This is a genomic window from Rubritalea profundi, from assembly GCF_002954445.1.
Taxonomy (GTDB): Bacteria; Verrucomicrobiota; Verrucomicrobiia; order Verrucomicrobiales; family Akkermansiaceae; genus Rubritalea; species Rubritalea profundi.
The window spans coordinates 710,819-755,463 of sequence record NZ_MQWA01000001.1 but is presented as its reverse complement, the minus strand read 5'-3'; the positions used below and the strand labels follow the sequence as shown (position 1 = coordinate 755,463).

At 50.3% G+C, this 44,645-nt stretch carries 44 protein-coding genes and 4 pseudogenes (1 of these 48 cut by a window edge); 31 read left to right on the top strand and 17 right to left on the bottom strand.

What is annotated here, in order from left to right; translation table 11 throughout:
• Nucleotides 1-187, top strand: a pseudogene (locus BSZ32_RS19100) (IS4 family transposase); the annotation flags it as partial.
• A 78-nt stretch (nt 188-265) separates the two neighbouring features.
• On the opposite strand, the gene BSZ32_RS03320 reads toward BSZ32_RS19100, so the two are convergent.
• Nucleotides 266-529: a hypothetical protein gene (locus tag BSZ32_RS03320; RefSeq protein ID WP_105042108.1), complete on the bottom strand. Its 264-nt coding sequence runs from the start codon at nt 527-529 to the stop codon at nt 266-268.
• Between the two features lie 230 nt (nt 530-759).
• Nucleotides 760-1,197 carry an EF-hand domain-containing protein gene (locus tag BSZ32_RS03315; RefSeq protein ID WP_165788609.1) on the bottom strand — a complete coding sequence of 146 codons (438 nt, stop codon included), beginning with the start codon at nt 1,195-1,197 and terminating at the stop codon, nt 760-762.
• 143 nt (nt 1,198-1,340) lie between these two features.
• On the opposite strand from BSZ32_RS03315, the gene BSZ32_RS03310 reads away from it, so the two are divergent.
• Entirely contained in the window at nt 1,341-3,140 is a 1,800-nt protein-coding gene (locus tag BSZ32_RS03310; protein WP_105042106.1) for an Hsp70 family protein, read from the top strand.
• A 47-nt stretch (nt 3,141-3,187) separates the two neighbouring features.
• Here BSZ32_RS03310 and BSZ32_RS03305 read toward each other — a convergent pair whose 3' ends face one another.
• The 7 genes and pseudogenes from BSZ32_RS03305 to BSZ32_RS20280 all read right to left on the bottom strand — a co-directional run.
• Nucleotides 3,188-4,039 (bottom strand): alpha/beta hydrolase, encoded by an 852-nt coding sequence (locus BSZ32_RS03305; RefSeq protein WP_105042105.1) that lies wholly within the window; start codon nt 4,037-4,039, stop codon nt 3,188-3,190.
• 32 nt (nt 4,040-4,071) lie between these two features.
• Nucleotides 4,072-4,797, bottom strand: a complete 726-nt coding sequence (locus tag BSZ32_RS03300; RefSeq protein WP_165788608.1) for a sialate O-acetylesterase — start codon at nt 4,795-4,797, stop codon at nt 4,072-4,074.
• A complete protein-coding gene (locus BSZ32_RS19990) occupies nt 4,775-4,948 on the bottom strand; it encodes a sialate O-acetylesterase (RefSeq protein WP_129589570.1) in 174 nt (57 codons plus the stop codon). Before BSZ32_RS19990 ends, BSZ32_RS03300 begins: the two co-directional genes overlap by 23 nt.
• A gap of 79 nt (nt 4,949-5,027) precedes the next feature.
• Complete coding sequence (locus BSZ32_RS03295; protein ID WP_105042103.1) at nt 5,028-6,071, bottom strand: DUF6288 domain-containing protein; 1,044 nt, start codon at nt 6,069-6,071, stop codon at nt 5,028-5,030.
• A 14-nt stretch (nt 6,072-6,085) separates the two neighbouring features.
• Complete coding sequence (locus BSZ32_RS19985; protein WP_165788607.1) at nt 6,086-6,748, bottom strand: DUF6288 domain-containing protein; 663 nt, start codon at nt 6,746-6,748, stop codon at nt 6,086-6,088.
• Between the two features lie 637 nt (nt 6,749-7,385).
• Complete coding sequence (gene purU, locus BSZ32_RS03285; RefSeq protein ID WP_105042101.1) at nt 7,386-8,234, bottom strand: formyltetrahydrofolate deformylase; 849 nt, start codon at nt 8,232-8,234, stop codon at nt 7,386-7,388.
• A gap of 311 nt (nt 8,235-8,545) precedes the next feature.
• Nucleotides 8,546-8,738, bottom strand: a pseudogene (locus BSZ32_RS20280) (sodium/glutamate symporter); the annotation flags it as partial.
• A gap of 60 nt (nt 8,739-8,798) precedes the next feature.
• On the opposite strand from BSZ32_RS20280, the gene BSZ32_RS03275 reads away from it, so the two are divergent.
• The gene (locus tag BSZ32_RS03275; RefSeq protein ID WP_105042100.1) at nt 8,799-9,749 is read left to right on the top strand and encodes a bile acid:sodium symporter family protein; all 951 of its coding nucleotides are present in this window, start codon (nt 8,799-8,801) and stop codon (nt 9,747-9,749) included.
• Between the two features lie 77 nt (nt 9,750-9,826).
• Complete coding sequence (locus BSZ32_RS03270; protein WP_105042099.1) at nt 9,827-11,515, top strand: alpha-amylase family glycosyl hydrolase; 1,689 nt, start codon at nt 9,827-9,829, stop codon at nt 11,513-11,515.
• Nucleotides 11,516-11,582: 67 nt separating this feature from the next.
• On the opposite strand, the gene BSZ32_RS03265 is transcribed toward BSZ32_RS03270, so the two are convergent.
• Entirely contained in the window at nt 11,583-12,812 is a 1,230-nt protein-coding gene (locus BSZ32_RS03265) for an LL-diaminopimelate aminotransferase (protein ID WP_105042098.1), read from the bottom strand.
• 91 nt (nt 12,813-12,903) lie between these two features.
• On the opposite strand from BSZ32_RS03265, the gene recO reads away from it, so the two are divergent.
• Both recO and BSZ32_RS03255 read left to right on the top strand, forming a co-directional pair.
• On the top strand, nt 12,904-13,434 hold the full coding sequence (recO, locus tag BSZ32_RS03260) for a DNA repair protein RecO (protein WP_165788606.1): 531 nt from the start codon (nt 12,904-12,906) through the stop codon (nt 13,432-13,434).
• 158 nt (nt 13,435-13,592) lie between these two features.
• Entirely contained in the window at nt 13,593-14,492 is a 900-nt protein-coding gene (locus tag BSZ32_RS03255; protein WP_105042096.1) for a tetratricopeptide repeat protein, read from the top strand.
• Here the strand turns inward: BSZ32_RS03255 and BSZ32_RS03250 are convergent.
• The 7 genes from BSZ32_RS03250 to BSZ32_RS03220 form a co-directional block, all read right to left on the bottom strand.
• The gene (locus BSZ32_RS03250) at nt 14,489-15,283 is read right to left on the bottom strand and encodes a hypothetical protein (protein ID WP_105042095.1); all 795 of its coding nucleotides are present in this window, start codon (nt 15,281-15,283) and stop codon (nt 14,489-14,491) included. The two genes, BSZ32_RS03255 and BSZ32_RS03250, sit on opposite strands and share 4 nt — an antisense overlap.
• A gap of 81 nt (nt 15,284-15,364) precedes the next feature.
• On the bottom strand, nt 15,365-16,744 hold the full coding sequence (locus BSZ32_RS03245; RefSeq protein WP_105042094.1) for an L-serine ammonia-lyase: 1,380 nt from the start codon (nt 16,742-16,744) through the stop codon (nt 15,365-15,367).
• A gap of 32 nt (nt 16,745-16,776) precedes the next feature.
• Nucleotides 16,777-17,157: a VOC family protein gene (locus BSZ32_RS03240; RefSeq protein ID WP_105042093.1), complete on the bottom strand. Its 381-nt coding sequence runs from the start codon at nt 17,155-17,157 to the stop codon at nt 16,777-16,779.
• Nucleotides 17,158-17,167: 10 nt separating this feature from the next.
• Nucleotides 17,168-17,482 carry a hypothetical protein gene (locus BSZ32_RS03235; protein WP_105042092.1) on the bottom strand — a complete coding sequence of 105 codons (315 nt, stop codon included), beginning with the start codon at nt 17,480-17,482 and terminating at the stop codon, nt 17,168-17,170.
• A 124-nt stretch (nt 17,483-17,606) separates the two neighbouring features.
• On the bottom strand, nt 17,607-18,422 hold the full coding sequence (locus BSZ32_RS03230; RefSeq protein ID WP_105042091.1) for a thymidylate synthase: 816 nt from the start codon (nt 18,420-18,422) through the stop codon (nt 17,607-17,609).
• A gap of 53 nt (nt 18,423-18,475) precedes the next feature.
• Nucleotides 18,476-18,811 carry a peptide chain release factor family protein gene (locus tag BSZ32_RS03225; protein ID WP_240610553.1) on the bottom strand — a complete coding sequence of 112 codons (336 nt, stop codon included), beginning with the start codon at nt 18,809-18,811 and terminating at the stop codon, nt 18,476-18,478.
• Between the two features lie 101 nt (nt 18,812-18,912).
• On the bottom strand, nt 18,913-20,061 hold the full coding sequence (locus BSZ32_RS03220) for a TMEM43 family protein (protein ID WP_105042089.1): 1,149 nt from the start codon (nt 20,059-20,061) through the stop codon (nt 18,913-18,915).
• A 184-nt stretch (nt 20,062-20,245) separates the two neighbouring features.
• On the opposite strand from BSZ32_RS03220, the gene dapA reads away from it, so the two are divergent.
• The 25 genes and pseudogenes from dapA to murD form a co-directional block, all read left to right on the top strand.
• Nucleotides 20,246-21,124, top strand: a complete 879-nt coding sequence (gene dapA, locus BSZ32_RS03215) for a 4-hydroxy-tetrahydrodipicolinate synthase (protein WP_105042088.1) — start codon at nt 20,246-20,248, stop codon at nt 21,122-21,124.
• A gap of 26 nt (nt 21,125-21,150) precedes the next feature.
• Entirely contained in the window at nt 21,151-21,888 is a 738-nt protein-coding gene (dapB, locus tag BSZ32_RS03210; protein WP_105042087.1) for a 4-hydroxy-tetrahydrodipicolinate reductase, read from the top strand.
• A 20-nt stretch (nt 21,889-21,908) separates the two neighbouring features.
• Entirely contained in the window at nt 21,909-22,418 is a 510-nt protein-coding gene (gene folK / locus BSZ32_RS03205) for a 2-amino-4-hydroxy-6-hydroxymethyldihydropteridine diphosphokinase (RefSeq protein WP_105042086.1), read from the top strand.
• Nucleotides 22,419-22,439: 21 nt separating this feature from the next.
• Nucleotides 22,440-23,201 (top strand): 3-methyl-2-oxobutanoate hydroxymethyltransferase, encoded by a 762-nt coding sequence (gene panB, locus BSZ32_RS03200; protein ID WP_105042085.1) that lies wholly within the window; start codon nt 22,440-22,442, stop codon nt 23,199-23,201.
• A gap of 153 nt (nt 23,202-23,354) precedes the next feature.
• Nucleotides 23,355-24,314 (top strand): hypothetical protein, encoded by a 960-nt coding sequence (locus tag BSZ32_RS03195; protein WP_129589569.1) that lies wholly within the window; start codon nt 23,355-23,357, stop codon nt 24,312-24,314.
• 126 nt (nt 24,315-24,440) lie between these two features.
• Entirely contained in the window at nt 24,441-25,559 is a 1,119-nt protein-coding gene (locus BSZ32_RS03190; RefSeq protein ID WP_165788605.1) for a choice-of-anchor D domain-containing protein, read from the top strand.
• A 102-nt stretch (nt 25,560-25,661) separates the two neighbouring features.
• A complete protein-coding gene (locus BSZ32_RS03185) occupies nt 25,662-26,966 on the top strand; it encodes a choice-of-anchor D domain-containing protein (protein ID WP_105042082.1) in 1,305 nt (434 codons plus the stop codon).
• Nucleotides 26,967-27,609: 643 nt separating this feature from the next.
• Nucleotides 27,610-27,960, top strand: a complete 351-nt coding sequence (locus BSZ32_RS03180) for a hypothetical protein (RefSeq protein ID WP_105042081.1) — start codon at nt 27,610-27,612, stop codon at nt 27,958-27,960.
• A 65-nt stretch (nt 27,961-28,025) separates the two neighbouring features.
• Nucleotides 28,026-28,259 carry a hypothetical protein gene (locus BSZ32_RS03175; protein WP_105042080.1) on the top strand — a complete coding sequence of 78 codons (234 nt, stop codon included), beginning with the start codon at nt 28,026-28,028 and terminating at the stop codon, nt 28,257-28,259.
• A gap of 274 nt (nt 28,260-28,533) precedes the next feature.
• Complete coding sequence (locus tag BSZ32_RS18635; protein WP_165788604.1) at nt 28,534-28,683, top strand: hypothetical protein; 150 nt, start codon at nt 28,534-28,536, stop codon at nt 28,681-28,683.
• Between the two features lie 15 nt (nt 28,684-28,698).
• Nucleotides 28,699-28,887: pseudogene (locus BSZ32_RS03170) on the top strand (hypothetical protein); the annotation flags it as partial.
• A 1,129-nt stretch (nt 28,888-30,016) separates the two neighbouring features.
• The gene (locus BSZ32_RS03165) at nt 30,017-30,373 is read left to right on the top strand and encodes a hypothetical protein (RefSeq protein WP_105042078.1); all 357 of its coding nucleotides are present in this window, start codon (nt 30,017-30,019) and stop codon (nt 30,371-30,373) included.
• An 87-nt stretch (nt 30,374-30,460) separates the two neighbouring features.
• Nucleotides 30,461-30,721 (top strand): hypothetical protein, encoded by a 261-nt coding sequence (locus BSZ32_RS03160; RefSeq protein WP_105042077.1) that lies wholly within the window; start codon nt 30,461-30,463, stop codon nt 30,719-30,721.
• Nucleotides 30,722-30,745: 24 nt separating this feature from the next.
• Nucleotides 30,746-31,957, top strand: a pseudogene (locus tag BSZ32_RS03155) (Ig-like domain-containing protein); the annotation flags it as partial.
• A gap of 118 nt (nt 31,958-32,075) precedes the next feature.
• Nucleotides 32,076-32,297 carry a hypothetical protein gene (locus tag BSZ32_RS03150; RefSeq protein ID WP_105042075.1) on the top strand — a complete coding sequence of 74 codons (222 nt, stop codon included), beginning with the start codon at nt 32,076-32,078 and terminating at the stop codon, nt 32,295-32,297.
• A gap of 18 nt (nt 32,298-32,315) precedes the next feature.
• The gene (locus BSZ32_RS03145; RefSeq protein WP_129589567.1) at nt 32,316-32,819 is read left to right on the top strand and encodes a hypothetical protein; all 504 of its coding nucleotides are present in this window, start codon (nt 32,316-32,318) and stop codon (nt 32,817-32,819) included.
• A gap of 186 nt (nt 32,820-33,005) precedes the next feature.
• Nucleotides 33,006-34,445, top strand: a complete 1,440-nt coding sequence (locus BSZ32_RS03140; RefSeq protein WP_105042073.1) for an autotransporter-associated beta strand repeat-containing protein — start codon at nt 33,006-33,008, stop codon at nt 34,443-34,445.
• A 1,070-nt stretch (nt 34,446-35,515) separates the two neighbouring features.
• Entirely contained in the window at nt 35,516-35,980 is a 465-nt protein-coding gene (locus BSZ32_RS03135) for a division/cell wall cluster transcriptional repressor MraZ (RefSeq protein ID WP_105042072.1), read from the top strand.
• A gap of 31 nt (nt 35,981-36,011) precedes the next feature.
• Nucleotides 36,012-37,061: a 16S rRNA (cytosine(1402)-N(4))-methyltransferase RsmH gene (gene rsmH, locus BSZ32_RS03130; RefSeq protein WP_240610552.1), complete on the top strand. Its 1,050-nt coding sequence runs from the start codon at nt 36,012-36,014 to the stop codon at nt 37,059-37,061.
• Nucleotides 37,062-37,077: 16 nt separating this feature from the next.
• On the top strand, nt 37,078-37,413 hold the full coding sequence (locus tag BSZ32_RS03125) for a hypothetical protein (RefSeq protein ID WP_105042071.1): 336 nt from the start codon (nt 37,078-37,080) through the stop codon (nt 37,411-37,413).
• 2 nt (nt 37,414-37,415) lie between these two features.
• Entirely contained in the window at nt 37,416-39,311 is a 1,896-nt protein-coding gene (locus BSZ32_RS03120) for a peptidoglycan D,D-transpeptidase FtsI family protein (protein ID WP_105042070.1), read from the top strand.
• Nucleotides 39,308-41,179 carry a UDP-N-acetylmuramoyl-L-alanyl-D-glutamate--2,6-diaminopimelate ligase gene (locus tag BSZ32_RS03115; protein WP_105042069.1) on the top strand — a complete coding sequence of 624 codons (1,872 nt, stop codon included), beginning with the start codon at nt 39,308-39,310 and terminating at the stop codon, nt 41,177-41,179. Before BSZ32_RS03120 ends, BSZ32_RS03115 begins: the two co-directional genes overlap by 4 nt.
• Before the next feature lie 3 nt (nt 41,180-41,182).
• Nucleotides 41,183-42,442, top strand: a complete 1,260-nt coding sequence (locus BSZ32_RS03110) for a UDP-N-acetylmuramoyl-tripeptide--D-alanyl-D-alanine ligase (RefSeq protein WP_105042068.1) — start codon at nt 41,183-41,185, stop codon at nt 42,440-42,442.
• Between the two features lie 118 nt (nt 42,443-42,560).
• Nucleotides 42,561-43,841, top strand: coding sequence for a phospho-N-acetylmuramoyl-pentapeptide-transferase (gene mraY / locus BSZ32_RS03105; protein WP_105042067.1), 1,281 nt, complete (start codon nt 42,561-42,563; stop codon nt 43,839-43,841).
• Nucleotides 43,838-44,645, top strand: the 5' portion of a protein-coding gene (murD, locus tag BSZ32_RS03100; RefSeq protein WP_105042066.1) for a UDP-N-acetylmuramoyl-L-alanine--D-glutamate ligase. It continues 500 nt past the right edge of the window; only the first 808 of its 1,308 coding nucleotides appear in the window; its start codon is at nt 43,838-43,840; its stop codon lies beyond the right edge, outside the window. Before mraY ends, murD begins: the two co-directional genes overlap by 4 nt.

Below are 44,645 nucleotides of genomic sequence, written 5' to 3'. Positions count from 1 at the left end.
TTATAAAAGAGCAGAACTGCCTGAGAAATTACTGTTCCTACTATCCGAAGAGCTTCTCGTCATAAGAAAAGGAAGACACGAACCGCGAGCAAGAAAAAGGAGGCCTAAAAGTTATCAATTACTAACAAAACCGAGACACCAATTTAAAGAAATTCAGCATAGGAGCAAATACAAGAAAACCGCTTAAGTCCGTGCCATTCGGGTCAGGCCTACGGAGGTGCCCGTTGTTATTGGGCTGGGATTGACGGTTGGAAACCGTCGCCACTTAGAGTCTGGAGATGGTTACTGGGCGAGACTCTTGGATGGATAGGTCGGCGGCGATGCTGACTTTGAGGCTTTCGACGGCGTCGTCGAATGTGGAGTGGATTCCGGCGTGTGAGTCACTTTTTAGAGCGGTGAGGAAGGCTCTGTTCTCAGCGAGCAAGGGGTTATCAATGGAGATGAGTTCTTCGGTGTGGGCTGCGCTGTGTTGGATTTTTAGGTCCATGCAGTGGTTGCTGAAGCGGAAGGTCTTTTCGCGGGAGGCCATTTCGAGGTTGATTCCGAGTGCGCCACCGCCGTGTTGTTTGGTGAAACATGAGGTATTATTAGTAATAGTCGGCAGAGCTGAGAAGGGATTTCTTTATTTCAGAGCTTGTTCTAAATCTCACAAATCCAGATGAGCAAAGAAACGATTACGATCTGTGGGACAGCTACCAAAAAAATCCCACAGTTCCGAGGAACCGTGGGATGCTATAGTGACGTGTTTAAAATGTGAGATTACTCAGCGCTGTCGCCACGTGAACCCCCTTTTTCACCACCTTTTTTGTGGCCGTGCTTGTGACCATGGTGACCGGGGAGTCTTACTCCGGCTTCACGGGCAGCTTTACGCTCTTCTTTGCTAAGCTTGCCATCTTTATCGGTGTCGTGCTGAGAGATGATTGCCTCTCTGGCTGCTTTCTTTTCGTCTTTATCGAGCTTGCCGTCATTATTGGTATCGTGTTTTGCGATGAATGCAGCTTTGCGTTCTGCCATAGCTGCCTTAGCCGCTTCGCGTTCTTCTTCAGAGAGTTTGCCGTCACCGTCCGTATCGAATTTTGCGATCATGTGAGCATGCTTTTTGTCACAAACTTTTTTACCATTCTTTCCATCTTCTGCTTGAGCGAGGACTGGAATGGAGAGGGCGATGATTGCGAGGAGTAGTGTTTTTGTTTTCATAATATTCATTTGGTTCACCTACTGAAACCATCCTTCTGCTGAGGAGTTGCAAAAAAGAGGTATTATTTTTAACTAGATAGATGAGGGCTTATTTTTTGAGGAATCTTTTTGCTTAGTCGGAGATGAGACGTTAACTAGTGAGCATGCTTGAGGACATCATTGGTATTGATCTAGGAACGACTAATTCAGCAGTCGGTGTAGTAGAAAGCGGGTTTCCCATTTTACTTGCGAATGCTGATGGTGAAAGGATCACTCCTAGTGCGGTTAGTTATGCTGCTGATGGCAGTGTGGTGGTTGGGAAGTCGGCCTTACGTCGGCGGGGTGCAGGGGTACAGGTGATTACCAGTATTAAGCGTTACATGGGACGCCGCTATGCTGAAGTATCGGAGGATAAGTACTGTGTGCCATTGAGTGGAGGAGCTGACGGAGGAGTGCTCGCTGCTGGAAAAACTCCAATCGAAGTGAGTGCCGAAATTCTAAAAGAGCTCAAAAGTATTGCCGAGACTCAGCTAGAGCGGAATGTCTGTAAGGCGGTGATTACTGTCCCAGCGTATTTCAATGATGCACAACGCAATGCCACGAAACAGGCTGGTGAGCTCGCTGGGCTCGAAGTCGTACGTATTGTCAGTGAACCCACAGCGGCAGCTCTGGCCTATGGCTTAGATAAGTTAGAAGAATACGCTAAGGTGGCTGTCTATGACCTAGGTGGAGGAACTTTTGATATTTCGGTTCTGGAAATGCGAGAAGGGGTATTTCAAGTGCTAGCAACTGATGGTGACACCCAGTTAGGTGGTGATGATATCGATGAGGCTCTAGCGCATTGGGTCTGGGCACAAATTGGTGAGCAATCAACCTTATCGGATGGTGAGCGACAGCGTTTGATTGACGCGGCGCGTGATGTGAAGGAACAACTTTCAAATACAGAATCGACTGCACTGCGTATTCCATTTTTCCGTGAAAATCTCAATTTAGATATCGAGGTCAGCCGCCAACAATTTGAAAAAGTGGTGGCCTCTGTGATTGGTAAAACGGAGAGCCATTGCCGCCGCGTTTTGAATGATGCAGGAATCAAGTCTCCATCTGAGGAACTGGATGCGGTCGTATTGGTTGGTGGTTCAACCCGCATACCCTCTGTTAGGGCGTTGGTTGAAAAGGTCTTCGAAAAGGTGCCAGATGTGAGCCAGCATCCCGACGAGGCTGTTGCTCTAGGTGCTGTGATTCAGGCGGGAGTGCTTTCTGGAGCGCTGCGCGAGATGGTGCTGTTGGATGTGACACCGTTGAGTCTGGGCATTGAGACCTTTGGCGGCTTAATGAATGTCCTCATTCCACGCAATACAACTATTCCATGTAAAGCTGGTGAAATGTTCACAAATGCTGTGGCAAATCAGCAAAGTATGCGCGTGCGTGTACTCCAGGGGGAGCGCGAGATGGCTAGAGATAATTGGGAACTCGGGAAAGTGGATGTCTTGTTCGAGTCCGCACCAAAAGGGCAAGCCCGAGTGGGTATTCAATTTTCAATAGATGAAAATGGAATTTTAGAAGTCCTCACCCGAGATACGGTTACGAATACCGATACCTTGTTAGAAATTGATAGTGCGGCAGTGGATGTCGATGACGAAGCTGTGGAGAAGATGGTCAGCGAGAGCGTGGACTATGCCTTTGATGATATGTCCGAGCGTATTTTCACCGAAGCAAAAATGAAGGCCGAGGAACTACTGCCCGCAGTACAAGCTGGAATGGAGCAAGTGGGTGAGGTGATGGAGCCTACAGACGTGGAGCTGATTCGTACGGCAGAATTAGATGTGCGATCCGCCTTGGAAACCGGCGAAGCGAACATTCTCAAAGCTGCTGTCCAACGGCTAGACAAAGCGACCGAACACATGGCTGCAGTCCTCGTAGAAAAGGCCATGGAGGCGGCCTTGATGAAAAAACTAGGCGAGTAGTACATTTCGCTGAGGTTAACTTTCTCTTGAGGTAATCTCCAACAACGCTAGTTGCCGGGGCTGACCTTGAGAATCTCTTTACTGAGCCATTTTTGGCAGAGCGCTGGCCATGTTTCTGCTGCTGGGTTACCTGAGCGCATGCCGTAGCCGTGGCCACCAGATGGAGTTATATGTAACTCATAGGGCGATTTAGATTTTTGCAAGGCAGAGGCCATGACGAGACTGCTATTGGCGAATGAGTCATCAGTAGCAACAAAGAGAAACATGGGAGGTGTCTGCTGCGTGATTTTCAGCTCGGGCGTTAGCGACTTGTCGTTACCTTGGTCTAGGTAAGCTGGGTAGATCAAGATTGAGAAATCTGGTCTAGCTGAGATTTCGTCGATTTCGTCAGTAGCCGGATAAAGCGTCTCACTATACCTCGTGGCGGCTCTGGCGCTGAGGCTACCGCCGGCGGAGAAGCCCATGATGCCGACCTTGTCTATGTTAAAGCGCTCGCTCATAGATCTGACGGTTCGAAGAGCTCTCTGAGCATCTTGCAATGCCCCAAGTTTATTCTTAGGCACACGATACTGTAGAACAAAGGCGGTGTAACCCAGTTGGCTGAGCCACTCTCCAATCTCGTAGCCTTCCTTATCAACGGCTAGAATGTTGTATCCTCCACCTGGACAAATGATGATGGCCGCGCCATTTTTGACAGCTTCATCAGGCTGATAGATAGTCAATGATGGGTCAGTGACTTTGGACAATCTAGTGACACCTCCCGAATTGTTTTTTGAGACTAGAGCTGGCAACTTTGGTTCTGATTGGCCGGGTGCAGATTCGGGCCATAACTGAATAATGTCTTGTTGAGCAAAGCAGCTAAAACTGGTGAGTAAGAGAGTGAAGAAGATAGATTTCATAGAGGTGTTTTTAGTTTTTAAGCTGAAAAATATTATTTCTCAGTGTTGAGGATGTCTCGCATGGCTACAGCCATTGATTGACCTAACATCCACTGACCTTTTGCGTTGTAGTGGACTTTGTCTTTGAGGAGAGGGAATTTGTCAGTTGAAACCATGGTAGCACGCGTGATGATCTCTGGTTTGCCTGAATGAGAGACGGCAGCAGCCATCTGGGCGCGAATCAATTCAGTGTGGGGATAGCGCTTCAACGCTGGGGTGTGGGGAAGGACTTGCCCAAAGACCATGGGCAGGTCAGGGGTTTTTAAATCCGCTGAAATTCTGTTTCTTAAGAGTTTGAGGCAAGCGGCGTATTCATTTGCTGACTGCTTATTCTGTGCGTCTCGTTCGCCTTGCATCCATAAAAACCGGCGGATCTTAGGTGTGTTGCCGTAAGCCTTCAGGTTGTTGATTCCAGCAGTAAATTTGAGTATCATTGCGCTGTAGAGGATACCTTTTTTTGCATCTTCGTCGTCGATGCCTGGGTAGAAATTTGTACGTCGCTCAGATGATGGAGCATCCCCGATCCATCTGCCACCGCTCCAACCATGGTGTAAAGGCATGCCGCTGGAGAAAAACTTGATGAGATAAATTTCTTTGCCATCTTTCGTCATCTCGTGGCTAAAACCAATTTCTGGACCAAAATCGCCAACACGAGCGGCGGATTTAGTTTTCCCTAGTTCTATAGGAACAAAGCCCTTACCTGTGAAAAAAATGAGCATTAGGAAGCAAGGCGCGCTGTGATGCATCTAGGTTTTTAACCTTACCGACACCCTGCATGTTGGACTGGCCAGCTAGTAGATAGACGTCGACTTCCTTTGCGTAGAGTTGTGCCGAAAATAAGGTGGAAATGAGTAGGCTTAGAAGGCGCATGTTGCAGATACTGCGCTGGGATCCTGATCTTTCAATCTGTATTCTCGTCTAATTCGCACCAAGCAATAACTCGAGCCTGTTATTGGGTATTTTTACCGGTTTCTTTTTGCACGTATTTCTGATCGTCTCCATTCAGTAACGTTAAATTTACAGTGATTACTTTACCATTTTTCCGACGTATGCAGACTACGCCACCTGAGGAATCGGATGAGACCAGCTTGCCTTCGAAAGACTTGCTGCCGTCAGGGTTGTGCCATTTACGCAACTGAGGCAAGTCGGCAGTCTTTGGCTCGCGGCTTCCAGTTTCGTTCAGACCATGAATTTTCAACTTTGAATTTTGCATATTTAAGACAAGAGCCATGGTGCCAGTCAAATGAAGTCGGGAGGATGTATAGTAGCCCTTGTCACCTCTGTCCCGTCCGGGCAAGGCAACAAAGGACCCGTCGTGACAACGCGCCATATTGAACCATGCCTTATTGTAATCCATCATATCGCGGAGGGCTTTCTCATTTCCAGACGCATTCGCACCGAGTAGGCCCCAGCAGACTCCAAGCACGCTATCTGCATGGGCGTCGTTGAGATGTAGCACAGAGTCATTGAGGCCACGAATGACTCTCTTGATGTATCTCTCGTTCTCTTTGGAATATTCTCCAAGCATGTGAGAAATAATGGCAAGTCCTTGGCGGCCCGCAGCCGCGTAGCCGCCTTGTTTCGTATGATAACCGATGTAGCCTCCGTCCGTCGTGCTCTTCCGCAAATAGTCGCGCGCGAGATCAATTTTCTCCTGGGCTACATCAGCTCCGGTGTCTTTTGCGAGTTCGAGAGCAGTGACTGCCAACGCGGTCGTGATGGTCATGGTTCCGTATCCTTCAACAATTGTGATATGACCGAATCCACCAGTACGGAATTTGTTACCGACATTCCCCATTTTGCCGTGCGTGCGCTCACTGTAGTAAGCCATATCCGCAACCTGACCACCTTGCAGGGTGTCGACTATACCTTGAATGGTAGGGAGTACAGATTTGTCTTTGGTCTGAAGATAATACTCAGAAAGGAGAATGCACTGATACGCGGTTGGCCATACCCAAGCACCGGGGCTTGGAATGGTATTCCATGTTCTCACAAGCTTGCGGGCGTCTATTTTTTTCCCGCAGCCAGAAGGGCGAGACCGCTCATGCACTTCGCGTGGCAGGCTTCGTTGTTTAGAAAATCACTATCGGAAATATACTTCACCGCAGCTTTGGCAAGATATTCAGATTTCTCGCAATTGTATGGAAAAGTTTCTGAGAACCGGCCAATGCGTTTAAGCGGGACAACAACCTCTATTTCTTTTTCGGCGCGTTGGACAGTCAGAGTCAGCTGGCCGTCATCACCTTCTGAATCTTCGATGGCATTTCCGAAATCCATCATTGGCCCTTCGTAGCCAATTTTTGGGAATTCGCGCTTTCTTTTCGAGTGATCGCCGAACTGATGCTTCACTTTAAAGGGCTTCCCATTGATGCCTGTAATCACATCATTAAGTTTAAGGTTACCCTTTGCCGGACTTCTCGGGAATATGTATTTTACGGTGAACGACAGGCTTTGAAGAGTCGCCCGAGCTCCTGTGGGACCAAGATTAATCAGATAGCCCGGCACGTCCTTGTCAGGCCCTGTATTAGTGGGAGTCTCCCACCGATCACGATTATTTTTCTCAATAGCCAGAAGGTTAACACTGCCTAGAATAAGAAAAAAGCAGTTAAAAGTCGGAAGACAAAGACAGAATTCATTTATGGATACTAGGTGGTTGATTATTTTGAGCAAGAAAAAATGATTTGTGTAAAATATCTAAGGCTTACGGAACAAATAAAGGTGTCTAAGATGCGTTGGATAATCATTTAGGAGCAAGGCAGATAGTGAGGCGTATAGTCGACTATTCGGTGCACTATCGAACGCAGCTCATGAATGATTAAACAAGCAGATTGGATGCCTTTATTTTTTCCGTGAGCCTAAATCGATCTATGTTTCTGAAGCTCTTGGTTCTGAAAATTTTGAGAAATTCTGCAATTTTGTATATAGACAGGCTGTTGCTAGAAAATCGATTACAAAAAATCATACTGAATTTATTGTCTTGCAGTGTGGCTGACCATAAAACCTAATACCATTTGAATAGTTAGATTGGGGTAATGACGCTGAAGGTTTTCTATTCTAGCAAGGCTCAAGGAAGGAGCATAGCGAGCTATGTGACTGACGCAGAACGCCGCTAGAATGGGAAGAATTCAGCGTTATATTAGAATTCAGCTTGGCTGACAAATCACCAACCTCAAAACCAATCATTACTCCAAGGTAACTGTGAAAATGGTATAACACGTAAAATGTAATGCCATATTGGGCTGAAAGGGATTCTCTTAGTTTTATAGCTCGTTCTCAATTGTTACAAATTTTGATGTGCGTCAGTATATCAGTCCTCAAAGACGATCGCGCGGTTTCCGTCTATGATTGTGCGGTCGTAGGCGTGGTAGCGGATACCTCGGGCGAGGGCGCTGCGTTCGCAGTCGCGGCCTAGACGCATGAGGTCTTGTGGCGAGTGAGAGTGGAGAACACGTTTGACTTCCTGCTCGATGATTGGGCCAGCATCGAGGTCGGCAGTGACGTAGTGGCACGTGGCGCCGATGAGTTTGACGCCGCGGTTGTAGGCCTGTCGGTAAGGATTGGCACCGATGAAGGCGGGTAGGAATGAATGGTGGATGTTGATCAATTTGCCGGAGAATTCGTCGCAGAACCAGTTTGGTAGGATCTGCATGAAACGAGCGAGGATGCCGAGCTGAACTTCTTCATCACGCAGGATTTGTGCAATCTGCTGGAAGCCATCGTTCTTTTGATCACCGTCCATGTCGATGTGGTGGAAGGGGATGCCTTCTTTTTCGGCGATCGCCTGACAGTGGTCACGGTTGCCGATGATGGAGGTGATCTCTAGTGGTAGATCACTTTCGCTGGTGCGCCAGAGAATCTCGTTGAGGCAATGGGTGGTCTTGGTGACAAGAATGACGGTGCGGAGCTTGAACGGTGAGTGGCGGAAGTGCCATTCAGCCTTGAGGGCTTCACCTAATACATTGAATCCAGTAATGAAGGAGTTAATCTCAACATCAATGTCTGCGGTGTCAATTTCTAGGCGGGCAAAAAACTTGCTGTCGAAGGTGTTGGTGAATTGATTGAACTCCAAGAGGTTGCCATTGTGAGAGGCGATATAGTTGGCGATTTTGGCCACGATTCCGTGTTGGTCCGGGCAAGAGAGTTTGAGAATGAGCATGGCTATAGTGAGTTTCGCTGAAAGTGGCTTAGAATGTATCGGACGATTGGAATAGTCGAGAACTACGATATCGTGGATAGTCGTTCTATCGAGGTCGTTTGGGTGAAAATCTCCGAATGTTTGTTTAAACTCGTCAATCTAAATAAAAAGACAGAAATTTGATAAAAACTTTATTCTCCCGCGTATAAAGAATTATGCGAACTACTGGTTGTTAGTTGTTTTCATGTTTTCATTGTGTAGAAAGGTCGTCTTGGGGGAGTACCTCAGGGCGGCCTTTTTTTTACGCCACAATTGATTAATCGAGTTAATGATCAAAGCGAGAGAAAGTAGCGAATGATGAAGGAGTTTGCTAGATCGGCGAAGAATGCGCCGACGAGTGGGAGTGTAATAAAGGCTGAGGGTGCAGGCCCATGAGTTTTGGTGACTGCAGAGATGTTGGCAAATGCTGGCAACTGCCGTGGGTGTTGCGCCGAGAGCGAAGCCGGCAAAACCAGCACTGAGCAGCGAGACTGGCAAGCACCGCTTGACCTGACAGGGAACTTCTAGCATAAGCATTTAGTCTTTATGAAGATTCTAGCAGCATGTACTAATCTATTTTGGCTTTGGACTATACTTGGTGTCGTGTGGGCTTGGTTTCAGCCCGAAGCCTTTACCTGGTTCCTCACTGGAGTAGTGCCAGGGACTTCCATTAAGCTGCTCACTGCTGGACTGGGCGTGATTATGTTAGGGATGGGGATTACTCTGAGCTTAACTGATTTTAAGGCGGTCCTGAAGACCCCCAAACAAGTATTTATCGGGGTGGCAGCTCAATTTTTGATCATGCCATTTATTGGGTGGTCGGTGGCCACGTTATTTGACCTAGCTCCGATGCTAAAACTGGGCGTGATTCTGGTGAGTTGTTGCCCAGGTGGCACTGCGAGCAATGTGATTTGTTATTTGGCACGGGCCAATGTGGCACTGAGTGTTTTAATGACGATGTGCTCCACCTTCTTAGCTGTGGTGCTGACTCCCTATCTCACCAAATTCTATGCCAGTGCCATTTTAGAGGTCGATGCTGCGGCTATGATATGGTCGATGGTGACTATTGTGTTGTTGCCAGTGGTGGGAGGAGTCTTACTAAATCACTTCTTTAAGGGGAAACTTGAGAAAGTGAAGGCCGTGTCACCTGTGATTTCGGTGCTAGTCATCGTGCTCATTGTGGGTGGGGTGATAGGGTTAAAAAAAGATTCGATCATCGAGTATGCTGCCACCTTGCTGCCAGCCGTATTCATCGTGCACATCTTAGGCTTTGCTCTGGGGTATATTGTGGCAAAATTATTGAAGTTAGAAGAACGAAGCTGCCGCACGGTTTGTATCGAAGTCGGAATGCAGAACTCGGGCTTAGGCTCCAAATTAGCTGCAGACCACTTTTCCGCATTGGCGATGACTCCCTGTGCTATCTCAGCCCTCTACCACTGCATGATCGGAAGCCTGCTCGCCGCTTATTGGCGCACACGGCCACCATCTAAGGACTGATGGCACACTTCCGCTTGTTGATCCCTAAAGAAATCAACGGGCTGTTAGGCTATAATTGTTTATCTCTGGCGTAGAAAATGAGAGGTTCAGCGGCAGTGAGAACAACAATCTATCAGCTCTTTGTAAGGCATTTTGGAAATACCTGTTCTGCGCGTGTCATCGATGGGGATATTGAGCAGAACGGCTGTGGCAAATTTGCCGACATCACTGAAGCTTCACTGAGGGCAATCAAGACGATGGGCTTCACTCACATTTGGCTTACTGGAGTGCTTGAGCACGCCAGCTTGACCCGCTATCATGGAATTCCAGCTGACGATTCAGTCTTGATGAAGGGCAAGGCGGGCAGCCCTTATGCTATCCGCGATTACTTTGATGTCTCGGCAGACTACGCAGTCGAGCCTGAGAATCGCTTGGAGGAATTCTCAAGCCTGCTAGATCGTTGCCATGAGCTAGGGCTCAAGACGATCATCGATTTTGTGCCTAACCACGTGGCCCGCAGTTATTGTAGCGACGTCAAACCGGATCTGAATTTTGGTGAAAGTGATGACAGCTCGCGTTTCTTTGCTTGGAACAATAATTTTTATTACCTTGAGGGTGACCTGCCGATGCTCTTGCCAGGTGGCGAGTTCGCTGCGGAAGGCGCTGGACGAGTCACAGGAAATAACGCGGCGACTTGGGAACCTAGTTTGAGTGATTGGTACGAGACCGTGAAACTCAATTACGGGCACGACTTCACCACTGGCCGCAACACCCATGAGCTTCCCTCCAAAGAGGCTCATATCGATGAAGTCCCTGACACTTGGGTGAAGATGGATGCTATTTTAGCCTACTGGCAGGAAATGGGTGTCGATGGATTTCGCTGTGATATGGCGCACATGGTGCCTATGGAGTTTTGGGCGTGGGCGAGCCGCAGGGCGCGCCTGCGATATAGCCAATGTTATTTCATGGCTGAAGCTTATGATGGTGATCCAGCTAAACTGACACATGATAATGTGCTGGAGGCGTTGTTAGCGAATGGTTTTGATACGGTTTATGATGGCGATAGTTACGAGCTGGTAAAGAGCGTGGTGGAGGAGGGGCGCAATACGAACGATCTAGATGCATTGCTTTGGGATGCGACGCGTCTGGAAAAGATGCTGCGCTACAGCGAGAATCACGATGAGGTTCGTCTTTGCTCTAGCCATCATTGGGGTGGACATGGAGCTAAGATGGGAAAAGTAGTGACCGCTTTTCTCTCTGCAGTAGGTTCTGGGCCATTCATGCTCTATAACGGGCAAGAGGTAGGTGAGGTAGGTGATGGCGATGAAGGTTTTGCTAAGGATGATGGACGGAGCAGCATTTTTGATTACGGATCACTTCCCGCACTCTCTCAATGGGTCAATGGAGGAACCTATGATGGTGGTGGACTTACTGAGGAACAGACAGCTCTACGGGACTGGTATGGGGAATGGTTCGTGCTGATGAATGAGCCTGCTTTTGTTCGCGGTGGAGTTTATGGTCTCAATTCAGCAAACTTCAAAAACGCCAGTTTCAAGGCGGGAGATGAAGCGGTGGCACAAAGTATCTATGCCTTCCTGCGGCACGACCGAGAAAGCGATGAAGCTTTCCTTGTTGTCCTTAATTTCAGCCCAATTCATTGCGCCAAGAACCTAGAAGTAGTTATCCCTAAAAGCGCTCAGGAGTGGCTGGATGCAGAGGTGGCGAATAGATTGATCATAGGTGATCTAGACCCCTGTGGTGTGACTGTCATTCAGTTGGCTTTGTGAATGGTCATGAAAAAGGCAGAGCCGAAGCTCTGCCTTTGTTAAAAATTATTAGTATATCCAGTGGAGATTAGAGAAGAGCCTTGAGGCGCTTACAGACTTCCTCAACGTTGGCACGTGAGTTGAATGCGGAGATGCGGAAGTAGCCTTCACCGGCAGCACCAAATCCAGAACCTGGAGTGATCACCACATTGGCCTCTGAGAGCATCTTGTCGAACATGTCCCATGAGCTAAGACCTGCTGGGCAAGCGACCCAAACGTAAGGAGCATTTTCGCCGCCGAATACTTTGAGACCTAGCTCGGTACAGGCTGTGCGGAGGAGAGCGGCATTGCCCATGTAGTGTTCTACGAGAGCAGCAACCTCAGCTTTACCAGCATCGCTGAAGACTGCTTCTGCGCCACGTTGGACTGGGTAGGAAGCTCCGTTGAATTTAGTAGATGTACGACGGCTCCAGAGTTGTTTGATACTGATTTTCTCACCCGTAGCGGTAGAGCCGAATACTGAGTCAGGGATCACGATGTAGCCGCAGCGTACGCCCGTGAACCCACCATTCTTTGAGAATGAGCGGAACTCGAGCGCGCATTCTTTAGCGCCTTCGATTTCGTAGATTGACTTAGGAACGTCTGCATCCTGGATGAATGCTTCGTACGCTGCATCATAAAGGATGATCGCGTCGTTCTTGAGTGCGTAGTCGACCCATGCTTGAAGCTGCTCGCGTGTGGCCGATGCCCCAGTTGGGTTGTTAGGGTAGCAGAGGTAGATGATGTCTACTTTTTCTTTCGGGATAGCAGGAACGAAATCGTTCTCAGCGGTGCAGGCAAGGTAAACAAGACCTTCGTAGCGACCGTTTTCATCGCCTTCACCGGTGTTGCCGATCATGACGTTGGTATCAACGTAAACTGGGTAGACTGGGTCAGTAACTGCGATGGTGTTACCTTTGCCGAAAATGTCGAGGATGTTGCCAGTGTCACACTTGGATCCATCGGAAACGAAGATGTCGTCAGCTGAGATGTCGAGACCCGCGAATGCGTTGTCAGCAATCGCTTCGCGGAGGAAGCCATAGCCTTGCTCAGGACCGTAACCACGGAAGGTGTCGCGACAGCCGAGTTCGTCTACAGCCTTGTGCATTGCTTCCTGCACAGCTTTGGGTAGAGCTTCCGTCACGTCGCCAATACCGCAACGGATGAGTGTAGATGCTTTGTCAGCGTTAGCTTCGGTGTAGGCTGCCACGCGGCGGCCGATTTCTGGGAAAAGATACCCAGCTTTGAGTTTAAGAAAGTTGTCGTTGATGCGAGCCATAATGCGGCGGATGCTGGTAAAGGATGCCGGTATATGCAAGTGCTGAATTTGAGATTTGTGATTTGTGATGAGTTAGTGGAGAATGACCCGGATGCAATCAGGGCGGGGGATCATTCTAAGACTCACAAAGCTAAGCGACACCAGCTTGATTGTGACTTGGTGCGTCGAAGGGGTGGGGCTCATCAAGACCGTTGCAAAGGGAGCCCGCAGGTCTAAGGGGAGTTTCTCGGGCAAGATTGATTTGTTCTACATTGCAGATATAGAGTGGGTGGAGAGTCGGAAATCTGAGCTACATACCCTCCGAGAAGTTTGCCCTATCGAATACCATGAAGGGCTTAGGGGGCAATACCGCGATGTGTTGCTCGCTGGTTACTTCACGGCACTCGCCGAGCATGTGATGGAATTTGGCCAGAGCGATGACGAGGTGTTTGACCTGCTCCGCCGAGCAATCAATTTCCTCAATACCAAAGGGGCAACGCTTAGGGCGTTAGAGCATTTTGAAAATGAACTGGCGAGAATGACCGGAATCTGGGACGGTCGAAGAAGATCAAATCTAGCAATCGAGGATGCTTTTGGCTCACTGCCTCGAAGCCGAATCGAGTGTCTTGAACAGTTGGCGTGAGTTGTCCAAACATCGGGAGTCCAAACAATTCCAGATGAATTAGCGAGAACTTCAATTTTATTAAGCGTAGAACTACTCGATTTTGATTGCCGATGTGAATTCGGCATTCTAATAATAGAAAGTGTTCCCATAATTTTTAATACCCTTATAAACTATCGATGAATGCTGGAACCGCGAATATTTTAGACATGCTCTCTACCAGAGTTGAGAAACTCTGTGAAAAGGGTGAATGGCAAGAGGCCTACCACGCTTCACAGGCAGTGGTCGATAAAGCGCGAGGTGCAGTCGTGCAGAAAGAGGGTGGTGCAGAGTTAGCTCTAGCAGGAAGTATAGAGATTCAAGCTGATTTATTGCGCCAAACTGGGAATTTGGAAGAGGCTCGTCTCGGATATTTGGAATCTCTTGAGATTGCCAATCAGTTTACTGATAATGAAGTGATGCTAGCTCGGATCAGTGCAAGTGTGGCAGTGCTCTACGATAATGTGGAAAATGAGGCTGAAGCGGTTCGTTTTTATGAGCGCGCGATTGAGCTCTATGCACGAGCTGGAATGGGACACTCAGAAGAAGTTGCAGATATTTGTAATAACGTTGGGTTTGTCTATCGCTCAATTGGTAACTTTGATGCAGCTGAGGATCTTTTACTCAAGGGGTTAGAGATTTGTAATCACACCTTGGGGCTGGAGCATGAAAAGACGGCGACTCTGTGTAATAACTTAGGAGCGCTCTATCTCAAACTGGAGAGAAATACTCAGGCGAGAGAGATGAATATGATGGCTTTGGAAACTCGATTCAAGGTGTTAGGTGGTGCGCATCCTGACACTGCTCAATCTCACGCAAATCTAGCTCTGTCCCTCTGTAAAGGGGGAGAGCTAAAAGAGGCTGAAGAGCATTTTAAGTCCGCTGTGAAAATCTACGAGAAGCATATCAACGAAGAAAAACACGAGTATGCTGCGGTGGTGGAAAACTACGCAGAGTTTCTGAAAATGTCTAACAACGAGAAGACCGCTGAGAGCGTGATCAAAAAGGCACAGAAGAAACTTTCAAAAGTAGCGGGCTAATTAGCTGAGTACACAGACTCGTCTAACAACCATTTCTTTAACGTTTTGGTTTGAGCTGTGACATTGCCGATGACTCGGTAATGGGAGTTCTGGAGGGCGACTGCATTCTCTTTGGTTTCGTCGACGACACACCACGGAGCTCTTCCGGAGGAGTGGATGAAATGGAGCTCGCTGCCGTCGTGGACGATGAAGCCCACATGCTTGTCGAGGCCTACGATATAGATGCCGGCAGCTTTAGATAGAATCAACTCGTGAAACGCTGAGTAGTCCATGCCCGTGCGAATGGACATGGAGTCCCGCGGGACGAATGCTCCGAGGATTGTCTGTGAAGGTTGCTGCGAGAGTTTGATCCGAGGCAGTGAGAAGCCAGCGTCGCGCATGATCGTGTTGACGAAGTAGCCGCAAGCTATTTTTCCGTTCCCTGGCGTTTCGGTAGTTCCGTTAAAGTCCCATTGTGTTCCGAGCCAGCAACGCATCATTTTTGGAAGTATAGATTCTAACAATATGCGAGATTCTGAAAGGACGACTTCTCGTTCAGCATCGTTTTGAGCAGCATTGTAACTCTGAGCTAGGCGGCTTTTCCTAATTTCAATGTCTTTTTTGAGGGTTTCGTATTGCTCAGGCTGCGGGACTTGTTTCCTTGCTTTTGCACTGAGAGAGGGGAGACGAATCTCATCTTGGAGCAGCCAGAGCGTGAGCCCAATTGAGGCTGCTGTGCACATCAAAAAGAACACGATCAATAGAGCGCGGTCTGAGCGGGATTTTGATGCTATGGCGTTTGATTTAGGCATTTGGCTGCTTAGCTTTATCCGTAGGCTACCCTGTACTAGCCACCTCTGCCCACAGAAATCTGTTGGTAGCTGAGTTAGCTTCTAACACTCAACGACGTTTACCGCGAGGCCGCCGCGTGAAGTTTCTTTATATTTCGCCTGCATATCTCTGCCTGTTTCGCGCATGGTTTTGATGACTTTATCGAGCGAGACAAAGTGGGATCCATCACCATTCATTGCCATTCTTGCCGCATTGATTGCTTTGACTGAACCCATGGCATTGCGCTCAATGCAGGGGATCTGGACTAGGCCTCCAATAGGGTCGCAGGTAAGACCAAGATTGTGCTCCATGCCTATCTCAGCGGCATTCTCGACTTGCTCGACAGTGCCTCCTAGATATTCAACGAGAGCACCAGCAGCCATGGAGCAAGCTACGCCGACTTCTCCTTGGCAGCCAACATCGGCTCCGGAAATAGAGGCGTTTTTCTTATAAAGATTAGCAATAGCGCCCGCTGTGAGGAGGAAGCGATGCACTCCATCTTTGTGTGGGCTTTGCTTGAAACGTGTGGCGTAATGGAGAACTGCAGGAATGATGCCAGCTGCCCCATTGGTAGGAGCTGTGACGACGCGGCCGTGGCCAGCATTTTCTTCGTTTACAGCGAGCGCGTAGAGCCCCACCCAATCGAGAATTGAGAGCGGGTCTGAAAGTGCCGACTCAGCTCTAGTCGTTAGCCGCGTGTATACCGTGTTAGCCCTACGCTTCACCTTGAGGCCGCCTGGTAGTATGCCTTTGTTAGCTATGCCATCCTCTACGCATCGCTGCATAGTATCCCAAATCTTGTCTAGTGCGGCACGCGTCTCTTTCTCGGGGCGCATTGCATTTTCGTTTGCCAACATGATTTCAGAGATCGAGCAACCAAGGCTGGTAGCTATTTCTAACAAATCATCAGCTGAGTCAAACGGATGCGGGCCGGAAATTAGCTCTGCAGATGGTTGAGGGTTTTTGAACTCTGCCTCACTAGCTATAAAACCACCACCCATAGAGTAAATAATTTCTTCGTAAATAACTTCACCGTCCTTGTCGCGTGCTGAGAAGTGCATGCCGTTAGGGTGGAGGGGAAGTGGCTGGTGGCGGTGAAAATCGAGGTCGCGTTTCGGATCGAAATCGAGAACTTTCCCGTTAGGGAGGGAGATCAACTTCTTAGTCTTCAGCTCCTCCAGTCGATCATCCATCGTGCTGACATCGATGCTGTCGGGCATTTCTCCCATAAAGCCGAAGATCAGAGCCATGTCAGTGCCGTGCCCTTTTCCCGTAGCTGCGAGAGACCCGTAGAGATCGCAACGGACATTCCCTGCTGCATCTGCATGGCCGAGGCTAATGAGGGTTGAGATGTATCTGCAGGCCGCCCGCATTGGTCCCACTGTGTGAGATGAAGACGGACCAATACCTATGCTAAAAAGATCGAGAACTGAAATGTGCATGCTCAGCGGATAGGTCGCGGTAGAGCGGGAGATTACTTGTTAGGTAGAATCTCTACTTCGTAGCCATCGGGGTCGGTGACGAAGGCCATTTGACGGTTTGCTGGATCGGCAAACTTTTCGCGCCAGTTGCCCGGCCAGATTTCAATCCCATCATTTTCTAACTTATCACAGTACTCAATGACGTCGTCGACTCCAAGACAGGTGTGCATGAGGTCTTCTGGGAATTCGACCTTGAACTCTGGTGAGTAGCAAAGTTCTAGGAAATGCTCGGAGCCCGGGAGATCAAGAAAGGCGAGCTTGTTGCCCTGTGGTGAGTCCTTGCGGTCGCTGAGTTCGAAGCCTAATTTGAGGTAAAATGCGGTGGTGGCATCGAGGTCGGAAACGCGAATGCGGGTGTGGAGAAATTTGATCATGCTGGACTTTTTATTTAGAGCTATTCTGAAGATGACTCTCGACCTCTTCAGGTGTAAGATTTCTGAAAGATTCTTTGATCTTTCTAATGTAATGAGGGACAGCAGATTTAGCAGGGTCCCAGCCATTTTCAAGGCCGAATTCGATGATCGGAACGAGCCACTTGAGGTTAAATAATTTAGGGACTTGAGCGACTAGAATTTGGCCGCCTTCGATTTCATTGTATGAGATGCGGACCTCAGTACATCTTGTTGTGGAATAGGCTTTCCAACGGTATTGTATATCGTCGAGGGTGATGACTTTACAGCCTTTGCGTGGAAGATTCATAAGTTGTGTAGAAGAGGCTTCTAGCCTCTTTAGGTAGTTAGGTGAGTGGAAGAGGCTTCTAGCCTCTTTGGTAAAGTGAATTCTTGAGGGGCATAGATAAAGACGCTGGAAGCATCTTTTACGGCTAGACTGATACTGCGGCCTTGATATGGGTATCGTGCTCGTAGTTTTCGAGCTTAAAATCGTCGAATGCGAATTTGTCGATGTCGTCGATCTCAGGGTTAACCCACATTGTTGGAAGTTTGTGTGGGGTACGTGTGAGCTGAAGTCTAGCCTGATCTAGGTGATTCTTGTAGAGGTGAAGGTCGCCAAAACTATGGACGAAGTCGCGGGCTTCGTAGCCGAGGACCTGGGCGATCATCATGGTAAAGAGTGCGTAGGAGGCGATGTTGAACGGTACACCGAGAAAGAGGTCGGCGCTGCGTTGATAGAGCTGGCAGGAGAGGCCGGGCTTGCCACCTTTTTCTGCTGGTTCGTGGACGTAAAACTGGAAAAGGAGGTGGCAGGGGGGCAGCGCCATTGCGTCCACTTTACCGACATTCCAGGCCGAAACGAGGTGGCGGCGGGAATGAGGATTGTGCTTGAGGTCGTGCATCAGCCGAGCGATCTGGTCGATAGTTTCGCCTTCTTCATTTTTCCATGCGCGCCATTGTTGGCCATAGACTGGGCCCAGATCGCCATTTTCATCCGCCCATTCGTCCCAGATTCGGACGCCATTTTCTTTGAGGTAGGAAATGTTTGTGTCACCTTTGATGATCCAGAGTAGTTCATGGATGATCGAACGGAGGTGCAGCTTTTTCGTCGTTAAACAAGGGAACCCATCGCGAAGGTCATAGCGTGACTGACGGCCAAAAACTGAGACCGTTCCTGTGCCGGTTCGGTCGAGGCGCTCTTCTCCATTGTCGAGAACGTCTTGCAAAAGATCGAGGTATTGCTGCATGGGTAGGAGTGTGAAGTTGGAAGTGTGAAGTGTGAAGTCTTTTCAGATGGAACTTAATCGTTCGTCCCAGGCTTGCGGCGGAGGTTCTTCTTTTGGGCGTTCTGCTTCTTACTTTTCAGCATGCGGGACTTCGAGTTGCGTGAGCGTGGACGGTTGGTTCGGCGCGTCTTCTCACGCGCATCTTTTTTCTCAGCAGCCGCTTTGTCGTAGAGCGCTTGGATTTTCCGGCAAAGCTCCTCACGCGCGAGTTGGCGGTTGGTTTCACGCGAGCGCTCCCCTTGGCATTTGACTTCGAGGCCTGTGGGGAGGTGTTTCAGGTAAACACACGAGGAGGTCTTGTTGATCTTTTGTCCGCCAGCTCCCGATCCTTGAATAAATTTTTCGACCAAACTCGACGGAGGAGCCCCGAGCTGGGTGAGTTTTTTTCTATGTCTGACGGAGAGCTCATGCTGAGATGAAATCTAACAATGAGTTACGACTCAGTACAAGCTTAAGGCATGATAGCTCTTTTCTTTTTAAGCCGGTTGAGCCAGTAAATAGCTCCAAAGGTAATGAGTAGCAGACTGCAACCAAGAAGGGGGCGGAAGGCGAGCCATGCGATTGCAATGGTAACAGAAGAGATGGACAGAGAGAGGATGAAGGCGATGAGGGTGGTGCCAATCTCTGCAATGTTTCCAAGCAACGGTACAACATCAAGGACTACTGATAGTGGGTTTAGAATAGCCGCAAAACCGAATCCCATAAGGGCAAAGCCGACAGCCCGCAATACCCATGAGAGTATGCTATTTGAGGAGGCTTCTTCAGCAAAGAGAGAATCAACAGAATGTGCTCCTGATTTGAGAATAGAGAGAGAGCCTTTCTTTGCTTGATAGGTGACGAAGCTCTTTTCTGCTTGTTGCGCTATAATGCTATAGGTGCCAGCAGCTGTGTAGGTGAAATGGACTCGAGCATCGCCAATGCTGGGGGTTTGGGTGTCAGTACCATAGTAAATGTTGTTGCCTGAGACTTGGGCTTCGCTTGCGACCATAGCGGGAAGGGAATAGTCGGCCGCTAGGCTGAATGTAGAATCGGCACTCAATCTGGCAATTTGACTATTGGAGAGTTGATACGCTCCAAGTTCCACAGAACTTGGTGAAAGGGTAGTTTCTTGGATTTTTTTAAGAATAGTGTTTTTTGTTTGAAATGCGGGATCTTTGAATGCGGAGGAGTCAATAGGGGAGCTAACCCATCGAGCTGAGTAGTCATAGGTAGTCACGGTTTCCGTGCCGCCACCTAGCTTTTTGTTTGTCTCTGATTTGGACTCTTCTTCGTACTGGTAGTACTCGACGTGGCGCTGAAGTTTGAGTGCTCCTTGGAAGCTTACGCCATAATCAGGGTCAGTGAGAGTCTCTGATGTTGTCGCTTCGGCAGTGAGGTAGACCAGCTTGTTCTCGTTGGCTGGAGAAATTTGCTGAGCATTCACCACGACTACCATCTTGGCGCCTTCCTCAAGCGTTCTAGTTCTGTCTACTTCTCGTTTTTCGTTCCAAAAAATAAGAATGAGAGCAACAGGGATGGCAATAAGGCCAAACAGAATGCCCTTGATTGAGTCGCCTAGTCTTGAAAACCAGGATGTACTTGTGATTTCGGTGAAGCTCATAAATGTCTAATAGTTGTAATGTTGTTGATGTTAGTTGTAGAGGAATGATGTGAATTTTACCATTGTAAAGATTACTGGGAATTATAGGGGACATCGGGATGTGCTGATTTACCTATAGTTTCGCTCTCTTTTCCCAACGATTCTGTACTCTTGACTCGGCCGCTTTGGTGACTAGGGTGCGGCCATGTTCGCAGGCACGCACACAGCAATTATCACACCTTTCCGCGATGGACAGGTAGACGAAACAGCATTCCGCCAATTGATCGAAAGACAGGTCGCTGGAGGAGTGCAGGGAATCGTTCCCGTAGGCACTACTGGAGAATCGCCGACTTTGGATCCAGATGAGCATCTAGAGGTGATTCGTATCGCTGTGGATGCAGTTGCGGGTCGACTGAAAGTGATCGCGGGGACTGGCGCTAACTCTACTTCTGAGGCAATTCATTTGACCGAGGAGGCTGAGGCTATCGGTGCTGACGCTTCACTTCAAGTGACGCCTTACTACAATAAGCCGTCTCAAGCGGGCTTATATTTCCACTTCCGCGCAATTGCTGAGAGTTCCAGTTTGCCAATCATGTTGTACTCAGTTCCTGGACGTTCGATCGTGGAGATTGCGCCAGAGACTGCCGCTCGTTTAGCTCAAGATTGCGACACTATCGTTGCTATCAAGGAAGCTGGTGGTCGTGTCGAACGTGTGGATCAACTCAAGGCAGTTCTGCCGGATGGTTTCGAAATTCTCTCAGGCGACGATCCATTGACTATCGAGTTCATGAAGCGCGGTGCTTGTGGTGTTGTCTCTGTCGCTTCTAACATTGTTCCCGATAAGGTCTCAGCGCTGGTCAATGCAATGCTTGCGGGTGATGTGGCTAAGGCAGAAGCTATTCAGGCTGAATATTTTGATCTATTGAATACTCTGATGTCAGTGGATACCAACCCTATGCCGATCAAGGCCGCAGCGGCTCTGATGGGTTACTGTTCGGATGAGATTCGCTTGCCTATGCTTCCGCTTGGTGGTAAAAATCTCGAGCAAGTACGTGCGCTCCTCAATAAGTATTCCCTCATTTAGTCTCAGCTAACGACGACCTACACATTATGACAAATCTTCTAATTCTTGGCCGATCTGGCCGTATGGGGCAGGCTCTGGTAGAGGCTGCTGAAGCTGACGCTCACGCGGCTGTCGGCAAAACCCATGACCACGGTGAGAATCTTCTCACAGCATTCGCGGGCGTGGACGCTGCGATCGATTTTACGGTGCATAATTTCACTGAGAGTGTGCTCAATGCGGCGCTAGAAAATAATACGCCACTGGTGATCGGTACGACTGGCCATAGTGATGAAGAGAAAGCGCGTATCGTTGAGGCGTCCAAGACTTTGCCTATCGTGTTTGCTGCTAACTATTCAGTCGGTGTGAATACTCTCTTTTTTCTCACTCAGAAGGCGGCTCAGATATTGGGCAATGATAGCTTTGATATCGAGGTGACCGAAATGCATCATAAGCATAAAATTGATTCACCTTCTGGTACTGCCCGTCGGTTGTTAGAAATTCTCAATGAAGAAACTGACACCAGCTATAAAGAAGATGTGACTCATGGCCGTGAGGGGAATATTGGTCCTCGTCCGGCGAAGGAAATTGGCATGCACACGCTTCGCGGCGGAGATGTAGTCGGTGACCACACCGTGATGTTTGCTGCTGAGGGTGAGCGTTTTGAGCTTACTCACAAGGCTTCGAGCCGGATGACATTTTCCAGCGGTGCTGTACGTGCTGCGATCTGGCTCCAAGGCCGAGCAGCTGGTCTCTACGACATGCAGGACGTGCTGGGCTTGAAGTAAGTATTCAAATAGAGCGACGAATGGCAACGCGCGTAGGAATAGCATTGGGGGCAAACCTCGGTCAGCGTCTCACGAATATTCGTGTGGCACGTGATATGCTGCGTGGGTTGGTAGACCCGGAATCACTCTATTTACAGGCACCAATTTACCAAAGTCAGCCCGTCGATTGTGCTAGCGATGCACCTGACTTCTACAACACAGTCATTGAGATCGACTATATTGGTGAGCCGTATGACTTGCTGCAGATGACTCAGGGCGTGGAGTTTAGCCTAGGGCGTGACGCCGTGTATGAGCAAAATGCTCCGAGGGTGATCGACGTCGATATACTTTATTTTGGAAGTAACGTGATTGGAGAGGATATTTTGACCATCCCGCACCCACGTATGTTAGCAAGGCGATTTGTGTTGCAGCCGCTCAATGATATTCGTCCCAATTTGATTTTACCTGGCGATATAGCCACGATCTCTGAACATCACCGTTACCTCGACTCAGATGAGCCGCCACTTAGCTTGGTGCAATCAGTCTGGTAGTATTTCCAATCACTAAAGAAGATGACTGATAGCCAAATCAAAGCAGCAGCTCTACAGGGCCGTAAAGGTGGACAAAGAATTGCCTGTCTCACAGCCTATGATTATCCCACCGCGAGGCTTCTCGATGAGGCGGGTGTTGGTTTGTTGCTTGTTGGGGATTCCTTAGGGATGGTGGTGCTGGGTTATCCGGATACCACGCATGTCACGATGGAGCATATGCTGCATCACGTGGCTGCGGTGGCGAGAGGGAACCAACAGGCTTTGATTGTTGGTGATTTACCGATTCATTCCTACGATAGCCCTTCGCAGGCTCTAGAGAATGCGCAGAAGTTAGTCGACGCTGGAGCTGATGCAGTGAAGCTTGAGGGCGGCGTCCGGCAGGCGGACAAAGTGAAAGCTATCGTCGATGCGGGGATTCCTGTTTTGGGTCATATGGGGATGTTGCCCCAGCGCGTCCTTGAAGAAGGAGGCTATAAGAAAAAGGGCAAATCCGAAGAGGAGTTTGAAGCGATCCTCGATGGCTGCCGAGCTCTCGAAAAGGCCGGAGTCTTTGCCATCGTCTTAGAAAGTGTCGTGGCTGATACAGCTCAGCGACTGACTGATGCTCTCACCGTGCCGACCATAGGAATTGGCTGCGGTGAAAAAACGTGTGACGGAGAAGTGGCCGTGATCACTGACCTCGTCGGAGCGTACCCGTGGTTCGTTCCTCCATTCGCTAAGCCTCAGTCGAATATCGCTGAGGATGTGAGTAAAGCGGTGCGCTGGTACATCCAGCAAGCGTAAGCTCCGACTTTCTACCTAGGTAGAAGGAATGGGGCGTCAGGCTACAGAAATTAGCTGAACTGGACGGCACCAACCAGCGGCAGCTACGTCATTACCCATCAGAAACTCTACCGCAGGCAGGCTGGTCAGCCGTGGGGAGCCGAGTACGCAAGTTTGCCAACCTCCGACCTGACCTTTACCGATACCGTGGTGCAGTCGGGACAGTTGTATGAATACCGGATCGTTCGGTTGTTTTCAAATGGTCCGTTGAATTCCACGGGATTCATCGAAGCGGGTATCAGGCTTGCTGAAGTCGATAGCAGGGGCTCAGTTATTCTTTTGGTCCGGGATAGCGCTGCTGCGACACTTCCAATCGAGTTGACTCGGCTGCAGCAGGATCTTGCCGGCGATGGCTGGCATGTCATCCGCGAGCATATCACCGCGGCTCAGTCGGTAGAGGATGTGAAAACAATCATTTCAGCGCATTATGCGAACTCTGCCACTCCTAATGTAAGCAGTGTTTTTCTGTTTGGGCGAATCCCGGTGCCTTATTCTGGCCTGATAAATCCGTACGGTCATTCTAATCACCTAGGCGCATGGCCTGGTGATGTCTTTTATGCTGAAATGGATGGCACCTGGACTGATACCGGAGTGAATAATACGGCAGCTTCAGGAACAAGGAACGACAATGTGCCAGGGTATGGCAAGTATGACCAGTCGGTCTTACCCAGTGCCGTTGAGTTGGAAATTGGTCGGGTTGATCTTTCTAATATGACGATTTTTCCAGACGCATCAACCAGTGAAAATGACCTGCTTCTCCGCTACTTAAATAAAGATCATGACTACCGCCATCAACTCGGCGCCTATGCCTCTGTGCCACGGCTCGGATTGGTAGATGATAATTGGGGTTACCGTGGGAATGACACCTTTGCTTCGAATGTTTGGTGGAACTTTAAATCATTTTTTGGATACGGGAATATTACCGCTGCGGATTGGTTCACCACCTTGAATATAGATACCTACCTCTGGGCTTTTGGTGGAGGTGGCGGGAGCTATACCTCTGCTGGTGGAGTAGGGACGTCCGCCCAATTTGGCAACACAGACAGCAAAGCTGTATTTAACATCTTATTTTGAAGTTATTTTGGCGACTGGGGCAATGCCAATAATTTTCTACGAGCTCCTCTGGCTGGAACGGCAGATGGGTTAGGCTTGGCAAATATGTGGGCGGGTCGTCCTCACTGGCATATACATTCGATGGCGATGGGGGAAACGCGCGGGCACGGGACACGTCGCACACAGAATAACATCGGGGAATATCCTACTGGAGCTGGGGCTGCTTATGTTCACGTTGCTTTGATGGGAGACCCTACGCTTCGGCTGTTCCCTGTTATTCCAGTGACGGGCTTGGCCCAGGCAGCCACTCCGGGGAAGGTGAGCCTGAGTTGGGCCGCATCTGCGGACACCGTTATTGAAGGATACGCCATCTATCGAGGAGCTGCCGGTGCCCGCAACACGGGGCTATTTTCCCGTATCAACGGAGCCTTGGTGGCTGGCACAACTTTTGAAGATCTGTCTGGAGTTTCTGGAGTCGCCTATACCTATATGGTACGCGCGGTGAAATTGGAAACATCGTCATCGGGTACGTATTTGAACTCCAGCCAGGGAGTATTCATTGATGCCTCTCCTGGAGCTGTGACTGGGCCTGAAATATCGATCTCTGCGAATAGTCAACCGATTCAGAATGGGTCGACAGGGGCGCAGTTGGGAAACCACACCTCGTTTGGCAGTGGAGAGATCAATCTGGATTCGCTAAGCCGGATATTTACAATTCGAAATGATGGATCGAGTTCACTAACATTGACTGGCGCAACCGTGGTGACACTTTCAGGCGTAGGAGCAGGGGACTATTCGGAGAGCAGTCAGCCGAGCTCAGTCAGTTTGGCTTCGGCTGCAGAAACAACCTTTACGATTCAGTTTTCCCCATCTGTGGCGGAGACCCGAGTAGCTGAAGTTTCCCTCACTTCGGACGATGCCGATGAAGCGGTGTTTACTTTTTTCGTTTCGGGTGAAGGAAATCCGAATGCACCTGATATAGCAATTGGCACCACCAGTTTCAGCAAGACTCTCGCTGCTGGGGCCAGTGATTCCGCAGCGCTAACAATCCAGAACAATGGCTTGGGAAATCTAAACTACACCGTGGCTGCCGATTATGATTTCAGGGACTCAAATGATGTGGATGGCCCGTCGTATCAGTGGGTTGATATAGCGGGCATTGGCACGGAAATTACGGCTTGGAGCTGGACACCCTACGCTACTGACAATGGAGGGAGTTCTAGTCTGCCACTTGGTTTTAGCTTTCCCTTTTATGGCAATAACTAGAGCAACCTAATTGTTTCCACCGAAGGATTTCTGACCTTTGGGAACGGGCTGGACGCGCCATCGAACGCTTCCGTGTTGCCCAACCTTGGAGCCCCAGGAAACATGATTGCAGTCTATTGGGATGACCTTGATTTGCGGGAAGATGAAGGCAAAGTTTACTACCTTCAACTCGATCCCGATACCTTCATCATCCAGTATGAAGCGGTCTACCAGTTTAACTCGAATGCTTCTCCTGCAGATGAACGGTTAACTTGTCAGGCGATCCTGAAGTCGAGCGGTGAAGTGATCTTACAATACAAATCAGTGCCAACGACCGAGTATTATTTGGTCGGTATGCAGAATGACGAACTGAATCAGGGCGTCACGGTAGCTTCCAATAGTAGTCAAATTACCAATCAAATGGGGGTGAGGATCTTGCCTCCGGCCGAGGCTTCGTGGTTGGAGTTGTCAAGTGGTAGTGGCACGAGCCTTCCGTCGTTGACCAGTGACATCACGCTGACGTTTGATCCGGCGACTGTGCCTTTCAATGATTATTTTGGCAGATTGTGGCTGAACTCGAATGATACGGACACACCTCTAATTGAAATCGGCTTATCCATGCAAGGTGGAGTTATAGTCCCAGAAATCGAGGTGGCGGGGAATGGTCGGCCGATTCCCTATCAAAGCGCTCTCACAGCTCTGCTCAATCATACTAATATCGGGGAGTTTACTTCAGCTGCTGCCACACAAAGCCGAACCTATACGATCCATAACAAAGGGAGTGCAGATTTAAACCTCGGCACACTCTCAGTCACGGGGAGTGATTTCGGCATCACTCATCAGCCAAGTTATGCCACCCTGGCTCCTGGTCTATCAACGACTTTCCAGCTTAGTTTTGCCAGTGGGAAGCCGGTGGGTGACTATAGTGCCACCGTAACCATTCCCAGCGACGACAGTAATGAGTTGAGTTTCACCTTTGTCGTTACGGCAAAAAATCTCAGTTTGTTGGAGAATTGGAAATTAGGGCATTTCTCAAGTTCCGCGAATACCGGGCCGGGAGAAAACGACGCCGATCCAGATCTCGACGGAATGGACAACCTAATGGAGTACGCGCTGGGAGGTGATCCACTCGTGCATGACGCTCCTAGCCTACTGCCAACCGTATCAGATGATGGGGCCGGTCGAGCGACTTTTTCATTCATGCGGGATCCCGCAAAAACAGATATCGACTACACCGTTCAAGCGTCCGAGACCTTGCTGGTGGGAGCCTGGACCGCTATTGCAAACTCGACTTTTGGGGGCGTTACCGTGTCCACGGGCGCGCATGCCATTGCTGAGTCAGGGGTATCACCAGTGAGTGTCACGGTCACCGATGAGGTGGCCAATCCAGACCGGAGATTCTTCAGGTTGTTTGTTGAGCTGAATTGATGGAGGCCGATACAACTCAGCGTCTAATCGATACGTTCACAGCGTAGACCATCGGAAGTGGCTATGATCAATGATATCGACGTTTTCGCAGAAGGTCGTTTCTAGACTCCTCCACACGCTACACGACAATTTACAGATCAAGAGCCTGCCCACCATTGAGATCGTAGCCACGGTACTTGTCGAGCGTCGCAGGCATCAACCCCAAGAATATTCGTGAAATCCGTGAGATTCGCGGTCAAAAATTGAACCATCAACCCAAGCCTCCTCGGTCTTCTCCACCATGCGGGCGAGCCGCCGCACGTCCATATTGATTTCCGTTAAGCTACTCGGCGCATAGAAGCGGCACTCATCCTTCGTCGAGCCTTGATTTTTCAAGAAATCACTCCGCCATTAATCTCTTTTCAAATTCTAAGTGGTCTAAAGATCCAAGTGGTACAAAGGCGCACAGGTTCCATGACTATCTTTATAAGGGATGGTCAGAAGGGGGAAGATATACATTGATCAAATCAATGTTTTCCTCCGCAAAATGTATTTTGGTAAATGGCGGACTCCTCCTATGACTTGTGGCTGTGTGAGAGCCGCTTCGGACGGCCTGCAACAAATCTTATCAAGATCACCCCCTTAAAAACCAAAAGAAGCCACAATGATGAAACACTTAATCACCCAAGCCATCGTACTTATCTGCATCAGCCTCTTTACGGTGGGATGCGGCTCCCCTCGGCCAACTGCTACGGCGGGGTCGTGGGTGGGCCGCGGGATCGCCATGCCCATCGGCTTTACGGTCGCCGCCCTAGATGAAGTGCTCAAACAGACCGGAGACATTGCTGCGGCGAATCCGAGATACGATACGGACCAGACCGGAGACACCACTGCGGCGAATCCGAAAAGCGATACGGACCAGAATAAAGGCGTCGCTGTGGCGAATCCGAAATACGGTACGAATCATAATCCAGTCGCGATAATGGTTCTTCTGACAGTCCTCAGCATACTTTGAACGCCACGCAAACTCAGATACAGCAAACCACTTAGCCAGAAAACAGAAAACAGAAAACAACAACAATGAAGAAACTATTAATCACCCAAGCCGTCGCACTTACCAGTATCAGCCTCATTACCGTAGGATGTGTCCCGCCTCGTCAAACTGCGACGGCTGGGGCGTCGCTGGGGCGCCTGATTGCCTTGCCTCTCGGCTTCACAGCCAGCGCCCTGGATGAGACGATGAATCAGACTGGAGACATCGTGAAAGCGAATCCTCGATACAACAAGGTAGAGGATAGCCCAGAAGAAAAGTAGAGTCCTAGAATGGCGTTGTTCTACCCGACTTTAGGAAAATAGCCGCGCTCCGATAAGAAGACAGAATAATTGAGCTACGAGCTTCCACCCGAAATTTAGCTCAGCGTCTTCAGCGAATTCGAATTCCCCGTCGGCGATCAAATCGACCTCGGATGGACCATGAAATAAGTTAACATTGAGGGGATTAAAAAAGATTTAGACGGATCTGCAACTTTCTGATTCACTGGCAAGTGAGATTAAGGAGCAATTCGGCCACCGGTCTCATTCTAAGATTATGAAAACTAAAATCACCATGATTGCTGCCTTCGCAGTTCTCTCCGCTGGTGCCATGGCTGCCCCTGCAGTGACTGGCAACGCGCAGACTGCTGAAGTTGTCGCCGCTGACGAAAAAACCGTCACGCTCGAAGTCTCCGGCCTTAAATGAGCTGCTGGTTGTCCAAAAAAAGTGCAGTCTGCACTTAACAGCGTCAAAGGAGTCTCGTCAGCAAAATGCGGTGCCAAAACCGGAAATAAAGCAGAAGCCGTCGTCAGCGCGGAGGCTTCCGTGAAAATAGCTGATCTTATCACCGCCCTCAAGGCGAAGGGATACACAGCGACCGAAAAAACGGCGAAGAAAAAGGACGCCTAATACGCTCATCCCAATTTTCAAAAACTCAAGAACCCCGCATCGCCCAACGGCTTTGCGGGGTTTTTACGCCCCTCAATCTAGAATCTTCAAAATCGTCAATATGGGTTTCTGATGCATTAAAGCTCATCAAGCCAGAGTCAATAACCACTCTCTCCCTTGGAGTGCGTGTGGCTCGACACCGCTCTGCGGCGGGCGCGGCTTGACGCGTGTGGGTGAGGATCGGCCGAAATATAACCACCCTCCTAACTCTCAGACCACACAATCAGCAACAGGCTTCATCATCCTAGTCTGAACACTGAAAAGAGCACACTTGGAACTCCCGCCCCACTCATCGAGCCGAAGCCTCTGGCGTAGGAGGAAGCACTTCCGTGTTTTCAGTGTATTCTGTGGTTAAAAATGAGCCATCAACCCAAGTCTTCCTTTCGCATCTTTCGCGGTCAAAATTGAACCCTCAACCCAAGCAAATTCATGTACCCTGCGGGTGGTTTCTAGTTTCCAGCTATCGGCTCCAGTATTTCTAATTGGAGCGCAGCGCCTTTCTCCTCCCGTCTTCCGTCTTCAATCCTATATCATCCCCTCCGTATTAATTATTATAAAAGTAAATTTATGTCAGTTGTGATGTTAGTATTAATATGTTTTATATTATGTATTAAAATGATAGATGGGGTGTTTATTAATGGGTGGTGAAACCTCTTTCTTGATAACTCTTCTTTCGTGTGGAAGAGTTTATGTATTAATAGTATGCCTATATTAAATAAGGGTAATCTAGCTTATGGTCTATCGATTTAGAGGATTTATCTACAAGAGTTCCTCCCCCCCCCCATATTTTGTTGTAGAAAATATTAATATCTCCCTGTTTAAAGTAAATTACTAGCAGTGGTTAAGTTAGTATTGTGTAAATAGAGTTTATGTTATTATATAATATATAATATTTTAATTATTTATATTAATAAGATGTTATTTAGTGCAGGTAATAGAGCTTAACTTAAGGTGGGAAGTCTTATATTAAATAAAGAGAATCATGCAGACATACTCTCACAATAGAGTGTTACCGTACTAGAGTACCCCCCCTTTTTTCATCTCAACCGCAACTGGCCCTACAAAATGCAAACCCCTAGCACATAAAACCATGAAACCCAAAAACCGAAATTATTGCGCCGCTCTTGCCTGCTTAGCGATGGTCACCACTCTGGCGATGTCCCAAACCATCTCTCAGCTCACCGCTGATGGACAAAACTTTGACGCCTATTTCGAGGAATTTGACGGCCAAGAGTGGTTGTTGATCGGTCGCGGCCGTGAAGGCTGGGAATTCGATACCGACGGCCAGGGCGCAGTGGGTGATGTCAGCCAGAACGTCGGCACGACGGCCGCCTTTGCGCCGAAGTGCTATTCCGATGCAATCATCATCGACCTTTTGTCGCAACGGGGCGATACCAGCATGGCGAATGTGGAGATGCGTCTGTCGCGTGCCAGCGACACGACCTGAACCGTTGAGTTCCAGGATGTCCGTTGGACGGCCTTCACCGGAAACGGTGACGCGTTCACATGGAACATCGAGGACAGCCAGTACTCCGTGACCACGGATTTTAAGAATGCTCCGGCTGGACTGCCGGGAGCAGCGATAAGCACACACACCGGCAGCAACACTAGGGATGCTAATCACAGCAACGATGCCCGCCGTATCTTCACGTGGGCTTGGGGTGGCCACCTCAATCTGAAAGGTTTCAGCTATGGCAGTTCGGTTTATTCCGGAGCAGACAGTGCCACGAACTTTTTGTGGGAAGGTAACAACCAGGGTCACACGCTCGCCTACACTGAAGTCTACATTCCGTAAGTAGGTGGCCCGGACGAGACGGCACCTCTCATCGCCGCGACGGAGCCCGCCGACGATTCCACCGGAGCCTACCCCGGCACAAATCTGGTGGCGACCTTCAGTGAGCCAATAGCCCTTACCGGTCTTGGCGCGATTACCGTCTCCGAAGTCGGAGGCGACTCATCCTCGGACTTTACGATCGATCTCACGAGCCTGCCTGACGCGGACGCCGGTGTATCGGTTTCCGGAGCGGTTCTGACCATCGACCCGACGGTTAATCTCGAGTTCGTCCAAGACTATGAAGTCACGATCTCCAACGACGCCATCGTGGACCTGGCTGACACTCCAAATGCCTACCTGGGCACAGCCTCCGGCGATTGGACCTTCACCACCATAGCAGTTGATGCGTTGGCACCCGTTGCTACAGTCTATGACCCAGCCGATAATGCGGTCGATGTCGTGCCCAATGCCAATCTAGTGATCACCTTTGACGAGGATGTCGTTCTTAATTACTCAGTGACGACACTTCTCGACGAAGACTTCGAGAGTGACAACGGTAACTTCGCACTCAGTGGAGCGCCCAACGACTGGGCCCGGGGCACTCCGAATGCGGATAATGATTGGGACCTCGTCCTGACCACCGGCAACAACGGCTCGGCGAGGTGCTGGGGCACCGTTCTTGGAGCCGGCGGCACAGCACCCTACGGTACCATTACTGCTGGCAGCGACTCGATCCTTCAGGGACCGGACGCAGGCGGCAATGGTATTGATCTCACCGGCGTCGTGTCGGCCCAACTCCAGTTTGCAGCCGCAGTTGATGCTAAGACCGGCGACACAGTTGAGGTGCTGGTAAGAGAAGTCACCACAAACGACTTACTTGTGACCGTTCCTGCTATCACTGCACCCATGGACGCTGATTGGGCCACTTACGGTCCCTTCGATGTTTCGGACGCTGCAGGCAAAAACGTTTACCTCGAATTCCGTTTCGTGGGTGCCGACGCTACCTACATCGGCCTTTACGTCGATGATGTCAACGTCACCGGCGTCAGCCCTGGCAACAACATCGTGCTGAAGAACCTGACAGACAGCATCGACACGGTCATCCCTGTCAGCGACAGCTCGCGGGTTTCTGTGAACGGAGCTGAGGTAACGATCAGTCCTGCTTTTTCTTGCGGGTGCCGCGAACTACGCCGTTCAGATCGGCGCGACCGCGATCCGCAACTACAACGATCTCGACTATGCCGGTATCGCGGATGACACCACTTGGAACTTTACGGTTTCTGGCGAGAGCGCTTACATCGGTGGCAACAGCGGGAATAACGACGGCTGGAACAACGCCGCCAACTGGGACCCCGCCGTCGTTCCAAGCGGAGGGGTGGATGTGATCATCCCCGACAACAGGCAGGTAATGGTCCAGGATAACCAGGCCGCCGCCCCCCTATTCACCCAACTCTACAGCGGCAACCTGTCCCTTGGCGCCGGCGCAACGCTGAATTTCGGGTATGCGTCCGGCAGTATCGAAGACTACCGTGCACTCGGCACCCCTGGAGCCACGGTCATCACCACAGGCGCTGGTGCGACCTTCGGTTTCAACTGAACTCCCGGCACCGTTATCGTGCCGGAGATTCAAATGTTGGGGGATCTCCTCATCATGACCGGGTTGTCCACCAATAATGTTCCGGATCTGTTTTTCGACCATGGAATCCACGGTGCCTTTACGGTGAACGTTAGCGGCAAGTCGAATAGTGAATTCAACCTGTCCGCAGCGAACACCTTCACCGAATTGATCGTCAATCCTTCCGCTGGAAATAATATCGAATCCAACGCCACTTTCGCCGGTTCGCTGAGTGGTGATGTCACGATCATGGCGGTTGGCAACGGTAACCCTGCCGCGAAGCTCACCATCGACGCGGCGGATGCAATGTCCGACGCCGCGACGCTGAGCATTAGCGGAACCAACGCCACCTTGCTGACGGTCAACTTCAACGACACCATCAAATATCTGCAGATCAACGGTGTGACGCAGCCAACCTGCACCTACGGCGCCGGACAGGATCGCAACCCGAGCTGGTACAGCGGCGCAGGTGTCCTGACCGTCGCTGGCGCGCCCACCACTTAAAGGGATATTGATGGAACCACCGCTGGTGCAGGCGGAGGATCCACTCCGACCGGTACTTGGGGCCGTGGCACGACTGCCAATTGGGACACCGTCGCAGATGGAACTGGAGCCTCCGCGCTCTGGTCATCATCCGCAGGCCAAGCTACAACCTTTGCTGCTGGCGCAACCGCCACCGGAGCCTATACCGTGACTGTTTTCGGCACGCAGGACATCGGCGGCCTCACCGTCGAAGAAGGCGATGTCACCCTGTCTGGAGATGGACTCCGAATGACTTCGGACTCGGTGGCTGGCGTCGTTTCAGGCTCGACCTTGTCGGTCAGCAGCGTGATCTCCAATGACTCCGCTCGCCAACTGGCTAAAGGTGGTGACGGAACGCTCACGCTGTCCGGTGCCAATACCTACGCGGGTGTCACCAAACTCGAGGCTGGCACCATTTCGGTCCCCAGCCTTGCGAACGCTACCGTAGGCAGCCCGCTCGGCAACTACCCGACAGCGGGTGCAGACGGCCTGAACCTTATCGGCGGCACCCTGCAATACACCGGTGCCACCGCTTCCCGCGACCGCGGATTTACCTTGCTCGGACACAGCACGCTTGAAGTCAACACCGCCGGCGAGACTCTGACTCTCGGCGAAAGCGCAGCCTTAGATGCAGCCGGCTCGCTCACCGTCACTGGTGGGGCAGGCAGCAGTCTTGCTCTGGGACACCTGTACGTCTCAAGATCCACCTCGACCATGAATCCTACCACAGCCAGCTTGTCGATTGCTTCAATCGGTTTGAATGAGTCCTATGGCGGTGGAGCTCTTACATTTACGCTGGGCGGCACAGCTACTGGTAACGAGGTAACCGGCGCGATTAACAGAGTAAACACACACCCCAATAACTGGGATGGATGCCATGACGTCATCAAGGAAGGCTCCAGTGTCTGGACGCTCTCCGGCAACAATAACTACAACGGCAAGACCATCGTTAACGACGGCACGCTGCTGGTCACCGGCGAGATCCAACAAGCGGCCTCAGTCGCCGTCAATGGCCCGGGTGTCTTGGGCGGTACCGGCATGATCAAGAAGGCGACCACGGCGAACGCCGGTGGCGGCCTCGCACCCGGTCTCTCGGTCGGCACGCTCACGTTCACCAACAACCTCAACTTCGCGGCGATGGCCGGCGGCGGAGGCACCTTGGTATTCGAACTCGACGCGCTAGCGGGAACCAGCGACCAGATCGCCGTGTCAGGCACCTTGGGTATCGGCCAGGGTGCGCTGCGCTTCACCGACTTCACGTTCTCCGACCTCGGAGGCCTGGAAGCCGGCACCTACACGCTGATGACCAGCGGAGTGATCAGCGGCTGGATCGACGACACCAACGACAGCGGCGCGATCGGAAGCTTCACCGGCACCCTGCAGCTCAATGGCAACAACCTTGAGCTAGTGGTCAGTGGTCTCGCTGCCGGCAGTGACTACGATACTTGGGCTGACGGCTACCCCGGCCTGACTGATGCCAGTGCTGACCTCGACTTCGACGGCGGCGGCTTGGAACCGGTGTTGAGTGGGTCGTGGGCGGAGATCCTAGTGACGGAAGCGATGACGCCGGCCTTGCGCCGACGAGCACTGAAGACGGCACCTACCTGATCTTCACCTACATTCGCACCGATGAGTCCAATAACGACGCCACCACCACCATTGCAGTGGAATACGGCAGCGACCTGGTTGGCTGGACCACCGCAGTGCATGACAATGTGAATATCATCATCACCGAGACCTCGACGGAGCCACTGACTCCGTCGAGGTGAAGATAGTGAAGACCCTCGCGGTCGACGCCAAGCTCTTCGCCGGCCTCAACGTGGTGATTGCTCTAAGGGGAATCCTACGAAGCAAACTAAATCATACGGCGGTTTCCCGAAAGGGAGGCCACCGTTTTTTGCGTCTGGGGGGGGTGGAGCTTTTGCGATCCATAGAATAGCCAATGTCCAACAAGGGGTATCCAACCGAAGCAGGGACTCGCGAATCAACGCGCCATTGCTGTCAGTGGAATGCTCTTAACCCTAGAGCCCGCGGTATAATCCCGATAGTTCTGTACCCAAGGAATCTTGGAGTGCTGAGGCTCGACTCAGCTCTTGAGGATGGATGTGGCTCGACACATGGGGGCGGTAGTTTCAAGTGTGCAGTTTTCAGGCTGGCCTGATGAAGCCTGTTGTATATCGCGTGGTGCTTGAGTTGAGTGGGTTGTAGCTGGCTTGCCACCACGCGCGTCAAGCCGCGTCAAGCCGCGCCCGCCGCAGAGCTGTGTCGAGCCACACCCACTCCAGACCATCAGAATGATGAGCTTTCGAATCAGAAACCAATTGGGACAATTCTGAGGGATTGGCAAAGGTTTTCGTTCCGATCCGCACGCTATGAGACGTGGAGCCAACTCGGGTCTGGTCGGGAAATGGTGAGCGGACTTTCCGGTACACTTCGGTTGATATTTGGTTCAAATCCTTATACTAGTAGGATTTCGGGTTGTTTTGGTTCTTGTTGCTAGGGATTGGCGTTAGAAATAATTTTGGTGTTATTTTTATTTTCTAACTATTGAATTATCAATGGTTCTAGTAGTTTTTAACGTAAATCATTCACTCTGCTAGAGTTCCTAACGTTTTGATGTTTGACATCGAAGTGTACCAAAGTGTATAAGAGTGCGCTCACATGTATTAACTGACTTTATGACGACGTATGAACATACCCTAGAAGGGGTGTATGAACACAAAATGGACCCCAAGTGCAGGGTGTCCGTTCCGTCGGATTGGCGTGTGACTGCTGGGAGTGGGACGCTTCGGTTGATGCGCTCCAATGCTTACAAGTTACCCACCTTGCGAGTCCTAACGGAGCAGGAGTTTGCGACGATTTTGGGAGAGATTCAAAACCGAAGCGATTGGACACCAGCCCAACGACGGATGATGAGCGGTAAGTTGTATTCCGATTGTCAGAAAACAAAGCTGAACCCGCAGGGGAAGCTGCTAGTGCCTAAGGCACTCTGTAGTCACCCAAATATCGAGCCGGAAGGTCAAGTCACTCTCGTCGGGAGAGGGGCATATTTCGAAATTATTAGCCCCGACAACTATGAGGAAATGCGGGTCCGCGAGGAAGCTGAGATTGCTGAGCTTAACGCGGAAATGGATATCTTCTGATCTTTATCATCCCCCCCAAACGACGTAAGCAATGAAGCTTTCCTACCAAACTGCTGTAGCCCAAGCTAAGGCAGGGAATCACATGATTTCCTGTTCTGTGGACGCTTGTCTCTACGCTGAAGAGCCGACATTGGGTGGTGGTGGTTCCGCTGATGAGGAGTTGCCTCATTATCACGAGACTGTGCTACTGGAAGAAAGTGTGCAAGGGATGCTGGCAGCTCCAGGCAAGGTGCTGGTCGACGGAACTCTAGGTGGCGGTGGCCATACTGGAAGAATGTTAGAATGCGGTGCCGATGTCTATGGAATCGACCGAGATCCTCAAGCACACGAGTACGCCGAAAAGCGCCTGAAGAGATTTGGTGATCGTTTTCATCCTGTCGTCGGAAATTTTGCTGATGCTCTAGATCTAATGCGCGAGCGTGGAGTCGAGAAAGTCGATGGCTGGCTAGTCGATCTAGGCGTTTCGTCGTGGCAATTCGACTGTGACGAGCGTGGGTTTTCATTTCAGAGGGAAGGGCCACTGGATATGCGCATGGGGCCTAGTTCACCACTGACCGCGGCAGAGATTGTCAATCAGTGGAGCGAGCAGGAGATAGCGAGAGTCATTTGGGAATATGGTGAAGAGCGTGCGTCCCGCAAGATAGCTAAATATATCTGCGAGCAGCGCCAGACGAAACCTTATGTAACTACGACTCAGCTAGCTGCGAGTATCGAGAAATTGATCCCGCGTTACGGCAAGAAAATCCATCCAGCGACTAAGGTCTTTCAGGCACTTCGGATCGAAGTGAATGACGAACTAGGAGCTCTGAAGAAGCTGCTAGAGACTGCAGGTGATTTACTAGCTCCAGGTGGACGGCTCTGCGTCATCAGCTTTCACAGTCTCGAAGACCGCATGGTCAAACGATTCCTCAAGCATGCGTCGTCGAAAGAGATCGACCGACCTGAGTGGCCTGAGCCACGGCCAAACCCCGATTACTCATTTAACTCCATAACGCGCAAGCCGATCAAAGCAACTGCTGAAGAGGTGAAGCGCAACCCTCGCTCGCGTAGCGCTGTGCTACGTGTAGCTGAGAAACTCTAACAAACTATCTATTGAAATGAATAAAAGACGTTCAGAAACAAACCATTTTGGATCACTTCACATAGTGATGATTCTTATTATCACTGCTTTGTTAGGTACTGGTGGTGTTTTACATGCTGTGATGAAGAACCGCCAGGTTGTCGTGGCGCGTGAGATCGATGATGCCCAGAACCGTATCGAAGAAGCTGAAGAGACCATGAAAATGGTTCAGGTAAAAATCGACCGCAAACTGAACCGCCACATGATCCGTGCCGAGTTAGCTAACCGTGGTTCCGAGCTGCAACAAATTCCGTCATCCGTCGTCGAGGTGGTGACATCAGCATCCATAGCTATTGCCCAGACTACTCCCTAAGAATGGATAAATCCGCCCAACGTCGTTGTATCATCCTTTGCCTTTTGCTCATTTCGGGCCTAAGCGCATTGTCTGGACGTTTGGTTTATCTGCAGGTTTTCGATAGAGCCCGCTACGCGGAAACCGCTGGAAATTCTTATCGGCGTAAAGAAGTCATTCAGGCTAACCGCGGAGTATTGCTCGACCGCAACGAGGAAATCATCGCAAGTACGGTGATCTCTAAATCTGTCGTGGTGGATGTGCAGCATCTCAAGGAGGCGTCACACGTAGCTAAGGGGGTTGCTTGCTCGCAGCTGCGTAAAGAACCAGAATGGAAAACCTGGACGGATAAGCAGAAGAGCTCAAAAATAAATACGCGTGTGCGCAAGTTGCTCGATGCGTACAGCGACAATCCAGCCGCATTGGTCGATATGCACTTTGACTACGCAATCGACCAGTTGGCGCGCCCTCTAGGTCTGAGCCAAGAGGAGTTAAAGAGCAAGATTCCGATGAGTAAGCGGGGGGGGGAGCGAGTAATTTATCAGGGCTTGCCAACCGAACTTGCTATTCGCTTAGAGCGCTTGATTAAAGATCGCCGTATCAAAGGGTTCTTTTTCCGTGAGGAAAAGCGTCGATGGTATCCAGCTCCAGAATTGGCATCGCATTTGATTGGCTACGTCAGTCGTAGTGGTAAAGGAATGGCTGGGGTGGAGTCCTCGATGAACAAATGGATGGAAGGCACCAATGGCTATGAAGTTGAGATGCGCGACATCCGTGGCAATGTGATGCCGGCGCATAAAGGAAGTTTTCGACCACCGAACAATGGACTCAATGTTCAGTTGACTCTCGATATGGGCATTCAGGCAATCTGCGAAGAAGAGCTCGATCGTGGGATGGCAGAATTTGAAGGGGTGAAGGGCTGTGTGGTTATGATGAATCCTCATACGGGTGAGATCCTAGGGATGGCGAGCCGTCCGCACTACAATCTAAATATCCGCGAGATGGTTGTTACTAACGGATTTAACTTTGCACTGCAGGCAATGTACGAACCTGGCTCGACTTTCAAGGTGCTAGCAGCCTCTGCAGCCATGAATGAAGGCCTAGTGAGCATTGATACGCTAATTGATTGCCACAACGGCTACTACAGGGATGGGAGAGCGATGGCTGTAAGGGATTCTTACCCTAAAGGGATTATCCCTGTGTGGAAGGTGCTGCAGAAATCGAATAACATCGGATCCTATATGATGGCGAAAATGGTCGGAGCTGACAGGTATTACAAGTACGCTGCCGCGTTTGGTTTCGGATCAAAAACGAATATCCAGCTTGCAGGTGAAAGTAAGGGCATGTTGAAAAACACCCAGAATGCAACCGACTTCTCACGAGTGGCCTATGGTTACGGAGTCAGTGTGACTCCTCTACAGATTGCGAACGCGTACTGTGTGATCGGCAATGGTGGAAAGTTGATGCAGCCGCGCATCGTTAAAAAAATCGATACGAACTCAGGCTTACTCATCGAAGAATTTTCGCCAGAAATGATTCGCAGGGTGTTGTCTGAGGAGACATCCCGACAAATGCGAGAAGCTTTGAAGACAGTGGTTCAGCCAGAGGGGACAGCGAGGCGAGCAGACGTTGAAGGTTTTACAGAGGGTGGCAAGACGGGGACCGCGTGGAAGTGGAACGTAAAAACTAAGATGTACGACAAAGATCGCTCTACAGTTTCCTTCGCCGGGATGCTGCCAGCAGAAAATCCTGCGTTTGTTTGTGTGGTTGTTATTGACGATCCACAGACAACCAACGTAAAGCACGGGGGCGGCTCCATAGCTGCACCGATTTGGAAGCGGATTGCTGAGCGCACTGCAGCGCACATGCACCTGACTCCTACGGAAGAAATCTCTGAACAACTTACCAAAAACAAATGATTTTACGTGAATTACTTTCCCACCTTCCGAAGGCCGTGGCCTCAGGGAACCTCGATCATGTCGCCAAAGGCGTGACAGCTGATAGCCGCAAGGTGAAGCCAGGTATGGTATTTGTCGCCATCCGCGGTGAAGAATCCGATGGCCATAAATATATCGACTCAGCCCTCAAGAAGGGTGCAGTTGCGATTGTCGCAGAGGCTGCGCCTGATGCTGATACTAGCGAAAAAGTCGTTTGGATCCACAGCAATGACACGCGTGTAGCGCTAGCAACCATTGCTAGCGCTCTTGCTGGCAATCCATCCGCGCAGCTCCGAACTGTCGGTGTCACTGGCACCAATGGTAAGACAACGACGACTTTCTTGCTTCAGCACATCATGAAGCAAAGCTGGACTCGCGCAGGCTTGCTCGGGACAATCACGGTGGATGACGGCGTTGAGCGTACAGAGGCGACGCACACCACTCCATCAGCAGACATTCTGCAGAGTCAACTCGGAGCAATGGTCGGCAACGGTTGCCGCGGAGTAGCTATGGAAGTGAGCTCTCACGGCATTGAGCAAAAGCGTATCGCAGCAGTGCAGTTTGATGCAGCCATCTTTACTAATTTTTCACAAGACCACCTCGACTACCATGGTTCCATGGCTGCTTATTTCGAGGTGAAAAAAGCATTTTTTGCGAGTCTCCCTCAGCAAGATGGTAAGAAGAAACCTGTCGCAGTAATCAACAGCGATGATCTTTACGGGGCAAAGCTCGTTAAAGAACTCGGCGAGGAATTCGGTGATGCCATCCACATCGTTACCTACGGAATGGGGGCGCATTGTGATTTTAAAGTTACTAAGATTAAGCAACAAGTTCGTGGTACAGAATTTCAGTTAGATAACCGTGGTAAGTCCTACTTGGTACGTACTCCATTTATCGGGCGCTTCAATGTTTACAACACACTGGCTGCAATCGCTGGAGCTGCTGCTGCGGGGATCAAGCCGCGTGATGCAGTCAAGGCTCTCGCCGAGGCTCCACAGGTGCCAGGCCGCATGGAGCTGATAGGAACCCGTGAGGGTGTTACCGTATTTGTTGACTATGCTCACACTCCAGATGCCTTACAGAATGTTTGTGCAACTCTGAAAGACTTGGGGCCTAATAAGCTCATCACAGTATTTGGTTGTGGTGGCGATAGAGATAAAATCAAGCGGCCATTGATGGCTGCAGTAGCGAGTGAGATAAGTGATCTTTGTTTGATTACATCTGATAACCCACGTTCTGAAGATCCCGATGCGATCATTAAACAGATCGAAGCAGGAATGAAGAGCAAAGCCTATCGGCCGATACCTGATCGAGACGAAGCTATCCGTACCGCTGTCAACGTGGCATCAAAAGGAGATATTGTTCTGATCGCTGGAAAGGGACACGAACTTTACCAAGAATTGGCAGACGAGAAGGTTCTCTTCGACGATCGCAGAGTAGCTCGTTGGGCGCTCAAAGATAAGCCAGTTGCTGAGCTCGATGAGGAAGAAAAACCTCGCGAGCGTAGCTACGACAATTTTGACCGTAAGGACTCCAGTGACTTCAAGCGCGATAAGTTTTCAGGTGATAAGTCAGAGCGACGCGACGGAGAAAGACCTGAGTACCAGCGCCCAGAAAAATATGGCGAACGCCGTGTAGGCGAGCAAGGTGACAAACGCGGTGGAGATCGTCGTGACTCCAGAGGTGGAGATCGTGGTGGTGAGCGTCGTGATTTCAGAGACGGAGACAGACGAGATGATCGTGGTGGTGAGCGTCGTGATTTCCGCGGTGGTGATAGGCGCGACTCAAGAGGTGGAGACCGCCGCAGTTTTGATGACAAAAGAAAAGATACTAACAACGAGGAGAAATAAGTAATGAAAACGACCCCGATCCAAAAACTCGTAAATTCTGTGCACGGTAGACTCCATTCAGGAGAGTCTGCTGGTGTCGTGACCTCAGTGTCGACAGATACACGCACGATCGGGGACGGATCTGCATTTTTTGCTCTCAGCGGTGAGAACTTTGACGCACACAATTTTTTAGAAAAAGCAGTAGCAGCCGGAGCCTCCGCAATTGTGGTCGAGCGCGTTCCTGCAGGCGTCCACTTTGGAAACACTGCAGTTATCGTGGTGAAAGACACTCTGAACGCCCTGCAAGCATTTGCCGCGTGGTATATCCGCGAGCTCGATGTCGAAGTGATAGCTATCACTGGATCTAACGGCAAGACATCGACTAAGGATTTCACAAAGGCTGTGCTTGGTGAGCGCTTCAAAGTGCACGCAACACTAGGAAATCTGAATAACCACATTGGCTTGCCTCTCACGGTGCTTTCAACCGAGGAGGACGATGAGGTGTGTGTGCTAGAGATGGGAATGAACCACTCTGGCGAAATATCTCCGCTGTGCCAGATTGCAAAACCACGGATAGGGATCATCACAAATGTGGGCACTGCTCATATTGAATTTTTAGGGAGCAGGCAGGCGATCGCAGAGGAGAAAGGTGCACTGGCTCGCGCTCTACCAGCCGATGGCGTGCTGATTGTTTCCGCTGCATGTGATTATGTCGATTACTTCCAGGGTCATAGCAGAGCTCGCAGAATGATTGTGGGAAATGGCAGAGGTGAGGTTCGCGCAGAAGAATTGCGAATGGATAAGAATGGCTCTGAGTTCCTTCTCGTGATTGATGGCCAAGAGTCCGAGAAAGTACATCTACAAGTGGTAGGGCGTCACATGATTGGCAATGCTCTGTTGGCCGCCGCAGCTGGTCATACTTTGGGTATGACGATTACTGAAATTGCAGCAGGGCTGAATAGAGCCACACTAACCAGCGGGCGTTTACGTGCTTTCCAGAGTGCTGGAGTGACGGTCTTTGATGACACTTATAATGCCAACCCGGAATCCATGATGGCTGCGATCGAGACGCTAGCAGAGCTAAAAGTGGATGCTTCAGCCCAACGCTACGTGGTGTTAGGGAGAATGGCTGAGCTGGGCAAACACGCAGATCAAGCGAGCCATGAGATCGGCTCGCTCGCCGCAGAACGCGGTTTAGGGGTGATGACCCTAGCGAGGAAGCCAAAGCCATCTCAGTGGCTGCAACCCAATCTGGAGCATCCGCTGTTCATTTTGAAACTGTAGAAGCTGCGGCCGAATGGTTGCAGTCGACCTGTGTCACCGGCGATGCGGTCTTATTCAAAGGTAGCCGCGCAGCCGCTATGGAGCGGGTAATGCACAAAGCTTTTCCGACGGACTAATCATGTTATACGCAATTTACGAATGGTGGTATGCAGCACTCCAAGATGGTGCTGAGTGGGCAGAGAGATTCAGTTTTCTGAATCTGTTGAAGTATCTAACAGTACGTGCCGCGCTAGCCTGCATGTTGACCTTTGCCTTGTCGCTATTTTTGGGACCTCGGGTGATACGGAAGCTCATTTCGCTTAAAGTTGGCCAGCCGATCCGCTCGGCTGCAGAGGTGCACAAGTTACACGAACTTCACGGAGCGAAGGCTGGGACACCAACAATGGGAGGGGTGATGATTATTGGCTCAGTCCTCGTTGCAGTTTTACTCTGCGGACGCGCTCTCAATCCATTTGTTGCGGTTACCATGTTCGTGATGATAGGTCTCGGACTACTTGGGTTTATCGACGATTACACCAAGGTGAAATTGAAAAACTCTGATGGAGTGAGCGCCCGCACCAAGCTGGGCTGGCAGTTTGGAATCGCGTTGGTGGCTGGTTGTTTCCTGTTTTTTAAACCAGAGGTGGCTGGAACTCTAGCAGCAAAGGAGCCGAAACGTGCTACTATTGAAAATGTAGAGAATCAAGATGTGGCAACAACCAAGGCTAACGAAGATCGCTTCCCACCGAAAGATGCTACTGGATATTGGGTTCAAGTGGACGGAAAAGCTCAAGCTATGCGCTCAAGCGAGCTGACTATCCCGCTAGCGAAAACTCCATTGTTTGACCTTTGGTACCTCGCTATTCCTTTCTTCGCAATCATCATCATTGGAGCCTCTAATGCAGTGAATCTTACTGATGGGCTCGATGGCCTAGCGGCTGGTTGTACCATCACTACAGGTCTAGCATATGCTGTGGTTGCTTACCTTGGTGGGCATCTGGTCCTTGGATTTGACTATCTGCACATGGCGTACAACCCGATGTTAGGTGAGCTAGCAGTGGTTATGATGGCTATAGTGGGAGCATCGTTCGGTTTCCTTTGGTTTAACTGTCACCCGGCAAAAGTCTTCATGGGAGATACGGGTTCGCTGGCTATCGGTGGCGCCATTGGTACTGCGGCTATCTGTACCAAGCAGGAACTCTTGTTAGTAATCATCGGCTGGGTTTTCGTGATGGAGGCTCTCTCTGTGATCATTCAGGTCGGAAGCTTCAAAATGCGTAAAAAGCGTGTTTTCGCGATGGCTCCTATCCACCACCACTTCGAGCTTCGTGGCTGGCATGAAAGCCAAGTCATTATCCGCTTTTGGATTATCTCCATCCTCTGCGCCATGGTTGGCCTAGCCTCTCTCAAAATCATATGATCCTTACAGGCAAACAAGTTGTAGTTCTTGGAGCTGGCCGTAGTGGCCGAGCTGCGACGACGCTTGCTCTGGCAAAGGGTGCTGAGGTCCGCGTATTTGATTCGAACCCGAATGCGCATTTCGATGGCTGGCCTGAGGCTGCTGTCGGGGTCGCGGGAGCTACCGATGCTCTAGGGCTGGAAACTAGCTGTGACTTGCTAGTGATTTCGCCGGGGATCGATACCTTTGGTTCGTTTGTGAAATCCTTTGCCAAAAATGCTGGTGAGCTGATTGGCGAGGCCGAGTTAGCCGCCCGATTTTACCAAGGTAAAGTGGTAGGGATCACAGGAACCAATGGTAAAACGACGACTACTGAGTTGGTCCAGCGCATACTGGAACACAGCGGACTGAGTTGTGTGGCTTGTGGTAATTATGGAGTACCATTCTCTGAAGTTTTGATGATGGACATGGTTCCAGGCTCTGTAGCTCTTGAGCTTAGTTCCTTCCAGTTAGAGACGGTGAAGGATTTCCATGCTGATGTGGCAATCTGGTTAAACTTCTCAGCCGACCACATGGATCGCTACACAGCTATCGAAGATTACTTTGATGCAAAAAAGAATATCTTTATCAATCAAGACTCTAGCGACACTGCAGTCGTTAGACTAGGTGAAGATCTTGGGGGACTTTCTGCTACTAGTTTTACCTTCAGCACTGAAGCTCAGAATTCTGATTACTATCTTGTAGAGAATCAGATATATTTCTCCGGTCAGCCTGTGTTAGATCTTTCCGTGACACACATGCGCGGTCTGCATAATGCTGAGAATG

Coding starts and splice junctions, on each gene's coding strand:
- BSZ32_RS03320 (WP_105042108.1), bottom strand. CDS start 529: ATGGCCTCCCGCGAAAAGACCTTCCGCTTCAGCAACCACTGCATGGAC.
- BSZ32_RS03315 (WP_165788609.1), bottom strand. CDS start 1,197: ATGAAAACAAAAACACTACTCCTCGCAATCATCGCCCTCTCCATTCCA.
- BSZ32_RS03310 (WP_105042106.1), top strand. CDS start 1,341: ATGCTTGAGGACATCATTGGTATTGATCTAGGAACGACTAATTCAGCA.
- BSZ32_RS03305 (WP_105042105.1), bottom strand. CDS start 4,039: ATGAAATCTATCTTCTTCACTCTCTTACTCACCAGTTTTAGCTGCTTT.
- BSZ32_RS03300 (WP_165788608.1), bottom strand. CDS start 4,797: ATGCTCATTTTTTTCACAGGTAAGGGCTTTGTTCCTATAGAACTAGGG.
- BSZ32_RS19990 (WP_129589570.1), bottom strand. CDS start 4,948: ATGCGCCTTCTAAGCCTACTCATTTCCACCTTATTTTCGGCACAACTC.
- purU (WP_105042101.1), bottom strand. CDS start 8,234: ATGCTCATTCTCAAACTCTCTTGCCCGGACCAACACGGAATCGTGGCC.
- BSZ32_RS03275 (WP_105042100.1), top strand. CDS start 8,799: ATGAAGATTCTAGCAGCATGTACTAATCTATTTTGGCTTTGGACTATA.
- BSZ32_RS03270 (WP_105042099.1), top strand. CDS start 9,827: ATGAGAGGTTCAGCGGCAGTGAGAACAACAATCTATCAGCTCTTTGTA.
- BSZ32_RS03265 (WP_105042098.1), bottom strand. CDS start 12,812: ATGGCTCGCATCAACGACAACTTTCTTAAACTCAAAGCTGGGTATCTT.
- recO (WP_165788606.1), top strand. CDS start 12,904: ATGCAATCAGGGCGGGGGATCATTCTAAGACTCACAAAGCTAAGCGAC.
- BSZ32_RS03255 (WP_105042096.1), top strand. CDS start 13,593: ATGAATGCTGGAACCGCGAATATTTTAGACATGCTCTCTACCAGAGTT.
- BSZ32_RS03250 (WP_105042095.1), bottom strand. CDS start 15,283: ATGCCTAAATCAAACGCCATAGCATCAAAATCCCGCTCAGACCGCGCT.
- BSZ32_RS03245 (WP_105042094.1), bottom strand. CDS start 16,744: ATGCACATTTCAGTTCTCGATCTTTTTAGCATAGGTATTGGTCCGTCT.
- BSZ32_RS03240 (WP_105042093.1), bottom strand. CDS start 17,157: ATGATCAAATTTCTCCACACCCGCATTCGCGTTTCCGACCTCGATGCC.
- BSZ32_RS03235 (WP_105042092.1), bottom strand. CDS start 17,482: ATGAATCTTCCACGCAAAGGCTGTAAAGTCATCACCCTCGACGATATA.
- BSZ32_RS03230 (WP_105042091.1), bottom strand. CDS start 18,422: ATGCAGCAATACCTCGATCTTTTGCAAGACGTTCTCGACAATGGAGAA.
- BSZ32_RS03220 (WP_105042089.1), bottom strand. CDS start 20,061: ATGAGCTTCACCGAAATCACAAGTACATCCTGGTTTTCAAGACTAGGC.
- dapA (WP_105042088.1), top strand. CDS start 20,246: ATGTTCGCAGGCACGCACACAGCAATTATCACACCTTTCCGCGATGGA.
- dapB (WP_105042087.1), top strand. CDS start 21,151: ATGACAAATCTTCTAATTCTTGGCCGATCTGGCCGTATGGGGCAGGCT.
- folK (WP_105042086.1), top strand. CDS start 21,909: ATGGCAACGCGCGTAGGAATAGCATTGGGGGCAAACCTCGGTCAGCGT.
- panB (WP_105042085.1), top strand. CDS start 22,440: ATGACTGATAGCCAAATCAAAGCAGCAGCTCTACAGGGCCGTAAAGGT.
- BSZ32_RS03190 (WP_165788605.1), top strand. CDS start 24,441: ATGGGGGAAACGCGCGGGCACGGGACACGTCGCACACAGAATAACATC.
- BSZ32_RS03185 (WP_105042082.1), top strand. CDS start 25,662: ATGATTGCAGTCTATTGGGATGACCTTGATTTGCGGGAAGATGAAGGC.
- BSZ32_RS03180 (WP_105042081.1), top strand. CDS start 27,610: ATGATGAAACACTTAATCACCCAAGCCATCGTACTTATCTGCATCAGC.
- BSZ32_RS03175 (WP_105042080.1), top strand. CDS start 28,026: ATGAAGAAACTATTAATCACCCAAGCCGTCGCACTTACCAGTATCAGC.
- BSZ32_RS18635 (WP_165788604.1), top strand. CDS start 28,534: ATGAAAACTAAAATCACCATGATTGCTGCCTTCGCAGTTCTCTCCGCT.
- BSZ32_RS03165 (WP_105042078.1), top strand. CDS start 30,017: ATGAAACCCAAAAACCGAAATTATTGCGCCGCTCTTGCCTGCTTAGCG.
- BSZ32_RS03135 (WP_105042072.1), top strand. CDS start 35,516: ATGACGACGTATGAACATACCCTAGAAGGGGTGTATGAACACAAAATG.
- rsmH (WP_240610552.1), top strand. CDS start 36,012: ATGAAGCTTTCCTACCAAACTGCTGTAGCCCAAGCTAAGGCAGGGAAT.
- BSZ32_RS03125 (WP_105042071.1), top strand. CDS start 37,078: ATGAATAAAAGACGTTCAGAAACAAACCATTTTGGATCACTTCACATA.
- BSZ32_RS03120 (WP_105042070.1), top strand. CDS start 37,416: ATGGATAAATCCGCCCAACGTCGTTGTATCATCCTTTGCCTTTTGCTC.
- BSZ32_RS03115 (WP_105042069.1), top strand. CDS start 39,308: ATGATTTTACGTGAATTACTTTCCCACCTTCCGAAGGCCGTGGCCTCA.
- BSZ32_RS03110 (WP_105042068.1), top strand. CDS start 41,183: ATGAAAACGACCCCGATCCAAAAACTCGTAAATTCTGTGCACGGTAGA.
- mraY (WP_105042067.1), top strand. CDS start 42,561: ATGTTATACGCAATTTACGAATGGTGGTATGCAGCACTCCAAGATGGT.